General features: G+C 62.0%; 50 protein-coding genes, 1 tRNA gene and 2 pseudogenes (2 of these 53 cut by a window edge). 26 read left to right on the forward strand and 27 right to left on the reverse strand.

Annotated elements, in window-relative coordinates:
* The 8 genes from lepB to rpoZ form a co-directional block, all read right to left on the reverse strand.
* A protein-coding gene (gene lepB, locus JOH52_RS00545) for a signal peptidase I (RefSeq protein ID WP_003527287.1) crosses the window boundary here: on the reverse strand, positions 1-300 show its 5' end (the start). 444 nt of this gene lie to the left of the window's left edge; 300 of the gene's 744 nt are visible here — the first part of the coding sequence; it begins with the start codon at positions 298-300; the stop codon falls past the left edge of the window.
* Positions 301-459: 159 nt separating this feature from the next.
* Entirely contained in the window at positions 460-879 is a 420-nt protein-coding gene (gene acpS / locus JOH52_RS00550) for a holo-ACP synthase (RefSeq protein WP_010969020.1), read from the reverse strand.
* Complete coding sequence (locus JOH52_RS00555; RefSeq protein ID WP_014529131.1) at positions 876-1,433, reverse strand: DUF2062 domain-containing protein; 558 nt, start codon at positions 1,431-1,433, stop codon at positions 876-878. The genes acpS and JOH52_RS00555 overlap by 4 nt, the downstream gene beginning before the upstream one ends.
* Positions 1,434-1,741: 308 nt before the next feature.
* Complete coding sequence (locus tag JOH52_RS00560) at positions 1,742-1,894, reverse strand: DUF3563 family protein (RefSeq protein WP_003527290.1); 153 nt, start codon at positions 1,892-1,894, stop codon at positions 1,742-1,744.
* A 131-nt stretch (positions 1,895-2,025) separates the two neighbouring features.
* Positions 2,026-2,310, reverse strand: a complete 285-nt coding sequence (locus JOH52_RS00565; protein WP_010969019.1) for a type II toxin-antitoxin system VapC family toxin — start codon at positions 2,308-2,310, stop codon at positions 2,026-2,028.
* On the reverse strand, positions 2,307-2,540 hold the full coding sequence (locus tag JOH52_RS00570; RefSeq protein ID WP_010969018.1) for an AbrB/MazE/SpoVT family DNA-binding domain-containing protein: 234 nt from the start codon (positions 2,538-2,540) through the stop codon (positions 2,307-2,309). The genes JOH52_RS00565 and JOH52_RS00570 overlap by 4 nt, the downstream gene beginning before the upstream one ends.
* Before the next feature lie 50 nt (positions 2,541-2,590).
* The gene (locus JOH52_RS00575; protein WP_003527294.1) at positions 2,591-4,816 is read right to left on the reverse strand and encodes a RelA/SpoT family protein; all 2,226 of its coding nucleotides are present in this window, start codon (positions 4,814-4,816) and stop codon (positions 2,591-2,593) included.
* A 102-nt stretch (positions 4,817-4,918) separates the two neighbouring features.
* Complete coding sequence (rpoZ, locus tag JOH52_RS00580; protein WP_003527295.1) at positions 4,919-5,326, reverse strand: DNA-directed RNA polymerase subunit omega; 408 nt, start codon at positions 5,324-5,326, stop codon at positions 4,919-4,921.
* Between the two features lie 472 nt (positions 5,327-5,798).
* On the opposite strand from rpoZ, the gene JOH52_RS00585 reads away from it, so the two are divergent.
* Both JOH52_RS00585 and JOH52_RS00590 read left to right on the forward strand, forming a co-directional pair.
* Positions 5,799-6,377, forward strand: coding sequence for a LabA-like NYN domain-containing protein (locus JOH52_RS00585; protein WP_003527296.1), 579 nt, complete (start codon positions 5,799-5,801; stop codon positions 6,375-6,377).
* 491 nt (positions 6,378-6,868) lie between these two features.
* On the forward strand, positions 6,869-11,074 hold the full coding sequence (locus JOH52_RS00590) for an autotransporter outer membrane beta-barrel domain-containing protein (RefSeq protein WP_127657760.1): 4,206 nt from the start codon (positions 6,869-6,871) through the stop codon (positions 11,072-11,074).
* Between the two features lie 587 nt (positions 11,075-11,661).
* Here the strand turns inward: JOH52_RS00590 and smpB are convergent.
* Both smpB and dapA read right to left on the reverse strand, forming a co-directional pair.
* On the reverse strand, positions 11,662-12,141 hold the full coding sequence (gene smpB / locus JOH52_RS00595; protein ID WP_010969015.1) for an SsrA-binding protein SmpB: 480 nt from the start codon (positions 12,139-12,141) through the stop codon (positions 11,662-11,664).
* Positions 12,141-13,025, reverse strand: coding sequence for a 4-hydroxy-tetrahydrodipicolinate synthase (gene dapA / locus JOH52_RS00600; RefSeq protein WP_003527298.1), 885 nt, complete (start codon positions 13,023-13,025; stop codon positions 12,141-12,143). Before dapA ends, smpB begins: the two co-directional genes overlap by 1 nt.
* A gap of 299 nt (positions 13,026-13,324) precedes the next feature.
* Here dapA and JOH52_RS00605 point away from each other — a divergent pair, with 299 nt between their 5' ends.
* From JOH52_RS00605 to JOH52_RS00620, 4 genes are all read left to right on the forward strand, one after another.
* The gene (locus tag JOH52_RS00605) at positions 13,325-15,367 is read left to right on the forward strand and encodes a lytic transglycosylase domain-containing protein (protein WP_014526651.1); all 2,043 of its coding nucleotides are present in this window, start codon (positions 13,325-13,327) and stop codon (positions 15,365-15,367) included.
* A gap of 167 nt (positions 15,368-15,534) precedes the next feature.
* Positions 15,535-16,023 carry a BA14K family protein gene (locus JOH52_RS00610; protein ID WP_013844230.1) on the forward strand — a complete coding sequence of 163 codons (489 nt, stop codon included), beginning with the start codon at positions 15,535-15,537 and terminating at the stop codon, positions 16,021-16,023.
* 213 nt (positions 16,024-16,236) lie between these two features.
* Positions 16,237-17,286, forward strand: a complete 1,050-nt coding sequence (locus JOH52_RS00615) for a porin (protein WP_013844229.1) — start codon at positions 16,237-16,239, stop codon at positions 17,284-17,286.
* Positions 17,287-17,326: 40 nt separating this feature from the next.
* Positions 17,327-18,394: a tyrosine-type recombinase/integrase gene (locus JOH52_RS00620; protein WP_017265823.1), complete on the forward strand. Its 1,068-nt coding sequence runs from the start codon at positions 17,327-17,329 to the stop codon at positions 18,392-18,394.
* A gap of 109 nt (positions 18,395-18,503) precedes the next feature.
* Here JOH52_RS00620 and JOH52_RS00625 read toward each other — a convergent pair whose 3' ends face one another.
* Positions 18,504-19,541: a porin gene (locus tag JOH52_RS00625; RefSeq protein WP_153530128.1), complete on the reverse strand. Its 1,038-nt coding sequence runs from the start codon at positions 19,539-19,541 to the stop codon at positions 18,504-18,506.
* Positions 19,542-19,868: 327 nt separating this feature from the next.
* Between JOH52_RS00625 and JOH52_RS00630 the strand changes: the two genes are divergently transcribed.
* The 4 genes and pseudogenes from JOH52_RS00630 to JOH52_RS00645 all read left to right on the forward strand — a co-directional run.
* On the forward strand, positions 19,869-20,174 hold the full coding sequence (locus tag JOH52_RS00630) for a hypothetical protein (protein WP_003527305.1): 306 nt from the start codon (positions 19,869-19,871) through the stop codon (positions 20,172-20,174).
* A 47-nt stretch (positions 20,175-20,221) separates the two neighbouring features.
* Positions 20,222-20,518, forward strand: a complete 297-nt coding sequence (locus JOH52_RS00635; RefSeq protein ID WP_010969011.1) for a type II toxin-antitoxin system RelE/ParE family toxin — start codon at positions 20,222-20,224, stop codon at positions 20,516-20,518.
* 13 nt (positions 20,519-20,531) lie between these two features.
* On the forward strand, positions 20,532-20,840 hold the full coding sequence (locus JOH52_RS00640) for a HigA family addiction module antitoxin (RefSeq protein ID WP_010969010.1): 309 nt from the start codon (positions 20,532-20,534) through the stop codon (positions 20,838-20,840).
* A gap of 18 nt (positions 20,841-20,858) precedes the next feature.
* Positions 20,859-21,081: pseudogene (locus tag JOH52_RS00645) on the forward strand (hypothetical protein); the annotation flags it as partial.
* Positions 21,082-21,133: 52 nt separating this feature from the next.
* Here JOH52_RS00645 and JOH52_RS00650 read toward each other — a convergent pair.
* Positions 21,134-21,223: transfer RNA gene (locus JOH52_RS00650), tRNA-Ser, on the reverse strand.
* A 286-nt stretch (positions 21,224-21,509) separates the two neighbouring features.
* Here JOH52_RS00650 and JOH52_RS00655 point away from each other — a divergent pair.
* The gene (locus JOH52_RS00655; protein ID WP_010969009.1) at positions 21,510-22,631 is read left to right on the forward strand and encodes a pyridoxal phosphate-dependent aminotransferase; all 1,122 of its coding nucleotides are present in this window, start codon (positions 21,510-21,512) and stop codon (positions 22,629-22,631) included.
* Positions 22,632-22,652: 21 nt separating this feature from the next.
* Here JOH52_RS00655 and JOH52_RS00660 read toward each other — a convergent pair whose 3' ends face one another.
* Positions 22,653-22,919 carry a sel1 repeat family protein gene (locus JOH52_RS00660; RefSeq protein ID WP_003527312.1) on the reverse strand — a complete coding sequence of 89 codons (267 nt, stop codon included), beginning with the start codon at positions 22,917-22,919 and terminating at the stop codon, positions 22,653-22,655.
* Between the two features lie 584 nt (positions 22,920-23,503).
* On the opposite strand from JOH52_RS00660, the gene JOH52_RS00665 reads away from it, so the two are divergent.
* Positions 23,504-23,845 carry a DUF2147 domain-containing protein gene (locus tag JOH52_RS00665; RefSeq protein WP_010969008.1) on the forward strand — a complete coding sequence of 114 codons (342 nt, stop codon included), beginning with the start codon at positions 23,504-23,506 and terminating at the stop codon, positions 23,843-23,845.
* 223 nt (positions 23,846-24,068) lie between these two features.
* Here JOH52_RS00665 and JOH52_RS00670 read toward each other — a convergent pair whose 3' ends face one another.
* The gene (locus tag JOH52_RS00670) at positions 24,069-24,770 is read right to left on the reverse strand and encodes a glutathione S-transferase family protein (protein ID WP_014529127.1); all 702 of its coding nucleotides are present in this window, start codon (positions 24,768-24,770) and stop codon (positions 24,069-24,071) included.
* Between the two features lie 235 nt (positions 24,771-25,005).
* On the opposite strand from JOH52_RS00670, the gene JOH52_RS00675 reads away from it, so the two are divergent.
* The 4 genes from JOH52_RS00675 to JOH52_RS00690 all read left to right on the forward strand — a co-directional run bounded on the left by JOH52_RS00675 (position 25,006) and on the right by JOH52_RS00690 (position 27,343).
* Entirely contained in the window at positions 25,006-25,179 is a 174-nt protein-coding gene (locus JOH52_RS00675; protein ID WP_003527318.1) for a hypothetical protein, read from the forward strand.
* 13 nt (positions 25,180-25,192) lie between these two features.
* Entirely contained in the window at positions 25,193-25,366 is a 174-nt protein-coding gene (locus JOH52_RS00680; RefSeq protein WP_010969006.1) for a hypothetical protein, read from the forward strand.
* A 74-nt stretch (positions 25,367-25,440) separates the two neighbouring features.
* Positions 25,441-25,761, forward strand: coding sequence for a YnfA family protein (locus JOH52_RS00685; protein WP_003527320.1), 321 nt, complete (start codon positions 25,441-25,443; stop codon positions 25,759-25,761).
* Positions 25,762-25,840: 79 nt separating this feature from the next.
* Positions 25,841-27,343 (forward strand): AMP nucleosidase, encoded by a 1,503-nt coding sequence (locus tag JOH52_RS00690; RefSeq protein ID WP_003527321.1) that lies wholly within the window; start codon positions 25,841-25,843, stop codon positions 27,341-27,343.
* 28 nt (positions 27,344-27,371) lie between these two features.
* Here the strand turns inward: JOH52_RS00690 and JOH52_RS00695 are convergent, their stop codons facing one another.
* A complete protein-coding gene (locus tag JOH52_RS00695; protein WP_003527322.1) occupies positions 27,372-28,328 on the reverse strand; it encodes a lysylphosphatidylglycerol synthase domain-containing protein in 957 nt (318 codons plus the stop codon).
* 95 nt (positions 28,329-28,423) lie between these two features.
* Between JOH52_RS00695 and JOH52_RS00700 the strand changes: the two genes are divergently transcribed.
* Both JOH52_RS00700 and JOH52_RS00705 read left to right on the forward strand, forming a co-directional pair.
* On the forward strand, positions 28,424-29,443 hold the full coding sequence (locus tag JOH52_RS00700) for a glycosyltransferase family 2 protein (protein ID WP_010969005.1): 1,020 nt from the start codon (positions 28,424-28,426) through the stop codon (positions 29,441-29,443).
* Entirely contained in the window at positions 29,436-30,923 is a 1,488-nt protein-coding gene (locus JOH52_RS00705) for an ArnT family glycosyltransferase (RefSeq protein ID WP_010969004.1), read from the forward strand. Before JOH52_RS00700 ends, JOH52_RS00705 begins: the two co-directional genes overlap by 8 nt.
* A gap of 15 nt (positions 30,924-30,938) precedes the next feature.
* Here the strand turns inward: JOH52_RS00705 and JOH52_RS00710 are convergent, their stop codons facing one another.
* Positions 30,939-31,865, reverse strand: a complete 927-nt coding sequence (locus JOH52_RS00710; RefSeq protein ID WP_010969003.1) for a diacylglycerol/lipid kinase family protein — start codon at positions 31,863-31,865, stop codon at positions 30,939-30,941.
* Between the two features lie 138 nt (positions 31,866-32,003).
* Positions 32,004-32,405, reverse strand: coding sequence for a winged helix-turn-helix transcriptional regulator (locus JOH52_RS00715; protein ID WP_014529126.1), 402 nt, complete (start codon positions 32,403-32,405; stop codon positions 32,004-32,006).
* A gap of 100 nt (positions 32,406-32,505) precedes the next feature.
* On the opposite strand from JOH52_RS00715, the pseudogene JOH52_RS00720 reads away from it, so the two are divergent.
* Positions 32,506-33,518, forward strand: a pseudogene (locus JOH52_RS00720) (zinc-binding alcohol dehydrogenase family protein).
* Positions 33,519-33,607: 89 nt separating this feature from the next.
* Here JOH52_RS00720 and JOH52_RS00725 read toward each other — a convergent pair.
* The 3 genes from JOH52_RS00725 to JOH52_RS00735 form a co-directional block, all read right to left on the reverse strand.
* Positions 33,608-34,495: an ABC transporter permease gene (locus JOH52_RS00725; RefSeq protein ID WP_003527334.1), complete on the reverse strand. Its 888-nt coding sequence runs from the start codon at positions 34,493-34,495 to the stop codon at positions 33,608-33,610.
* 220 nt (positions 34,496-34,715) lie between these two features.
* Positions 34,716-35,714 carry an ABC transporter substrate-binding protein gene (locus tag JOH52_RS00730; protein WP_010969000.1) on the reverse strand — a complete coding sequence of 333 codons (999 nt, stop codon included), beginning with the start codon at positions 35,712-35,714 and terminating at the stop codon, positions 34,716-34,718.
* Positions 35,715-36,278: 564 nt separating this feature from the next.
* Positions 36,279-37,943 (reverse strand): electron transfer flavoprotein-ubiquinone oxidoreductase, encoded by a 1,665-nt coding sequence (locus tag JOH52_RS00735; protein WP_010968999.1) that lies wholly within the window; start codon positions 37,941-37,943, stop codon positions 36,279-36,281.
* A gap of 269 nt (positions 37,944-38,212) precedes the next feature.
* Here JOH52_RS00735 and JOH52_RS00740 point away from each other — a divergent pair, with 269 nt between their 5' ends.
* The 5 genes from JOH52_RS00740 to JOH52_RS00760 all read left to right on the forward strand — a co-directional run bounded on the left by JOH52_RS00740 (position 38,213) and on the right by JOH52_RS00760 (position 42,497).
* A complete protein-coding gene (locus tag JOH52_RS00740) occupies positions 38,213-39,502 on the forward strand; it encodes an Hsp70 family protein (RefSeq protein WP_010968998.1) in 1,290 nt (429 codons plus the stop codon).
* Positions 39,503-39,574: 72 nt separating this feature from the next.
* Positions 39,575-40,435, forward strand: coding sequence for a uracil-DNA glycosylase (locus tag JOH52_RS00745; protein ID WP_010968997.1), 861 nt, complete (start codon positions 39,575-39,577; stop codon positions 40,433-40,435).
* 138 nt (positions 40,436-40,573) lie between these two features.
* Positions 40,574-40,750 (forward strand): hypothetical protein, encoded by a 177-nt coding sequence (locus JOH52_RS00750; protein WP_003527344.1) that lies wholly within the window; start codon positions 40,574-40,576, stop codon positions 40,748-40,750.
* 37 nt (positions 40,751-40,787) lie between these two features.
* A complete protein-coding gene (locus JOH52_RS00755) occupies positions 40,788-40,943 on the forward strand; it encodes a hypothetical protein (protein WP_003527345.1) in 156 nt (51 codons plus the stop codon).
* Positions 40,944-41,207: 264 nt separating this feature from the next.
* Positions 41,208-42,497, forward strand: coding sequence for an MFS transporter (locus JOH52_RS00760; RefSeq protein WP_003527346.1), 1,290 nt, complete (start codon positions 41,208-41,210; stop codon positions 42,495-42,497).
* Between the two features lie 9 nt (positions 42,498-42,506).
* Here JOH52_RS00760 and JOH52_RS00765 read toward each other — a convergent pair whose 3' ends face one another.
* On the reverse strand, positions 42,507-43,445 hold the full coding sequence (locus tag JOH52_RS00765; protein WP_010968996.1) for a DMT family transporter: 939 nt from the start codon (positions 43,443-43,445) through the stop codon (positions 42,507-42,509).
* 425 nt (positions 43,446-43,870) lie between these two features.
* On the opposite strand from JOH52_RS00765, the gene pepN reads away from it, so the two are divergent.
* Positions 43,871-46,525 (forward strand): aminopeptidase N, encoded by a 2,655-nt coding sequence (pepN, locus tag JOH52_RS00770; protein WP_013844144.1) that lies wholly within the window; start codon positions 43,871-43,873, stop codon positions 46,523-46,525.
* A 353-nt stretch (positions 46,526-46,878) separates the two neighbouring features.
* On the forward strand, positions 46,879-49,206 hold the full coding sequence (locus tag JOH52_RS00775) for a PAS domain-containing sensor histidine kinase (protein ID WP_013844143.1): 2,328 nt from the start codon (positions 46,879-46,881) through the stop codon (positions 49,204-49,206).
* A 10-nt stretch (positions 49,207-49,216) separates the two neighbouring features.
* Here the strand turns inward: JOH52_RS00775 and JOH52_RS00780 are convergent, their stop codons facing one another.
* From JOH52_RS00780 to JOH52_RS00805, 6 genes are all read right to left on the reverse strand, one after another.
* Positions 49,217-52,177, reverse strand: coding sequence for a bifunctional [glutamine synthetase] adenylyltransferase/[glutamine synthetase]-adenylyl-L-tyrosine phosphorylase (locus JOH52_RS00780; protein ID WP_026029880.1), 2,961 nt, complete (start codon positions 52,175-52,177; stop codon positions 49,217-49,219).
* Between the two features lie 34 nt (positions 52,178-52,211).
* Positions 52,212-53,609: a sensor histidine kinase gene (locus tag JOH52_RS00785; protein ID WP_010968992.1), complete on the reverse strand. Its 1,398-nt coding sequence runs from the start codon at positions 53,607-53,609 to the stop codon at positions 52,212-52,214.
* Positions 53,606-54,307 (reverse strand): response regulator transcription factor, encoded by a 702-nt coding sequence (locus tag JOH52_RS00790; RefSeq protein ID WP_003527354.1) that lies wholly within the window; start codon positions 54,305-54,307, stop codon positions 53,606-53,608. Before JOH52_RS00790 ends, JOH52_RS00785 begins: the two co-directional genes overlap by 4 nt.
* Positions 54,308-54,453: 146 nt before the next feature.
* Positions 54,454-56,007 carry a Do family serine endopeptidase gene (locus JOH52_RS00795; protein WP_013844141.1) on the reverse strand — a complete coding sequence of 518 codons (1,554 nt, stop codon included), beginning with the start codon at positions 56,005-56,007 and terminating at the stop codon, positions 54,454-54,456.
* Between the two features lie 260 nt (positions 56,008-56,267).
* Positions 56,268-56,723, reverse strand: coding sequence for a cytochrome c-type biogenesis protein (locus tag JOH52_RS00800; protein ID WP_010968990.1), 456 nt, complete (start codon positions 56,721-56,723; stop codon positions 56,268-56,270).
* Positions 56,724-56,783: 60 nt separating this feature from the next.
* Positions 56,784-57,671 carry the end of a heme lyase CcmF/NrfE family subunit gene (locus JOH52_RS00805; protein ID WP_010968989.1) on the reverse strand. Its footprint extends 1,143 nt past the window's final position, so the window shows 888 of its 2,031 coding nt (coding positions 1,144-2,031); its start codon lies off the right edge, out of view; it ends in the stop codon at positions 56,784-56,786.

The following is a 57,671-nucleotide window of genomic DNA, read 5'->3' on the forward strand; positions in this document are numbered from 1 at the left end:
GATGTCGGGATTGGGCGGGAACCGGAAGACGACGATGTCGCCCCGGTCCGGTTCGCTCGCAAAGATCCTGCCGCTGAAAAGGTCCGGCGAGAAGGGCAGCGAGTATTTCGAATAGCCGTAGGCGAACTTGTTGACGAAGATGTAGTCGCCGACAAGAAGCGTCGGCATCATCGAGCCGGACGGGATCGTGAAGGGCTGAAAGAAGACGGTGCGGATGACCACGGCGAGGAGCAGCGCCTGGATAATGACCTTGACGTTCTCCCAGAGACCGCTCTGCTTCGCTTCTGTCTTTTCTGCCACGCTCAGTCTTCCTTGTCATCCTGCCCGGGGCACCCGAGCCTAACGCTTCAACGTTCGTCTGCGCCCGAACTCATGCGCACGCCGCCCCGCAACTCGATGCTATATGTCGCGGGAATACCGTGCTTCAAGCGACCGCGGGCCGGGCTTTCGGCAAGTGCTCTAAACCGTTCCCTCGGCGGGGGCAACCGGGAGTGCTTCGATAATCACGAAAGCTTGAGCAAGCGGGAAGTCGTCGGTGATGGTCAGATGGATTGCGGCGCGGTGGCCGACCGGCAGCATTTCCTGAAGGCGCGCGGCTGCGCCGCCGGTCAGTTGCATCGTCGGCTTCCCGCCGGGCAGGTTCACGACGCCCATATCTTTCCAGAACACGCCTTGAGCCAGGCCTGTGCCTAGTGCCTTGGAACACGCCTCCTTTGCGGCGAAACGCTTGGCATAGGAGGCCGCACGGTTTTTGCGGCCTTCGGATTTGGCGATTTCGATATCGGTGAAGCACCGGTTGACGAAACGCTCGCCGAAGCGCTGGAGCGAGTTTTCGATGCGCCTGATATCGATGAGATCGCTGCCGATACCGATGATCATGTCGGATGTCCGAATTTGTGCGAGCGGGCCTGCCGGCGCCGCTCCTGAAAGAGGCGGGCCGTCTGAAAGGCAAGCGGGTAGAATATCAAGGCACCCGCCGCTGAAAGAGGAAGCGAGCCTATGAGCATCGGCTTGAAGACCGGACCCCAAAGGCTTGCAAGATCGAGATGTTCGACCATCCGCATGATCTCTTGACCGCCGATCACCTGAGCGGCTTGCGGCTGCGTAATCATCGTGCCGACCTCATAGGAAGCCGTCAGGATGACCGGTATCGTAATGGGATTGGCGAGCAGCGTCGTAATCGCGGCCGCGATCAGATTTCCGGAAAACGCCGACGCGAGAAGGACGGCGAGAACGATGTGCAGGCCGAAGAACGGCGTCAATGACGACGCAGCACCCGCCGCCACCCCGACGGCGATCGAGTGCGGAGACGAGTTCAGGCGGAGAATTCGAAGGGCAATGTAGCGAGGAGCGCGCGTCAGCCCCTTGCGCGGCCAGAAGAAGGCGCGAAGCCTCTCGGAGAGTGTGACCGGTTTTCTGCGCCTGAATAACATTATGCCGTCATGTTCGCATTCAAAGCCGCCCGCCGGCGCAAGACGGACCGTCCGCCTTTCGATGGGCGCAAGATAGGCGCCACGCACGCCATGTGCAAGCTGCTGCGTGGTTCCTTCAATCCTTGACGGACTGAGTCATGCGGCAGATCAAAACGTCACGGCGACCTTTGCGCATCTGACAAGAGGCGCGGCGCCGTAAGGCGCCAGACCGACAGATAAGGCAAGAGAGCTATTCGTAGAACGCATAGCTCAGGCTACCACTGGGCGCGGCAGCCGTGGCGCGCCTCTCCGGCGCGCCGCATTCGCGATCAGAAGCCCTTCCGGAAAAGGCCGCGGTCGATCTGACGCTGACGGTATTCCAGGTCGATCCGGTCGACGGAGCCGTTCAGATAGGCGGTCTCGCGCTCTTCAACGCTCGGAATGTGCAGGGCACGGGTGATTTTCTTCAACTGCTTGAACATGGCAAACCCCTTTCGTTCACCTCCCGAGGCGAAAGATAGTTCACCAGCCGAACCGCCACCAGTCCCGCGAAGCGGCGGCAGCCATGCGAAAGACGCATGACTGTCGAGCTCGATGCGACGATCTGCTTATTTCAAAGGCAATGTGCCTGAATTCGCGCACGGAATGGAACAAAGACCTTGCCGGCCAGGAACAGTGCGGCACGGGGCAGGGCCAACAGCTCCAGGCCGGCTTCGGCTATGAACGAATCGAGCGTTTCAATGCGTTCGTATCGCACGCCGAGCTCCGCATAGATCACGTCATTGATCAGAAGCGGGCCCTGTAGGCTTGCCGCTTTCAACTGGTCTATCGACCAACCCGCCCAGCTTGCGTCATCGGTAACGAGATCAAGCAGAACGTTTGTGTCGACCAGCGTCACGCATCACCACGCGTCAGCGCCATAATGTCATCCGTGCTGAGGCCCTCGCCGGCATGGCCGCGCAGATTCTGGAAACGGCTGCGGACAGGTTTGCTGTCGGCCCGCCTGATTTCGACGATGCCGCTGCCGGTGCGGCGGAAGTCAACCTTGCTGCCCGGCTTGATACCAAGCAGTTCGCGCACCGCTTTCGGTATCGCGACCTGCCCCTTGATCGTAACGGTGGTTGCCATTCCGGCCTCCTGTATTCTGCGGGAGTGTCCCCCCTGTTCGAACAGGCGCCCTATTCGAACAAACGCTTGACCATGGATATGCTCGGCAATTCCTTGAGCTGCGCCATCAGATGGTTGAGCTGGCGCAGGTCCCAGACCTCGAGATCGAACTGCAATTCGCTGAAGTCCGCGGCGACGCGCCCCATGGAAAGCGAGCGGATATTGACGTCGGTGGTCGCGATGGCCTGCGCGACCTCCGCCAGCGTGCCGGGCTCGTTCAAGGCGCTGACCGCGATCCTCGCCATGAAACGGCTGTTGTTCGCCTCGTCGAGATCCCAACGAACGTCGATCCAGCGCTCGGGCTCTTCGTCGAACTTCTGCAGGATCGGCGACTGGATCGGATAGATGGTGATGCCTTTGTCCTTGTCCATGATGCCGACGATGCGATCGCCGGGAACGGCGCCGGCAGGACTGAAATGGACCTCGGCGTTGCCGGAGAGGCCGCGGATCGGCAGGGCTTCCGGCCCCTCCGCCTGCTCCGCTGCGGCCATTTCCTTCGACCGCTCCGGCAGCTTGAAGATCATGCCCGCGGCGCTGCGCATGTTGAACCAGCCGTCGTCGGCGCTGGGCTTCACGGTTACGCGCTCGTCCTGATGATCGGGAAACACGGCGCGCAGAACGTCGAGTGAGGAGAGTTCGCCGCGCCCGACCGCGGCAATGGCGTCCTCCACGTCCTTCTGCCCGAGCCGATGCAGCACCGGCTTCAAGGCCTCGCGCGAGAAGGTCTTGCCCGCCCGTTCGAAGGTGCGCTCGAGGATGCGATAGCCGAGGCCGGCATATTGCTTGCGGATGGCGGCGCGGGTCGCGCGGCGGATGGCCGCCCGCGCCTTGCCCGTGACGACGATCTCTTCCCAGGCCGGCGGCGGCACCTGAATGCCCGAGCGGATGATCTCGACCTCGTCGCCGTTGTTGAGCCGCGTCACCAGCGGCATGATGCGACCATTGATCTTGGCCCCGACGCAGGTGTCGCCGATATTCGTATGCACGGCATAGGCAAAGTCGATCGGAGTGGCGCCGCGCGGCAGCGCTATCAGTTGTCCCTTCGGCGTGAAGCAGAAGACCTGATCCTGGAAGAGTTCGAGTTTGGTGTGCTCGAGAAACTCCTCCGGATTGTCGCCCTCGGCAAGCGATTCGATCGTGCGGCGCAGCCAGGAATAGGCATTCGATGTCGGAGTGCGCGTCAGGTCACCGGAAACGGTGTCGCGATCCTTGTAGAGTGCGTGGGCCGCGATACCGTATTCGGCGATCTCATGCATGCGCTTCGTGCGGATCTGCAGTTCGATGCGCTGGCGCGACGGGCCGATGATCGTCGTGTGAATCGATTGATAGTCGTTCTGTTTCGGGGTCGAGACGTAGTCCTTGAAGCGTCCCGGCACGACACGCCAGCGGGTGTGCACGATACCGAGCGCACGATAGCAGGACGGGATGTCGTTGACGATGATGCGGAAGCCCCAGACATCCGAGAGCTGCTCGAAGGAGAGCGATTTCGACTGCATCTTGCGGAAAACCGAATAGGGCTTCTTCTGGCGCCCTCTGACCTGTGCGTCCGTAAGCCCCTCGGCCTGAAGCAGTTCGCTCAGTTCCTCCTCGATCTTCTTGATCAGCCCCTCATTGCGCTCGGAGAGCTCCTGGAGGCGTCTGGTAACGGTCTCGTAAGCCTCCGGGTTGATGTGGCGGAAGGACAGGTTCTCGAGCTCCTCGCGCATGTCCTGCATGCCCATGCGCCCTGCCAGAGGCGCATAGATGTCCATCGTCTCCTCGGAGATGCGCGCGCGCTTTTCGGCCGACATGTGGTCGAGGGTGCGCATATTGTGGAGGCGATCGGCAAGTTTGACCAGGAGCACGCGGACGTCGTCCGAAATGGCGAGCAGCAGCTTGCGAAGATTTTCCGCCTGCTTGGCCTTTTTGGTGACAAGGTCGAGCTTCTTGATCTTGGTGAGGCCTTCGACCAAGGCGCCGATATCCTCGCCGAAGAGGTCGTCTATCTCCTGCCGCGTCGCGGTCGTATCCTCGATCGTGTCGTGCAGCAGCGCGACGGCGATCGTGGATTCGTCCAGATGCATTTCGGTCAGGATCGCCGCCACTTCCAGAGGATGGGAGATGTAAGGATCGCCGCTTGCCCGCTTCTGCTGCCCGTGCTTCTGCATGGCGTAGACATAGGCCTTGTTCAGCAGCGCCTCGTTGACGTCGGGCTTGTATTTCTGCACGCGCTCAACGAGCTCGTATTGGCGCATCATCCGCTAGCGGCTCCGTGAAATCAGGCAAATAAAAAAGTGCGCCAATCATATGAGTGGCGCACTGCTTCGATAACACGTCGGAACGTTGTTCCGGAACGAATCTCAGTAGTCGTCGCTCTTTTCCGGAGGAACGAGGCCTTCGATGCCGGCCAGCAGTTCTTCTTCGGACATGCGGTCGAAGGTCAACGCTTCCGGCTGGTCTTCCTCTTCGGCGGCCTCAGCGAAGGCGGGGGCTGCTTCGGTCTGGACGAGCGACGCCGGATCGGGTTCCGGCTCGTCCACTTCCACATGTTTCTGCAGCGAGTGGATCAGGTCTTCCTTCAGGTCGCCGGGCGACAGGGTTTCATCGGCGATCTCGCGCAGTGCAACGACCGGGTTCTTGTCGTTGTCGCGGTCGACCGTAATCGGGGCACCCTGGGAAACCAGGCGTGCGCGGTGGCTGGCAAGAAGGACGAGTTCGAAACGGTTTTCGACCTTGTCGATGCAGTCTTCGACGGTGACGCGGGCCATGGCCTGTCCTTTACGACTCAAGAGATGCGGCGGCATCGCCGCGGCAGGTTTAACAACGCGAAACCGGAACGTCCGCTGACATGCGGCTCCATCAGCTCCGATTTCTGGAATTAGGCGTCCGATACAATCAAAACAGCATAAGTTCAAGTTTTTCCTGCATCCGGCTCACGTCATCGCGCGGAGCATGATAAAATGCCACGTCTGTGGAACGCTGCCATCGGGTCACAGACACTGCCTGTATTTCGTGATAATTTCGAACACGTATCCAGCAACAATTATAGATTGAAAATGTGGACGAACTGCAGCAACTGCTAAAACTAGCTATAGGCGCCGCGCCCTGGTTGGAATAATGCGTTGGCATGACCACATTATTTGCAGATAAGTGAGCTTTAATTTAATCCGCCAATTTTAAGCGTGACGCTCCGCGGGGTTGGTCCGGTCACTGTGCAGGGTACGGAAAAAGGAAGTAACGATGTTCGATCCTCGCGAGAAAATCGCTCTTTTTATCGATGGCGCCAACCTCTACGCCGCGTCGAAGAGCCTCGGCTTCGACATCGATTACCGCAAGCTGCTCAAGGCCTTCCAGAAGCGCGGCTACCTGCTCAGGGCCTACTACTACACCGCACTCATCGAGGACCAGGAATATTCGTCGATCCGCCCGCTGATCGACTGGCTGGACTATAATGGCTATAAGGTCGTGACCAAGCCTGCCAAGGAATTCACCGATTCCCTCGGACGCCGCAAGATCAAGGGGAACATGGACATCGAGCTGGCGATCGACGCCATGGAGCAGTCCGAATCGGTCGACCACCTGGTGATTTTCTCCGGCGACGGCGATTTCACCACACTCGTCGAAGCGCTGCAGCGCAAGGGGCGAAAGGTTTCCGTGGTCTCGACCATGTCGACGCAGCCGCCGATGATTGCTGACGACCTGCGCCGCCAGGCCGACCACTTCATCGATCTCGCGACCCTTAGGGGAGAGATCGGCCGCGAACCGTCCGAACGCGTTCAGCGCCCTGTCGAGCCGGTCGCCGACGACGTCGAGCTTTAATTTTTCCTAATCCCTGTGCTCGTCACAGGGATCCAGCCAGACCAAGTCCTGGGGCTGAAAGAAATCTTCCCAGCGCCGCAGACGCGGCGCTGCTCTCATCTCTGTGACAAGCACAGAGATGACGGAAGCGGAGAGATTGCAGTCCTGCGAGACGTTTCCTGGGCCGTGCCGATGAGGCTCGGTTCAGCTGCGGGATTCCCTTATTTGCTCATAAGCGACAACCTGCGTTGTCTTATCTCTGCTGCCGATTCTACGATTCGGTGAACAGACCTCTCCGAATTGCCTGAATATGCGATTCAGACACTGATGGCCCGCGCTGCCGAAGCTTCGGGCTGCGGAGTGGGAGCTGAGCGATGAGTGATTCCTGCACCAGCCGAGGCGCAAGAGCCGCCCTTCGCAAACGGAAGACTCTTTCGTTGAGAACTCGCTTGCGCCAAGAGGCAAGTAGCACCGCGCTGTATGCGAGTTGGGGCACCGGCTCTAAAACTTTCGTGATCCCCGCAGGCCCGGTCCTTGCATCGGTCGGCTTTACGCTCGCGATCGGAGCAGGCGCCGTGAGCCCGGCCCATGCGATAAACGAATGCGGCCCGGCCATTGGCGGAGTTGTGACCTGCAACACGTCCACTTACCCGAAGGGGCCCGGAACCCATATCGAATATCGTATTGATACCGGACTGAGGGCGACGATCGACAGCGTGGCGGTCAGATGGGCGGACGATGCGGGCAGCGATCGGCCTGCGATCGACATCCGTTCGGACAAGGTCACGAGCGAAGGCGATCTCATCGTGACGATCGAGGGCTCGACGGTGACGACCGGCGAGCCGGACAGAATTGGAACACGCTCCGACAGAGAGGTAGGCGAGTACGCCGATGGATTGAGAGTGACGCAGCGCGGTGCGGGGCTCGTTTCAGCGACGATGCTGAGCGGCAGCATCATCACATATGGATACAACGCAGCGGGAATTTACGCCTGGCAGCCCGGGGCCAACGAAAACAACAAGAGTGATGTGATCGCCGATTTCTCGGGAGAAGATTCCACGATCGAGACCTTCGGATCCTACTCTCAAGGTATCTATGGCCGCACAGAAACCGGCATAGGCAATGTCGCGGTGACGGCGAAGGACGGAACGATCGTCACCCATGGCCTGTCGTCGATAGGCGTTCGCGGACTGAAGCATAGCGCGTCCCTGGGAGACGGCGACGTGACCGTTGCCGGCGACAACATCACGGTAACGACCGGCGGAAATCTAAGTATCGGTATGGAGGCGAGAGTCGAGGACAGCAAGTCCGGCAGGGGCAACGCTTCGGTTTTCGTCCGCAACGAGGCGGCGATCGAGACCTCGGGCACAAGGGCACATGGCGCTCAAGCCTTCAATCTGGACCCGGGTGACAGCACGGTCGTTCTGGAAAAGAGCAAAATCACGACGCGCGGCGAGGGTGCTATAGGGATTCGGGCCGAGGCAGGAGACGGCAATGCCGTTACCGAAGTCACCAAAGGAAGCATTGCCACGGCTGGAGCATCGGCGATCGGGCTCGCGGCCATCAGCCAGGGAAACATGGGCGAGGCGCGCGTCTCGCTGGACGGCGGAGACGTCTCGACCGGCGGGGATAACGCGGAAGGCCTGATCGCGACCGCGAAGGGCGCCGGCGGAACGGCCACCGCCCGCTTGGTGGACGGGAACGTGAAGACGGCCGGTCGCGATGCAGAGGGCCTGATCGCTCACGCCGGCGATGAAAGTATCCCGACGAGCATCAATGCCGATGCCAGCGTGATCATGCAAGCCGGCAGCATAACGACCACCGGCGACGGCGCGGGTGGAATGATCGCAGAGACCGACATCGGCCCGACGCCCTCGACAGGAAAAGCAACTGCCGTGCAGCGGGCAGGCACGATCATGACCAGCGGCGGCGAGATTGGCGGCAATGAGGGCAGCTACGCAATCGCGGCGCTCTCCTTCGGGTCCGGCCTGGCTTCCATCGAGCAGGCGGGCGGCAGCGCTACGACTGCGGGGGCGCAGAGCCACGCCTTGTATGCTCTCTCGATCTTCGGCAACACCATGGTCACCCAGGCAGCCGGCAGCAGCGCGGTCGCGACCGGCGCGAAGGCGAGCGGTCTGCGGGCCCTGGCGGGCCCGGGCGGCGGCAATGAAGTAACGCTGGACGGCAAGGTTACCGCTGGCTCTGCTCCCGCCGTTCACACCATCTGCTCCGCAGGCAGCAAGATCACCATCGGCTCCGCTGCGGAGATCGACGGTTCTGCTTCGGGCACCGCCATTCGCGACGGCGACTCCGATCTGGATGCGGCGGACGAAACGGGAGGGAATTCCACCGCCACGCTTGCCGGCAAGGTCACCGGCGATGTCGTCATGGGGCTCGGCAATGATATCATCAATCTCACCGGCGGCGTGCTCGACGGCGATGTCTATGGCGACGACAGGTTAGCCACCGCCGCTGACGGCGACGACAGCTTCACCTGGAGCGGCGGCACCTGGCTTTCCAGTTTCTTCGGCGGCAACGGCTCCGACACCGCCACCGTCTCCGCGCAGAGTTACGACGGGACGCATCACTATCTCGATGGCGGCGACGACGTCTCGACTGCCGATGGCTGGACCGACCGACTGAACTTGAGCGGCGTCACCGCGAGCGCCAACGGCGCCAACATCGTCAATTGGGAAATCGTCACCCTGGACGCTGCCGATGTCACCATTCTCGACGGCGCACTTGAAGCCGGCTCGGAGCCCGAAACGGGCCTGTTCCTGACGAACGGCTCCGTTCTTAACGGATCGGATGCCTTCGCGCTGGCCGGCAACATGGCGATCGACGGTACTTCGCAATTCATCGCCTTCGGCGAGGATATCGCCAACGGCGTCTATTCGATCTCCGGCAATTTAGTCAATGCCGGCACGGTCGACATGCAGGATGGAGGAACCGGCGACGTTCTGTCCGTCGGCGGCAACTACACCGGCGCGGAGAATAGCACGGTCTATATCGATACCTATCTCGGTGACGACGCGTCTCCAACCGACCACATCACCGTCGGCGGCGATACGGCTGGCAGCACAGCGATCAGCATAGGCAATGCCGGCGGACCCAGCGCTCAAACGGTGGCCGGCATTCGTGTGGTCGGTGTGGCAGGCGCGTCCTCCGGCACCTTCGTCCTCGCCAACGCGAACTCCGAAATCAAGGAAACCGGAGAGGCCGCGATTACCCGGGGCGCCTATGCCTATGCGCTGCGGCAGGTCGATAACGACGACTGGTTCCTTCAGTCGACGTTAGCCGAAGACGATACCGGCCCGGACACCGGAGGCGAGCAGGCTGTCGATCCAGAGACCGAAGGCGGTGAGACCGTCGACCCGGGAACCGGAGGCGGCGAAACCGTCGACCCGGGGACAGGAGGCGGCGAAACCGTCGACCCGGGGACCGGAGGCGGCGAAACCGTCGACCCCGGGACCGGAGGCGGCGAAACCGTCGACCCGGGGACCGGAGGCGGTGAGACTGTCGACCCGGGGACCGGAGGCGGCGAAACCGTCGACCCCGGGACCGGAGGCGGCGAAACCGTCGACCCGGAGACTGGAGGCGGCGAAACCGTCGACCCGGGGACCGGAGGCGGCGAAACCGTCGACCCCGGAACCGGAGGCGGCGAAACCGTCGACCCCGGGACCGGAGGCGGCGAAACGGTAATCCCGAGCTACAATCAGGGCGTGCCCGTCTACGAAACCTATGCCCGGAACCTCCTCGGCTTCATACAACTCCCGACATTGCGCCGGCGTGCCTCCGGCGAGAGAGTTCCTGCCTTGCGCTCCTGTGGGAGCGTACCACTGAATGTCGAGGGCAATCAGACCGCCGCCTGCGCCGAGGATAATACCGTCTGGGCTCGAATCGACGGCACCCGTGCCCATGTGGAGCCCGAGGAGAGTGGCGCCCGCGTTTCGGAATACGACTCTCGTTCCTGGTTGCTGCAGGCCGGCATCGACGCACTTCTGCATAGCAGCGGCAAGGGCGAGCTGATCGGCGGCCTGACTGCCCACTATGGCGGCATCAACACCGATGTATCTTCCTTCTATGGTGACGGCTCCATCGACACCCGCGGCTACGGCCTCGGCGCTACCCTGACCTGGTATGGCCAGAACGGCTTCTATCTGGACGGTCAGGGCCAGCTAACCCGGTTCGACAGCGATCTCGACTCGGACATTCTTGGCCGGCTTGCCGACGGGAATGACGGGCTGGGTTATGCGGTCAGCATCGAGGCGGGCCATCGTATCGGCCTCGGCGACACGTGGGCCCTGACGCCGCAGGCGCAACTCGTTAATACCTCGGTGAACTTCGATGACTTCGTGGACCCATACGGGGCGCGGGTTTCACTCGATGACGGAAATAGCCTGCGCGGCCGCATCGGTCTCGCACTCGATCGCGAGCAGCAATGGCAAGGCGCCGAAGGCGACGGTCGCAGCTCGCGCCTCTACGGCACCATCGATCTATACCGTGAGTTCCTGGGCGATACCCGCGCGGATGTGTCCGGCGTCTCGTTTGGCATCGAGGCCGATGACTGGATTGGCGAAATCGGCATTGGCGGCAGCTACAACTGGGGAGACGACAAGTATTCGCTCTATGGCGAAGCCCGCGCATCCACCGGTCTATCCGATTTCGGCGGCAGCTACGCGGTACGTGCATCCGTCGGACTGAAGATGAAGTTCTGAGACCCGTTGAGATTCGGGCTACCGGGGGGCTTGTTTGATTACCTCATCCCTGTGCTCGTCCAGGGATCCAGCCAGACCAAGTCCTTGGGCTGAAAGAGCGCTTCCCGCGCCGCAGACGCGGCGCTGCTCTCATGACTAGGACAGAGATGAGGCAAGAGGAGAGATTGCAGTCCTCCGATACCGGCGCGGTTTTCCGCCCGCATCCCGCTCTAATCCTTTGGAATCGATCACGTTCGTGATGTTAGGCCGACCCGAACCATCGTGAACCAAGGCCTGTTGAATTTGGGCTACCCGCCGCGGTTTGTTTGATTTCCTCATCCCTGTGCTCGTCACAGGGATCCAGCCAGACCAAGTCCTTGGGCTGAATGAACTCCTCCCGCGCCGCAGACGCGGCGCTGCTGGATCTCTGTGACAAGCACAGAAATGAGGAAGGGATGCAGGTCCTCCGATACGGGCGCGGTTTTCCGCCCGCATCCCGCTCCAACCTTTTGGAATCGAGCACTTTCATGGTTTAGGCCGACCGACCTGATCCATCGTGATCTCGTCTGCCGGATGAAGAGCAATATACCCCAACGATCGACGAGGACTCAGCCGCGCTCCTTGAGGAGCCTGTTCTTTTGCCGGTTCCAATCGCGTTCCTTGGAGGTCTCTCGTTTGTCGTGCAGCTTCTTGCCCTTGCCGAGCGCCAGTTCCAGCTTCACCCTGCCTCGCTCATTGAAGTATATCCGGAGCGGTATCAGCGACATCCCCTCGCGGTTGACCGCACCCTGCAGACGGTTCACTTCCCTTTTCGACAGGAGCAATTTGCGGCGGCGGCGCGTCTCGTGATTGAAGCGGTTGGCCTGCAGATATTCGGGCAGGTAGGAATTGATGAGCCAGATCTCGCCGCCTTCGTCGGTCGCGTATGATTCCGCGATATTGGCCTTCCCCTCGCGCAACGACTTGACCTCCGTGCCGGTCAGGACCAGACCGGCCTCGTAGGTGTCGACGATCTCGTAGTTGAAGCGGGCCTTGCGATTTTCCGCGACAACCTTCTTGACCGTGCGTTCGCTGCCTTTCGGTGCCATCAGTTCATCAGCCCTGCATGCCTGAGCGCCGCGTCGATAGCCGAGGCCGTGGCCGGCTCGAGCGCCGACAACAACGGCGAACGAACGGTAAAGCTCATTCGCCCGAGGCGGTTCAACGCATATTTGGCGCCGCAGACGCCCGGCTCAAGGAAGATGGCCTTGTGAAGCGGCATCAATTTGTCCTGAAGCTCCAAGGCCTTGGCATAATTGCCGGCAAGGGTGGCCTCCTGGAACTCGGCGCACAGGCGCGGCGCGACATTGGCGGTGACGGAAATGCAGCCGACGCCGCCATGGGCATTGAAGCCGAGCGCGGTCGCATCCTCACCCGAAAGCTGCACGAAGGCCTTGCCGCAGGCCATGCGCTGCTCGGAAACCCTCTCGATCCTGCCGGTCGCATCCTTCACGCCGACGATCGTCGGATGGGCCTTCGCCAGCGCCGCCATGGTCTCGACGCTCATGTCGACGACGGAACGGCCGGGAATGTTATAGATCACGATCGGCAGCTTCACGCTTTCGGCGATCGCCGCGAAGTGGGCGAAAAGACCCTTCTGCGTCGGTTTGTTGTAATAGGGCGTGACGACGAGGATCGCGTCCGCACCGGCCTTCTCCGCATGCTGCGCAAGCTCGATCGCTTCGATCGTATTATTGGACCCGGCACCGGCGATGACCGGTACGCGCCGCGCCGACGCCTCGACGCACAGTTCCACGACCTTCTTATGCTCGTCGTGGGAAAGCGTCGGAGATTCACCCGTGGTGCCCACCGGCACAAGGCCGTGGCTGCCCTCTTTTATCTGCCACTCCACATGCGCGACGAAACTATCCGCATCAACCGAGCCGGCGGCGGTGAACGGCGTTACGAGTGCGGGAATGGAACCCTTGAACATGCACAACTCCTGACGACCGAGGGCGCAGAATACGCTCACGCTTTGGCCGCAATCGACGGTTAAAAAACTGCCGCACCATAATCATGTGACGTGTCTGCGGCAAGCGCTGAGAGGATGCATTTCGCTTTCGTTTCCGCGCAATCGACGCCCTCGAGCGAGACCGCAATGGGCGCCGGGTTTCGGGGAACGCGCACGCGCCGGCCGGCAAGCAAGCTGACAAATGTGCTAGGTTTTCGCCGGCCGATCGGCTGTAATGGAGCGGCAATGAAGTCGAGGGATGGGGGACCACGGGGCTCTTGATGCGGGGAACAGTCTTTCTGCCGGTCGCCGCCATGATCGGTGCGGGGATGCTGGCGTTTTCGGCCGACGCAGCCGAGGGTCGGATTCCTGTACCGACGAGCAAGCCGGATGCCCGCAAGATCGGCAGCCTCGAAACCGGCGAACTCTCAACTATCCTCGGCGCCGATCTGAAAAGCGGTCTCGATGCCCTCTCCGATCGGCAACCGGAAAAGGCGATCGCCGTTCGCGACCGCATGCCGGCAGGAACGCTCGACCGCCATATCCTAGCCTGGGCGATCGCGGTGTCCGGACAGAAGGGCATTCCCTCCTATGACATTGCCGCGGCGCAGCGGGAACTCCAGGGCTGGCCGGGCCTGAAATCGCTGCGCTCCCATTCGGAACGGGCGCTTTACCGCGAGAACGCTCCGGCCGCCGATGTGATCGCCGCCTTCGGCACCACCCGTCCAGAGACGGCTGAAGGGGCGATCATCCTTGCACGCGCACTTGCAGCGCAGGGGCAGAGCTCGGCGGCCGCCACGCACCTGCGCGCATTCTGGCTGAGCGAAGCCCTGGACAAGGACACTGAAACGAAGATCCTTTCCGAGTTTTCCGATCTGTTGACGACGGAAGACCACAGGCAGCGGATGGAAATGCTTCTCTACCGCACCCGCATAGACCAGGCCGAGCGGTTCAGCGATCTCGGCAAGGCGCAATCACTGTTCCGCGCCTGGGCCGCAGTGACCCGCGGCAGCAGCAACGCGGCCTCGCTCATCGAAGCGGTCGATGCTTCCTGGCGCAGCAAGCCTTCCTACCTCTTCATTCGCATCGAGCATTTACGCAAGCAGCAGAAATACGCCGAGGCAGCCCGGCTTCTCGACCAGATGCCGAAGGACGACGGCGCCCTCGTCAATCCCGGAGAATGGTGGGTCGAGCAACGTATCGTCAGCCGCGGTCTGCTTGACGCCGGCGACTTCCGCGGCGCCTACCGCATCGCCGCCAACCATGCGGCAAAGCGCGCTACGGACCTCGTGGACGCGGAATTCCACGCGGGCTGGTATGCGCTTCGCGGCCTCGAGGAACCCGAGACGGCGGCGCTTCACTTTCGCAGGATTCTCGAGGCATCGAGCCGGCCGATCTCCGCCTCGCGCGCCTGGTATTGGCTGGGCCGCGCGGCCGAAGCGGGCGGCCCAGGCGACGCGCGCGAATATTTCACCAACGCGGCGCGCTATCCGGCGACCTTCTATGGACAACTCGCCGCCGCACGCCTCGGCCAGGCGAAGCTCGACATGAGCTACCCCTCACCCACCCAGGAAGACCGCATCCGGCTGGAAGGTCGCGAAGCCGTCAAGGCGATCGGCCGGCTCGAAGCCGCCGGCCATGGCTGGCGCGCCGAAAGTCTTTATCGTGCGCTTGCCGAGGAACTGACCAGCCCCGGGGAGCTTGCGATCCTGGCGGAGCGGGCCGAGAAGTCGGGCAATCACCAACTCTCGCTGCAGATCGGCAAGATCGCCTTCGGCCGCGGCATTGAGGTGGCTGCCCTCGCCTTTCCGATCGGAGTCATTCCGCCGAGCGCGGATATCGACGGCGCCGGCAAGGCGCTCGCCTATGCCATCGCCCGCCAGGAAAGTGCTTTCAATCCGGCCGCCATTTCGGTGGCGAATGCCCGGGGGCTCCTGCAACTCCTTCCCGGCACAGCCAAGGGCGTCGCCAGCCGCTATGGCCTCGCCTACTCGAAGGACCGTCTGACGAGCGACGCCGGCTATAATGCGACGCTTGGAGCCCATTACCTCGGCGAGCAGATCGACAGCTTCGGCGGTTCCTACATTCTCACCTTCATCGCCTATAATGCCGGCCCGCGTCGCGTTCCTGACTGGCTCGCCCGCTATGGCGATCCACGCGGAAAGCCCATCGACGAGGTCGTGGACTGGATCGAGCGCATCCCCTTCGAGGAGACGCGCAACTATGTCCAGCGGGTGATGGAGAACTATCAGGTTTATAAGTCGCGGCTGGGACAAGATACGGATATCGTTGCGGATTTGAGGTTGGGACGCGCTTTGCCTTGAGCCCGGGCTGCGGGTGCGAACCGGACGGTCGCGCCTGACTCCAACGTTTCCCCGCGACAGCTCTGCCGAGAGAGGATCACATCATCGTGATCGTTTGGCCGCGTCCGGCACAAAATACGATTTCGGCCATTTTCCCCTGGAAGGGATTTACTTTCTCCTGAGAGGAAATGGTGAGGCCAATGAAGACCTTAGCAATTGTTGCCCTGTCGCTGGCCACGGTCATCAGCAGCGTTCCGCCCGCAGAGGCATTTCCGATCGTTCCGGCTCCGAAGCCGCAGGCCGCCGACGTGCAGTTGGCGCAGTTTCCCGACAGGGCGCGTTGCCCGGGTGTTGGCTGCCCGCGTATGGGGCGGGAACGCTGGCGTGGCAATAGGCATAACTATCGTGGAAATCGCTATTACGGGAACCGGTACCACCACCGCCGCTATTATCGCGATGACGACGACGATCTCGGCGCATTCTTTGGCGGCCTGGCAGCCGGCGCGATCGTCGGCGGCGTGCTGAGCCAGCCGAGATATGCGGCTCCGCGGTATTCCGGCGGCGGCAACGCACATGTCGAATGGTGCTACTCGCGCTATCGCTCGTACCGGGCCTGGGACAATACGTTCCAGCCCTATAACGGCCCGAGGCGCCAGTGCTATTCGCCCTATAGCTGATGAGTTTCGCACCTAAGACGTGAGTCTGAAGGGAGGAGCCGGCGCGCCTCCCTCGCCCGCATGCTCGGGCCGTCATTCTTGCGCGGCACCGACAGTTCATCACCGAATCCCCTGCCATTTACCGCCTGATTCATCCGCGGCATGTAAGCCCGTGGCCTTGTATCTCCTATCCAGTCATAGGAATTATTTCTCACGTCTGACTGGAGGTCAGAAATGAATATCAAGAGCCTTCTTCTTGGCTCGGCTGCTGCTATGGCGGCAGTCTCCGGCGCGCATGCTGCCGACGCTATCGTCGCTGCAGAGCCGGAGCCTATGGAATACGTCCGCGTTTGCGATGCTTTCGGCACGGGCTACTTCTACATCCCGGGCACGGAAACCTGCCTCAAGATCGGCGGCTATATCCGCGTTCAGGGCGACTTCGGCCGTGACAATGTCAATCATCTGACCAGCTTCGATGATGACGGCACGTCCGATTGGGACATGTTCTCCCGCGCTTACATCTCGTTCGACGCGAAGAGCGATACCGAGTACGGCACGCTCACGGGCTTCTTCGCTTCCGAGTTCAATTCCGATACGGATTCGGCCTCGGACGGCGGCGGCGACAGCCACATCGACGTCGACGAAGCCTACATCGAGCTCGGCGGCTTCCGGGCCGGCTTCTTCTACAGCTGGTGGGACAAGGGCCTGAACGGCGAAACCGACTCCATCGGCGAGAACACCGAGTTCAACTCGGTCCGCTATACCTATGACGGCGGCACTTTCCAGGTCGGCGTTGCTGTCGACGAACTCGAGGGTACTTCGACCAAGCCGAACGGCGTCGGGGTCGAAGGCATCGTATCGGCTTCGCTCGGCGGCGTGACTTTCGACCTGCTCGGCAGCTACGACACGGAATGGGAAGAAGGCGCGATCCGTGCCCTGCTCTCCGCGGATGCCGGTCCGGGCACCTTCCAGGTCGCCGGTATCTGGGCATCCGGCTCGAACGCATACTGGCATGACTCGGAGTGGGCCGTTGCTGCCTCCTACCGCTTCAATGTGAGCGACAAGCTTGCGATCACGCCCGGCGCTCAATACTGGGGCGGCCTGAACGAAAGCGACAAGCTCGGCGGCCGCTTCGACAACGATGCGGACCAGTGGCGTGTCGGCCTTACCGCCGACTACGACATCACCGAAGGTCTCGCGACCCGCTTCGCGATCAACTACACAGACCCGAGCAATGCTCCGGATTCCGTCAGCGGTTTCCTTCGCCTGCAGCGGGACTTCTAATCTGACCTAGTCAGGTAAAAGAAAGCCCGCAGCTCACAAGTTGGGTTGCGGGCTGTTGCTGTACTGCAACGCAAAGTGCGCCGCCAAGGCGTTGAGATTGTTTGACTATAAGCACTGGTTTCATTGCCAGTGGTTTCTTGGCTCGTTCACGGAGAATGGGAAGGAAACGGCAAACGTGACGTCGGACGCTGAAAAACAGGTAGGTGATCTCGGTTTCCCGGATATGGGTTCGGGGTATGAGGTCAACTATACCTTCGGCCGGCAAGGGCCGATCGGCGTGGTCAAGGAGACCACGCTTGCCGAATTGCTTCAGCGCTATGCCGACATCCTGTGGGACGAAGGCAGGCACAAATACAATGTGAAGGCCTTCATCGGAGAGCTCGACGAGATCTTGCTCGGTGCCCGTTTCTCCGCCTTCTCGCAGGAATTGCTCGACGGCCTCATAGGTGCGCTACGCAAGCGCGGTAACAGCAACGCGACCATCAACAGGAAGATGGCGGCGCTGGGGAAGTTGCTGCGGAAAGCGTACAAGATGGGGGACATCCACAATCTGCCGGAATTCAAACGCCAAAAGGAGAAAGCGGGGCGCCTGCGCTTCCTGGAGGCCGACGAAGAAGAGGTGCTGTTCCGCGAAATCGCCAGCCGATCGGAACTCTATCTGTACCTCTCGATATTTCTGGTGGATACCGGTGCTCGCCTGGGCGAGGCCATCGCCCTCAAATGGAACGATATTCACGAGGGCCGGGCGACATTCTGGGTGACGAAATCGGGCCGCAGCCGCACAGTCCCGCTTACGGTGAGAGCAAAAGACGCATTGAAGCGCGTCGCGGACAGGTCCCCGGGTCCATTTTCGAGAATCGACCAGCAAAAATACCGTGCTGTCTGGAACGCAGCGAAAGTGGATGCGGGCCTCGGCAACGAAGACGATCTCGTTCCCCACATTCTCCGCCATACCTGCGCCTCGCGCCTGGTCAGAGGCGGGATCGATCTCAGGCGGGTTCAGATGTGGCTAGGCCACCAGACCCTCGAGATGACGATGCGCTACGCGCATCTGGCCTCCCATGACCTCGATATGTGCGTGCCCGTACTCGAGCGTCATCTCAAGTAATCGCGCATGAGCGCCGGCAGCAGCGCGCCGTCCCCGTAGCCATACTCCAGAAAAGAGAAAGCCCGGCTTAAAGCCGGGCTTCCCTTCCACTGACCGAGGTCAGGTCAGATTAGAAGTCACGCCGCAGGCGGAGGAAGCCGCTGACGTACTCGTCACCATCATCCGGATCGGTGTAGTTGATCGTGAAGCGGGTAGCGAGACCTTCCGTGATGTCGTAGTCGGTCGTGATACCAACGCGCCACTGATCGTCGTTACCGAAGCTGGTGTTCGAGTCTTGCAGGCTACCCCAGTACTGAGCAGCCGGGGTGATCGCGAACTTGTCGGAAGCGTTGAAGCGGTAAGACGCAGCAACGGTCCACTCGGAGTCAGCCCAGTAAGCGTTCGGGTTGGACGCCCAGATGCCGGCGACCTGAAGGGTGCCCGGGCCGAGGTCTGCCGAGAGCAAGCCGCGGACAGCGCCTTCTTCCCACTCGGTGTCGTAGCTGCCGAGCAAGTCGAAAGCAACGCCGCCGAGCGTCGCGGAGACGATACCGGTAACGCCAACGCCGTTGGCCTTGGTGCTCGTGCCTTCGAGTTCGTCAACCGAGATACCGGCCTGGAAGGTGCCGCCGTCGTAGATGTAGGCGAGCGAGTTGAACTCGGTGACGTTGCCGAGCGAGTCGGTTTCGCCGTTCAGGCCCTTATCCCACCAGCTGTAGAAGAAGCCGGCCTTGAAGCCGCCGAGCTGGATGTAGGCTTCATCGACGTCGATCAGGCTGTCGCCTTCGTCGGTGTCGTTGTCGGCGTTGAACTCAGCAGCGAAGAAGCCGGTGAGCGTGCCGTATTCGGTGTCGCTCTTCGCGTCGATCGAGATGTAGGCGCGGGAGAACATGTCCCAGTCCGACGTGGACTGACCACCGAAGTCTTCCTGGTTCCAGCGATCGTCAGCTTCGTCACGACCGAATTCACCCTGGATACGGATGAAGCCGCCGATCTTGAGGCAGGTTTCCGTGCCCGGAATGTAGAAGTAGCCCGTGCCGAAAGCGTCGCAGACGCGAACGTATTCCATGGGCTCCGGCTCGGCAGCGACGATCGCGTCGGCAGCCTGGGCGCCGGAGACTGCTGCGAGAGCAGCAGCGGAGCCGAGAAGAAGGCTCTTGATGTTCATTTCTGACCTCCAGTCAAAAGTTTCAAACGGGTCTGGGTTTTTTTTGCTGAAGGACAGCGTTCCCTGCCCCATCCCCAACGTTCAAGAAGTCGGACGATCAACCGCCCTTGCTTCCGGAGTTGAAAATACAAAACCGGGTGGGGCGCGCAACGACCAACTTACCAGATCGACTCCTTTGCCCTGCCCTTCCCTGATCCCTGTTGCTGAAACGACACAAAATCGCCCCAGACGGCCCGAGGGAATTAACAAAGCGTTAAGAAAATCCTTTAGCGACGGGGGTTTAGCGCGAGGTCACTCCCGGCCATCTGTTCCGGAAAGGGGCAAAAAATGGCCAGAAAGGGGGATAAAACCGGGCAAGAGCGCTCCGCGAGACCGGTCCTTGCGGAAGCCATGGGCACGCCGATCGTCGGTTCGCGCGGATGGTCGAGGTGCTTCCTGGCCGATTCCCGGCAGAATCAGTGCGCAGGGATTCGCGAGTCGGCAGGCACCTCGACACAGTGCGCGCTCGCCGAGGCAATGGGTTCAGCCAAGCATGTCATCAAGCAGCAAACTCAGGAACGTGACGGCGGTGGCGGGAATGGGAATCCGTTCGATGAACTGTTCGGACCCGGCGGCAGAGCCATTTGCCATTGAAATTTGAGTTATAGAGTGGTACATATGCCCATCGTTGGAGTGAACCTGTGATCGTAGGCTTTCGGGACGACTGGCTTCGGACCTTCTTTGTGGATGATGTCCGTTCCCGTAACATCCCGTACGATCTTGAAGCTCGGTTGTTCCGCAAGCTCCAGATGATTGACGATGCCGCAACCGACCAAGACTTGCGCGTGCCGCCCAGCAATCACTTCGAGAAGCTGCGCGGCAATCTGGCGGGGCTGCATTCGATCCGCGTCAACCAGCAATGGCGGCTGATCTTCCGCTGGGATGGGACGCGCGGAGAGGCCGACGGGATTTATCTGGACGATCACAGCTACCGATGAGAGCGAGGCGAACATGCTGACCACCAAGCGCAAGCCGGCGACTGTCGGCGAGATACTGACTGAAGAGTTCATGCGGCCGATGGGATTGACGCAGGGCGCGCTCGCCGAGGCGATGGGCGTCCAGCGCAAGCACGTCAACGAATTATGCGGCAACCGCAGGAACGTGACGGCGGCGACGGCGCTGATCCTCGCCCGCGTGTTCGGCAACAGCCCGGACTTCTGGCTCAATGTGCAGAGGCGCAACGATCTTTGGCTGGTGATGAATACGCCAAAGGAACGTGAGCGGATCGAGCGCGCGCGTCCGTTGGAGAATGCAGCCTGAGCACCGTCATGTGGACGAAATTGCGGGCGTCTCTGCATCTAGCAAGGAGATCAACATCTGCACCGTGCTGGCCGGGCAGAAGCTTGGAATCAAAGCAGTCGACGGAGCCTGCCCCGGACTTGATCCGGGGTATTGGCTCGTCAGCTTCATGCACGATGATCTGGGGTATATCGACCTGGAGCAGAGGACTTTGCAAACCATCGACAACCCGTTCGGCACGAGGTTGTCACCCATGTCTTAAGGACGAAGTGTTACCCATGTGTCCGGGTCGGACAGAATGGGCCGAAATAAAATGGCGGAGAAGAAGGGATTCGAACCCTCGATACCGTTTCCGGTATACTCCCTTAGCAGGGGAGCGCCTTCGACCACTCGGCCACCTCTCCGTTAGCGCCTGACTAGTGTCACGGCGTTTCCAATGCAAGATTTTTTTGTCGAATTTCAGGAAATCATCCGATTTTCATCCGCTTCGGGCCGCGGCGCCCCCCGAGTCATATGAGAACTAGGACCGCATCGGGCAATCGGGAAAGGTCTTGTCCGTCGCGCATGAAACGTCACAACGCCAAGTGCACTGACTTCTTCCGGGGGAATTCTTTCTCTGCGTCGATTCCGATTCCCATCCTTATGCGATAAGTTCCGCGGGCATTTCCGAACGGAGTACGGTTTTTCAAGATGTCCGCATTCTCACGCTTCACGCCACTCATCCAATCCCTGCCGGCCAGCGTTCCCTTTGTCGGCCCGGAAGCCCTCGAGCGTCAGCACGGCCGCAAGATTGCGGCACGCATCGGCGCCAATGAGAGCGGCTTCGGCCCGGCACCATCCGTGTTGCTCGCCATCCGCCAGGCGGCCGGCGACACCTGGAAATATGCCGATCCCGAAAACCACGACCTGAAGCAGGCGCTCGCCCGCCATCTCGGCACCTCTCCCGCCAATATCGCCATCGGAGAGGGTATCGACGGCCTCCTCGGGCAGATCGTGCGGCTCGTCGTGGAAGCCGGCGCGCCGGTGGTGACTTCTCTCGGAGGCTATCCGACCTTCAACTATCATGTCGCGGGCCATGGCGGGCGGCTGGTCACGGTACCCTATGCCGACGACCGGGAAGATCTCGAAGGACTGCTCGCCGCCGTGGGCCGTGAGAATGCACCGCTCGTCTATCTGGCCAATCCCGACAATCCGATGGGAAGCTGGTGGCCCGCCGAGCGCGTCGTCGCCTTCGCGCAGGCCCTGCCGGAAACGACGCTCCTCGTACTCGACGAAGCCTATTGCGAAACGGCGCCGCGGGATGCGCTCCCGCCGATCGAAAGCCTTATCGACAAACCCAACGTCATTCGCGCGCGCACCTTTTCGAAGGCCTACGGCCTCGCAGGCGCGCGCATCGGCTATACGCTGTCGACGCCGGGGACCGCCCAGGCCTTCGACAAGATCCGCAATCATTTCGGTATGAGCCGCATCGGCGTGGCAGCAGCAATCGCCGCTTTGGCCGATCAGGACTATTTGAAGGAAGTCACGCTCAAAATCGCGAACTCACGGCAAAGGATCGGCCGCATAGCTGCCGATAGCGGACTCGCCCCCCTGCCCTCAGCCACGAATTTCGTGGCTGTCGATTGTGGAAAGGATGCAAGCTATGCACGGGCGATCGTCGATCGGCTGATGAGCGATCACGGGATCTTCATCCGCATGCCCGGCGTCGCGCCGCTCAACCGCTGCATCCGTATCAGCACCGCGCCCGATGCGGAAATGGATCTTCTTGCGGCCGCGCTTCCGGAGGTGATCAGGAGTTTGGCCGCCACCTGAACCGGCGGCAACCGCCACGCATCAGTGCATCGTCATCCATTCGCGTGCTGCGCGCAGCGCAGCGGCGAGATCCGACTTGCTCATCGTCGCCGCAAGGTCGGCCCGCAGGTCGGCCGCGCGGTCCGAGCCCCTGATCGCGGCGATGTTCAGCCACTTGTGCGCGGCTACCAGATCGACGGGCCTGCCGCGGCCCGTCGCATAGGCGAGGCCCATCTCGCACAGAACGTCGGCACGGTTGCCGCCGCCGATGGCGTCATCCGAAACGATCTCAATGTTAAAGAGTGCCATTTTTCTTGTCCCTGTCTTTTCTTCGTTAGAGCGAGCGGCCCGCCCGTCTGGGGCGAGCCCTGCTTCAGCTAGTATCCTGGTCCCTGTTTCATCGAGCCTCTTGGCGGGCTTTCCGGGAAATCGCCCCGTCTTCTGCGGTGTCGCTTTCCGGTTGGTCGGCGGCTTGTTTCGCCGCTCGTCTTATGGATGTGAATATGCCCGACCGCCTTCAATGGCCGCTTAAAATCCATGCTTAATTTGACGCAAACAAAGTCCAAACGCTTGGTAAACTTGGGTTTTCGTTAAGCATTGCAGGCCCTGCAAAGGCACGCATTCGCCTCGAATTTTACGAAAATTTCACGTCCGGATTTCAACTAAACGCTAACCATGAGAACAGCTGCTCTTTTCAAGGACGGTGCCGCCGCGCGCAACATGCCCTGCAAGGCAACGCGCGGATATTTACCTTTACGTACGCGTAATATACTGTCTGCGCCGGAGTGATCTTCGTTCGCCCGTTAACCCGTGCGGCGCTGCAGGAGATCGCGCTCCACAGGGAACCAGCACGCGGCAGGACCGAAGGGCCTGCCGACTTCGGAGGAGATCGCATGATTCGCACATTGCTCGTCGCAGCAGCGCTTGGCTTTGCCGCAGCCGCCCCGGTCCACGCCGCCGAACCGATCCTCGGCAAGTGGAAGACGGCGAGCGGCTCCACCGCGGAAATCGCCCCCTGCGGCGCGGCCTTCTGCGTCACGCTGAAGACGGGCAAGCACGCGGGCAAGCGTGTCGGTTCGCTGTCGGGAACCGGCGGCAGCTATAGCGGCGTGGTCACCGATCCCGAAAGCGACAAAACCTATAGCGGCACAGGGTCGGTGGACGGCAATCTGCTCAAGATGCGGGGCTGCGTGCTGAAGGTGCTTTGCAAGTCGCAAACCTGGACGCGTCTTTAAGCCTCGACAGCTAAAACATGGGCGGCGTTGCACCAGCCGCGACCTCTAGGGAGCCGTTGCACGGAGAGAGACCGGCTGGCTCTCGCTTCCAGTTATGCGGTCTGCCGACGGCATCGCTTGGGATAGGTGAAGGTCAAGCCGCTTGTCGTCTCCCCCACAAGGGGGGAGAATATATGCGGCAGGCCCTCGTTTCCTGCTTCTCCGTTCTGTCCGTGGCATCGTCTCAGCGGGCGCGTTGGCCGAACAGAACCTTCTGCGCCTCTTCGTCCTCGGCGAGGCTCTTCTGGCGGGCCCGCTCCTCCTTGCCCACCTCGATGGCCTTCTTCACCGCCGGTCGCGCAAGCACGGCGTCGAACCAGCGCTTCAGATTCGGGAATTCGTTGAGGTCCTGGCCCTGATTCTCGTGCGGAATCACCCAGCCGATCGCGGCCATGTCTGCGATCGAGTAATCGCCAGCGAGGAACGGTCGGTCGGCGAGCCTCTTGTTCATCACGCCGTAGAGGCGGTTCACTTCATTGGTATAGCGGTCGATGCCGTAGGCGATCCTTTCCGGGGCATATTGGCGGAAGTGGTGTGCCTGCCCCGCCATCGGCCCCAGTCCGCCCACCTGCCAGAAGAGCCATTGCTCGACGTCGACACGGGCGCGCTCGTCGGACGGATAGAACTTGCCGTATTTGCGGCCGAGATACTGCAGGATCGCTCCTGATTCGAATACGGAGATGGACTCGCCACCCGGACCGTCCGGATCGACGATCGCCGGCATCCGGTTGTTCGGCGAGATCTTCAGGAAGTCCGGCTGGAACTGATCGCCCCGGCCGATATTTATGTACTTGACGACGTAGGGAACGCCGAGCTCCTCCAGCATTATGGTGATCTTCCAGCCGTTCGGCGTGGGCCAATAATAAAGCTCGATCGGAGCGGTCATCGCGTCTCTCCTGATTTGTCGGAAGGACAGACTTAGGAACACGACGGCTCAACGGCAAGGCCGCAGTCCGACGCGCATTTGTTTAAGTGCATGATCGTTCTCCCTAAACCGCTGCACATCTTCGGCGCTGCTTAGATGAACGCCAGATGAACGGACGTCTCAGCCAGAGTTCAGTTTGGTTGTGCGAAAAGACAATCAATCGATTTGAACGTGTCTCGCTTCAACGGACGGAACCATGGACATTCTCGCTCGCCGCCTCACCATTATCAGCCTGCTCATGGTCGTCTTCGCGATGACGCTTGCCGCCGCAGTCGGCGCCGACACGGAACGCCGCCGCCAGAACACCTATATCGGCTCGCTCACGGATTGCACCGCTCACACGGCGCAATACTGCCAAGCCAAACTCTGAAGGAAGCTGTGGAATGGCCGCTCTCGTCTCCTCTGCCATTCTTTCGCTCAGGCTCCTGATACTCGCGGGCCTGCTCATCGCACCCATCGGAGCGGTCGCTTACAGCAAAGTCGCCGGCTACGGCATCGGCAAGAACGGTGCCGGCTTCGTTCTTTTCGTCACCCTTCAGCGCCAGGCGATGAGCTGATTTCGAGACCCGCTTTCTATCCTTGCATGTCGGTTGAAAGTCCGTTTCTCTCTTGATCGGGAGGACCTGAAACCGTGCCCGCATACGCTATCTATTTTCTCGCTGCTCTTGCCGAAATCACCGGATGCTTTGCCTTCTGGTCCTGGCTGAGACTTGGCAAATCCGCCTTATGGCTCATTCCCGGCATGGCTTCGCTCGCGCTTTTCGCCTGGCTGCTGACGATGGTGGACGCGGCAGCGGCGGGCCGCACCTATGCCGCCTATGGCGGCGTCTACATCGTCGCGTCGCTCTCTTGGCTCTGGCTTGCCGAAGGCGTCCGGCCGGATCACTGGGACATGACGGGCGCCGCCGTGGCGCTCGCCGGCAGTGCGATCATTCTCGCGGGGCCTCGCTGAAGTACAACGTGCGGCGCTGTAGAACAAAAAACAACACTCTTGTCGTTTGCTTGTCGAAAGGTGCAGCATATAATGCGACATGAACAAGCGAATCTCTTCAAACTCCGTCCTCTCCGTCGCCACCCCTGAACCCTTTGAGCCGCAGCTCTTCGACGATCCGACCGAGGCCGTCGATTGTCTGGAGGCGCTCTACGAGCGCAACACCCGCTTCCTCTGCGAAGGTTTCGAAGGGCTCGGAAAAAGCGGCAGGCCGCTCACCCGTTTCCGCGCCTGCTATCCGCAGGTCAGCATCGAGACGAGCAGCTTCGGACATGTCGATTCCAGGCTCTCCTTCGGCTATGTCAGCGCGCCCGGCGTCTACACGACGACCATCACCCGGCCCAAACTGTTCCGGCACTATTTGAAAGAACAGCTCGGCCACCTCATGCGCAACCACGGCGTCGGCGTCACGGTGTCGGAATCCTCGACACCTATCCCCCTCCATTTCGCCTTTGGCGAAGGGGCGCATGTCGAAGCGTCTGCGGCCGAAAGCATCGACATTCCGTTGCGCGACCTTTTCGACGCGCCGGATCTTACGACCACCGACGACGAGATCGCCAACGGCTCCTACGAGCCGGGACCGGGAGAACCGTCGCCGCTCGCGCCCTTCACGGCGCAGCGCATCGACTATTCGCTGGCGCGCCTCAGCCACTATACTGCGACCAGCGCCAGGCACTTCCAGAACTTCGTGCTTTTCACGAACTATCAGTTCTATGTCGACGAGTTCTGCGCCTGGGCGCGCCAGCAGATGGCGGAGGGCGGCAACGGTTACACCGCCTTCATCGAGCCCGGCAACATCACCACACCGGCGGGTGCCGACCGGCCGGATGCCGACTATTCGCTCGCCCGTCTGCCGCAGATGCCCGCCTATCATCTGAAGAAGAAGGGGCACGGCGGCATCACCCTCGTCAATATCGGCGTCGGGCCATCCAATGCCAAGACGATCACCGACCATATCGCCGTGTTGAGGCCGCATGTCTGGCTGATGCTCGGCCATTGCGCGGGGCTGCGCAACAGCCAGCGGCTCGGCGATTACGTGCTGGCGCATGCCTATATGCGCGAGGATCACGTGCTCGATGACGACCTGCCGGTCTGGATTCCCCTGCCCGCACTGGCCGAGGTGCAGGTTGCCTTGCAGGATGCCGTCGCCGAAGTGACGGGCTACAAGGGCTACGACCTCAAACAGATCATGCGCACGGGCACGGTCGCGACGATCGACAACCGCAACTGGGAACTGCGCGACCAGCGCGGGCCGGTCAAACGACTCTCGCAGGCCCGGGCCATCGCGCTCGACATGGAATCGGCGACCATCGCCGCCAACGGGTTCCGCTTCCGCGTCCCCTACGGGACGTTGCTCTGCGTGTCCGACAAGCCCCTGCACGGCGAACTGAAGCTGCCCGGCATGGCAAGCGCCTTTTACCGGACCCAGGTGAGCCAGCATCTGAAGATCGGTATCCTCGCCCTGCAGAAACTGGCGGCAATGCCTCCCGAGAAGCTGCATTCACGCAAGCTCAGAAGCTTCTACGAGACCTCGTTCCAGTAGAGCCAGCATCTTATCGCGCAGAAGCGTTTCACGCTTTCGGCCGCAGGAGGAGCGACAGCATCGTCCCGGCCACCGCCGACACGATGACCATGAGGTGGGCATTGACACTGGCGCGGCCGAGCGTCTCGAGCGTCGCCTGATCCGCCGACGCTCCGAAGGAAACCGCGCCGGCGACGATCGCCGCTGCGTAGGTTCCCACACCCGCCGGCGCGTGCACCGGCAGCACGGAAGACAATTCGCCACCGAGCGCCCCGCCGAAGGAGGCGGCGAGTGGCGCGACCCCCATGATCGCGAGCACCCAGGCGAGAACGACGACCTTTACCGCCCAGTTCAGCATCGTCATCGCCCAGGCCCGCAGGAAAGCGGGAATGCCGATCGGCAGACCTGCCTCCGCCTCGTCCAGGAGCGGACCGGCCTTCGCCGGCGCGACACGGCGCATCACGGTGAGAGCTTTCTCCTTCATGAGAAAGAAGGCAAGAGGCGACAGAAAAGCGATCAGCCAGAGAACCCAGCCGATCGCCCCTTGGCCCCGCCCGGCCACCAGGCCCACCGCAGCGACGGTGAGCAGGGCGTGCAGATCCAGAAGTCGCATGACGAAGAGCGCCGCGGTGCCACGCACCAGCGGCACGCCGAATTCGCTGCGCATGAGCAAGGGAAAGCTCGTTTCGCCGGCTCTGAACGGCAGCATGATGTTGAGCAGATTGTGAACCTGGGTCACCCGGAAGAGAGACAGAAAACGGCCCCTGGTTTCACCCGGGAAGTAGTCGTGGATCCGATAGCAGCGGATGAAATAGGTGGCGACGAGAAGCGCTAGCGCCGAGAGGACCGGCCCGACGCCGATCTCGGCCCATTGCCGCAGCAGTACCGGCCAGCCCCAGACCCACTCTACGAAGATGGCATAAGCCGCGATTGCCGCCGCGGAAATCAGTGCCAGACGGTTGCGGGCGAGCCACGACCGCCGGCTGCGCTCCCAGTTCGTATTCATCGAGACTGTTTTCCTGTATCAGCAATGCGATTCGACATTGGTTATAACCTCATAAGTATGCAAGAAAACCTGCAAGCCCACCGGAGACTGCCCCCTTGAATCGCATCGAAGAACCCGTGAAGCCGATGACCGAAGTCCTGGAGGGCGTCGAGCTCTCCATAGTCGTGCCGGTGTTCAACGAGGAGGAGAGCGTCGGGCCGCTCGTCACGCGCATCCGGGCGGCCATGGCCGGGTTCCTGAAGTCATGGGAGCTCATCCTCGTCGACGACGGCAGCACGGACCGGACCCTGCCGAATGCGCGCAAGGAGCTTTCAAACCCCGACCTGCAACTGAAGATCATCGAGCTCCAGAAGAATTTCGGTCAGACAGCCGCAATGCAGGCGGGAATCGACGCGGCCTCCGGCCGGCTGATCGCGACGCTCGACGGCGACCTCCAGAACGATCCGGCGGACATTCCCAACATGGTCGCGGCGATAGAAGAGCGCGGGCTCGACCTCCTTGTCGGCTGGAGGCAAAACCGACGCGATGCGCTGATTCTGAGGAAGATCCCTTCCTGGTGCGCCAACGTTCTGATCGGCAAGATCACCGGCGTGAGACTGCACGATTATGGCTGCAGCCTGAAGATCTACCGCGGTTCCATCATCAAGCAGGTGAAGCTGATGGGGGAAATGCACCGCTTCATTCCCGCCTGGGTGGCGGGTGTCGTGCCGAGCAGCCGGATCGGGGAGATGCCGGTGACCCATCATGCGCGGCATTACGGCACCTCGAAATACGGTATCTCGCGCACGTTCCGGGTTATCCTCGATCTGCTCGCGGTCTTGTTCTTCATGCGCTACAAGGCGCGGCCCGGGCACTTTTTCGGCTCCATTGGCCTGGCCGCCGGCGGCCTCAGTGTGCTGATCCTTCTCTATCTTGCGATAGACAAGTTCATCCTCGGCAACGACATCGGCACCCGTCCGATGCTGATCGTCGGCGTGATGCTGTTCCTCTCGTCGATCCAGCTGATCACCACCGGCATTCTCTCGGAGATGATGGCGCGCGCCTATTTCCGCGACGATGAAGTGACGAGTTACATCGTGCGCCAGACTTTCGAGCGGGAGCAGCCGCATGCTTGAAGCGGTCAATCGGCGGCCTGGAGCGGCCGTCCTGGCGGTTGCCGGCTATTTCCTGCTGTGCATCATCCTGCGGGTCTCCGTCTCGAGCTCACTGGAGATCGACGAGGCGGAACAGGCATTTCTGTCTCAGTTCCTCGCCCTCGGATACGGACCGCAGCCGCCCTTCTACAATTGGCTGCAATATGGACTGGCAGAGCTCATCGGACCTTCGCTGGCGACGATGACCATCCTCAAGAACGGGCTCCTTTTTCTCTGTTGCCTGTTCTACGGTCTTGCGGCACGGCTCGTGCTGGCCGACCGGCGTCTGCCCCCGATCGCGATGCTCGGCGTTCTCACGCTACCCCCAGTCTTTCTACTCGCACAGCGCGACCTTTCGCACACGATTGCAGCACTCTTCGCCGTCTCGTTGTTTCTGTACGGCTTTCTGAGGACGCTCAAGCGGCCCAGCCTCTTTTCCTATCTCCTCACCGGGGTCGCGGTGGGTATCGGCCTGATGGCGAAGTACAATTTCGTCCTGGTGCCGGTCGCGGCGATTGTCGCCGTTTTGCCGGAACGGGAGCTGCGGGCGCGGATACTCGACTGGCGCATTCTGCCGGCGATTGCGATAGCAACTCTCATCGTTCTGCCCCACGCCTACTGGATGCTGCAGAATTTCGGTTTCGCCTCGGGTGGGACCTTGAACGAGATGAGGGAGCGCGAGGCGGAGGGACTTCTGCTTCAGGCCTTTTACGGCGTCTATTCGCTCGGCTCAGCCATCATCGGCGGCAGCCTGGGGCCGCTGCTCGTATTCGGCCTCGTCTTCCGCGGCAAGCTCCGCGCGATCTGGCAGGCGGAAAGCCAGTGGAGCAGGATCATAGGGCGGATGCTCGCCCTTTGCCTGATTGCGGTCCTGCTGGTCGTACTCGGCGTGGCCGCCACCCATGTACGGGAAAAATGGCTGGTCCTCTTCCTCGTTCTCATTCCGCTTTATCTCTGCCTGAAGATCGAGGCGGCGAATATCGACCTCACAGACAGCCTCAGGCGCTTCTTCCTGCTGGTCTGCGTCATCGCGCTGGGTGCACTCGTGATGGTATCGGCGCGAGCCGTCGTGCGGCCGTGGTTCGGCGACTATTCGAGGCTGAATATACCCTACGCCGCATTTGCCGAAGCGGTGGCGCAGGCGGAAGGCGGCCAGCCGGCGCTTATCCTCGCCAATGACAAGCAGATTGCGGGAAATCTCCGAACGCAGTTCAGCCGGGCACAGGTCACGATGCCGAGGCCCTCGAATGCCCTTCCGGTCGATATGTCGAGAAGACCCCTTCTCCTGGTCTGGCACGATGACGCACAGCCGGAAGCGCCCGTTCCCGACCTGCTGCGGAACGCTCTATCCGAACTTGGTGTCCCGGGGGCGGCAGCGGCACCGCGCCACCTCGCCCTTCCCTATCTCTACGGGACCGGCTCGGATCGCTATGGCTTCAGCTATATCTGGGTCGCGGAATAGCGCGCGGGAAAACCGTTACACGGTTTTCCCGGCATTGCTCTCCTGCGAGCCGACCAGCAGCTTCAGTTCGCCGGGGTGAACGCGCAACGCGACCCGACCGCTTCTGATCGGAACGAGTTCGCCATCGATGACGCAGTTGATCTTCCGGTCCATCTTTGGAAAGTGCAGGTCGACCGTCAGAGCGCTCATCTCGGTGATCAGCGTGCTGCTCCTGAATTTTCCGCGCAGGATGTCGAAAGAGAGCTTCGCCACGCCGGCGGGGCTCAGCGGCGGCGCCGTGTAGAAGCCGAGGTGGCCGCTCGTCAGGTCTTCGGCATACATAAGCGTGTCGTGGCCGAAATGGTTGTTCGAAACCGAAATCGCCGAAACATGCCTTCGCTCGCGGTGCCCGTCCGCGTCGAATTCGATCTCGAAATCCGGTGGATTGAAGATGACACCGATGGCGGCGCGTGTGCTGGCGCTGATCTTCCCGAGTCGGGATGCGAACCGATAGGATTGACGATAGCGTACCATGCGGGCGTGAAGGCCCATCGAGAACTGGTGCACGAATGCACGGCCGTCGGCGCTGCCTATATCGGCATCGATGATACGGCCATTGGCCAGCACCTCCGGGACCTTCCAGATATCGAGCGGCAGCTTCAGGGAGCGCGCGACGAGATTCATCGTGCCGGCGGGAACGATGCCCAGCGGCATGCCGGTTTTCCAGGCGACGCCTGCCGCCGCCGAAATCGTGCCGTCGCCGCCGCCGGCGACTATCGCATCGAGATCGCCCCGCCCGCAGGCGGTCTCCAGAGTATCCCGCATCTCGTCCGCTCCGACCACGGCGATTTCAATCTCGTGGCCGGCAGCCCGAAAGTCCTCCTCGACTTTCCTGCTGTAGGCGTCCATGTCCGTCGTTCGAAAAGTCCCCCCATCTCGATTGAAGATGGCCTTGACTTTCAATGGCTGCTGCCTCCGTCGTGCGAGTGCGTTCAGCTTCTCAGATAAGAGCGGCCGCGGGGGTTTCCATAGCCGGGCGACGAAAATTCCGGGCAGCCATATCGCCGGCCGCTTCGGCGTGGAGAGGTTCCGACGAAGCGATCAAGCGCGCTTGAGTTCGGGCCGCGAGCGGGATTCGAGCGGCTTCAATGTCATGCTGTCGCCGTCGCAGAGGACATTCTCGTCGCCCCAGGCTTTCAGGGCCATGATCACCGGTTTCAGGCTTTCTCCCCTCGCCGTCAAGGCGTAGTCGACACGCGGCGGAACGACCGGAAAGACCGTACGCGACAGGAGCGCCGCCTCCTCCAGCTCACGCAACTGCCTGGTCAGCATACGCGGCGTCAAGCTCGGCAGCCTCCTGCGCAGTTCGTTGAAGCGCAGTACGCCTTCGCTCATCAAGTGATAGAGGATGACGCCCTTCCATTTGCCATCGATGAAGCTCAAGGCCGACTCCACCGGGCAGCCCGGAAATGTGTTCGTCAGTTTCGCGCGCGGCCGGGACATACGGTATCCTTTTCGACACTATAGGCCAAATTTGTGCATTCTTGTGCCTTTTGAGCATAGGGCCCATGTAGCTCCTGTTCAATTTCAAAAGGAGCATTCCATGCGTGCCGTCGCCTACAAGACACCGCAACCCATCGCCAACGAGACCGCGCTGATCGACGTGGACCTGCCCGTGCCGACGCCGGGGGAGCGCGATCTCCTGGTGGAAGTCAGGGCGGTTTCCGTCAACCCGGTCGACACCAAGGTGCGCGCCGGCGTTCAGCCGGAGCCGGAGCAGCTGAAGGTTCTTGGCTGGGATGCCGCCGGCGTGGTCAAGGCGGTCGGCCCGAAGGTTACCCTCTTCAAACCCGGCGACGAAGTGTTCTACGCAGGCGCCATGACCGGCCCGGGACGAATGCGGAGCTTCACCTCGTGGACGAACGGATCGTCGGGCGGAAACCGCAGTCGCTCGATTTCGCAGCCGCCAGCGCCTTGCCGCTTACGGCGATCACCGCCTGGGAGACGATTTTCGATCGCCTCAGGGTCAATGATCCCGTGCCGGGTGCAGCGAATGCGGTGCTGATCATCGGGGGTGCCGGCGGCGTCGGCTCGATCGCCATCCAGTTGCTGCGCGCTTTGACCAATGTCACCGTCATCGCCACCGCTTCACGCGCCGAAACGCGCGAGTGGGCCTTGAAGCTCGGTGCCCATCATGTGCTCGACCACAGCCGCCCGCTTGCGGCGGAGATAGAGCAGCTCGCCCTCGGCGCGCCGGCCTTCGTGTTTTCAACGACCAACACCGACAAGCATGTCGACGAGATCGTCAAGCTGATCGCGCCGCAGGGACGCTTCGCGCTGATCGACGACCTGGCTGTCCTCGACGTCACGCCGTTCAAACGCAAATCCGTCTCGATCCACTGGGAGATGATGTTTGCGCGTCCGCTGTTCGGAACCCCGGACATGATCGAGCAGCACAATCTCTTGAACAGGGTCGCGGAACTGGTGGATGGCGGCAAGATCCGCACGACCTTGACGGAGACGCTCGGCCCCATCGACGCGGCAACGCTCAGGAAGGCGCATCAGATGATCGAAACCGGCCGTACGCGCGGCAAGCTGGTGCTCGCCGGCTTCTGATCCGGCGCGATGTGGGCCGTCTGCAAGGCCCCTCCCCAACCCCTCCCCACAAGTGGGAGGGGTTGGGAAGGGGAAGTTCTTTGGAGCTTCTATCCGTGAATGATTTCACGGTGACGCTGGAGCCGGCGCCCGTAAGCCTGGCTCACCCGGTCGAAGATGATCGCGATCCCGACGATGGCGAGGCCGTTGAAGATGCCGAGCGTGAAATACTGGTTGGCGATCGCCTTCAAGACCGGCTGACCCAGGCCCTGAACGCCGATCATCGAGGCGATGACGACCATGGCAAGCGCCATCATGATGGTCTGGTTGATCCCGGCCATGATCGTCGGCAGCGCCAGCGGCATCTGCACGTTCTTCAGTTTCTGCCAGTTCGACGAGCCGAAGGCGTCCGCCGCCTCCAGCACATCCTTGTCGACCAGCCGGATGCCGAGATTGGTCAGGCGGATCATCGGGGGGATCGCATAGATGACGACGGCGATAAGCCCCGGAACCTTGCCGATGCCGAGAAGCATCACGACGGGAATGAGATAGACGAAGCTCGGCATCGTCTGCATCACGTCGAGCACCGGATTGACGATGTTCTGGAAACGATCGGAACGTGACATGATGATGCCCATCGGTATGCCGATCGCTATCGACAGGACCGTACAGACGAAGATCATCGAGATCGTCTTCATCGTGTCGTCCCACATGTCGAGATAGCCGATGAGGAGCAGGGTACCGATGGCACCGGCGACGATCTTCCAGTTGCGGCTGGCGAACCAGGCGATCACGGCGATCAGTATGAGAATGATCGGCCAGGGCGTTCGCGTCATGAAACGTTCGGCGTGGATCAGGAAGAACTGGAGCGGGTCGAAGAACGATTCGATCGCGTCGCCATAGGCGCGTGTGAAGCTACGAAACCCTTCGTCGATGATCTTCTTCAACTGTCGAAGCCGATCGTCGTCCATGTGCGGAAATTTGGTCAGCCATTCCATGTGTCGATTCCCCTTCGCACTCTTTTGGGCGGCTTATGGTTGTTATTGCTTTGCCGCCTGCCTTTTAACGCTAACGCGCGGTGTAAACGATGAAGCTGCGCAATCTTATTCTCAAACCGACATGCGGTGAACGAAATCTTGCGCCATCCTTCGAAAACTACGCACTCCAAAACAAAAAACGGCGCGCTTTTACGCGCGCCGTTCATTCGAAGAGAGTCGATCAGAGGGCAGCCTTGATCTTCTCGGCAACTTCGGGGGAAACCCACTTGGTCCAGAGGTCCGGGTTTTCCTCGAGGAAGTGCTTCGCGCCTTCCTCGCCGCTCGCCTGGTTGTCGGTCATCCAGGCCATGAGCTTGTTGACCGTGTCGTTCGTCCATGCGCGGGTGTTGAGGTATTCCATGGCCGGGCCGGCGCGGTCGGCGAATTCCTTGGTCACCAGCGTCTGGACCTTGTCCTTCGGCCAATCGTTCTTCTTCGGATCCGGGCAATCCGCGACCGTGTTGCAGCGCTTCCATTCGGCCATGTCGTTCGGAACGCCGTGCTCGAGCTTGACCATCTCGTACTTGCCGAGCAGCGCCGTCGGGGCCCAGTAGTAGCCGGCCCAGCCCTGCTTGCGCTCATAGGCCTTGGCAATCGAGCCGTCGAGGCCGGCTGCCGAGCCGGTGTCGACCAGCGTGAAGCCCGCCGCCTCGGCGCCATAGGCCTTGTAAAGCTGGGTCGTCACGACCGTGCCGCCCCACCCTTGAGGACCGTTGAAAATAGCGCCCTTGCTCGGATCCTCCGGATCGGGGAAGAGTTCCTTATGCTTCAGGACGTCGTCGATCGTCTTGATGTCGGGATTGGCATCGACGATGTATTTCGGCACCCACCATCCCTGGACGGCGCCATCCGAAAGCGCGACTGCGGCGCCGACGAGCTTTCCTTCCTGGAGACCGCGGTTCACCACGTCCGGCAGCAGGTCGACCCAGCCCTCCGGCGCGATGTCCGGCTCGCCCTTCTCGATCATCGACGTGATGGTCGGCACCGTGTCCCCGACGACCAGCTCTGCACTGCAGCCGTAGCCTTCGGTCAAAATGAACTTGTCCACACTCGCCAGGACTTCGGCGCTCTGCCAGTTCATGTTGGCAATCGTCACATCGCCGCATTCCGCCGCCGATGCCGCGCTGCCGAGTCCCAAAAGACCGGCGGCCAGGCATGTCGTTGCAAGAAGTTTCTTCATTTCGGCTCCCTCTGTTTTGGCGGTGTCTCTATGGCGGACTGCCAGCCTCACCGCAGCTGCTGACAGTGAATGGTACAAGCACCCGCCCCGGTCCGATGCCGGGGCGCGACAACTCGCGGGCCAACCGATACCTGTTCGGACCGGTGCCGCCCACATTGCTACCGTGTCTTTCCGGCAAACACTTTCCCATTTGCGTCAGCGGCTGACATTCCTGCCGTTTGTCAAACTACACAAATAATTGATGGGTTTAACCCCCTTTTTTAAATTCATTTACCGGCAACCCCCACCATCCACGTCGGAAGCTGGACGACTGACAAGGACATGCGAAAAGGCCGGCGATCGCTCGCCGGCCTTTTCGGGAAGTGCAATTGCGTGTTCGGACAGGGGGCGTTCGACCTGCCTCTCCGAACATTCACATGTTCGGATAAACCGGCCCTTCGCCCGTTTTCTCCTGGCGGGAGTCCGTACGGGCCTGCCTCTCCGGACATTCACATGTTCGGATAGACCGGCCCTTCGCCCCCTTTCTCCCGGCGGGAGTCCGTACGGGCCTGCCTCTCCGAACATTCACATGTTCGGATAGACCGGCCCTTCGCCCCCTTGTGGCGGCACCCAGTTGATGTTCTGGTTCGGGTCCTTGATGTCGCAGGTCTTGCAGTGGACGCAGTTCTGGGCGTTGATGACGAAGGTCTGCTGGCCGTCCTTCTCCACCCATTCATAGACGCCGGCCGGACAGTAGCGCGAAGATGGGCCGGCATAGACCTCGTATTCCGAGCGCTTCTGCAGGTCCCAGTCCTTCACCTGCAGATGCACCGGCTGGTCCTCCTCGTGATTGGTGTTCGACAGGAACACCGAGGAGAGCCGGTCGAAGGTCAGCACCCCGTCCGGTTTCGGATAGTCGATCCTCTCGTGCTTGGCGGCCGGCTCGAGCGATTGCGCATCGGTCTTGCCGTGCTTCAGCGTCCCGAAGAAGGAAAAGCCGAAGAGCTGGTTGGTCCACATGTCGAGACCGCCGAGCGCCACCCCAACGGCGGTGCCGAATTTCGACCACAGCGGCTTGACGTTCCGGACCCGCTTCAGGTCCTGGCCGATAGCGCTCTCGCGCCAGCCGCGCTCGATCTCGATCGGCTCGTCATTGGCGCGGCCGTCGGCGATCGCCGCCGCAAGCTTCTCCGCGGCGAGAATGCCGGACAGCACCGCATTGTGGCTGCCCTTGATGCGCGGCACGTTGACGAAGCCGGCCGAGCAGCCGATCAGCGCCCCGCCGGGGAAAGACAGCTTCGGCACCGACTGGTAGCCGCCTTCGGTGATGGCGCGGGCGCCGTAGGAGAGCCTTTTTCCACCCTCGAAAGTGCCGCGGATCGCCGGATGCGTCTTGAAGCGCTGGAATTCCTCGAACGGATAGAGATACGGGTTCTTGTAGTTGAGGTGGACGACGAAACCGACGGCCACCAGATTGTCCTCAAGGTGATAGAGGAAGGAGCCGCCGCCGGTCTTCATGCCGAGCGGCCAGCCGAAGGAATGCTGCACGAGGCCCGGCTTATGATTTTCCGGTTTCACCTCCCAGAGCTCCTTCAGGCCGATGCCGAATTTCGGCACGTCGCAGCCCGCGTCGAGCTTGTATTTGGCAATCAGCTGCTTGGCGAGCGAGCCACGCACGCCCTCGCCGATGAGGGTGTACTTGCCGAGCAGCTCCATGCCGCGGGCGAAGTTCGGCCCCGGCTCGCCGTTCCGCTCGATGCCCATGTCGCCGGTGGCAACGCCGATCACCGCGCCCTCGTCATTGTAGAGCACTTCCGTTGCGGCAAAACCCGGATAGATCTCGACGCCGAGCGCTTCCGCCTGGGTGGCGAGCCAGCGACAGACATTGCCCAGCGATACCACGTAGTTGCCGTGATTGTTCATCAGCGGCGGCATCAGGAAATTGGGAAGGCGGACAGAGCCTGCGGGGCCGAGAAAGAGGAACTGATCGTCGGTGACTTCCGTCTTGAACGGGTGGTCCGGTTCGTCGCGCCAGCCCGGCAAGAGCCGGTCGATGCCGATCGGGTCGACCACGGCGCCGGAGAGGATATGTGCGCCCACTTCGGCGCCCTTCTCCAGCACCACGACCGAGAGTTCCGGACTGACCTGCTTCAGCCGGATCGCCGCGGCAAGCCCCGCCGGTCCCGCCCCGACGATCACGACGTCGAATTCCATGCTCTCGCGTTCGGGGAGTTCTTGTTGCTCGGTCATTACACTCTCCAGTTTTGCCGGTCTTCTGCCGGCTCCGTTCCCGGCCAAATCATCCCGTCATGACAAATGCCGTAAACCTTGTCGAGCCGGGATGCGACAGACTGTCTCTGCATTTGCGCATGAGTTCATGAGTTTCCTATGTTACCTGAACGTAAACGTAAACCGATTTGGCCGGATCTGGACGGCCGGCAGCTTGCTTTTGCAGCGCTCGCATGCGACGAGGCCCGCCCCACCCCGCAAGCCGCATCACCGACAAGACGGAGACGATCATGGCATCCGCCCTAGGCCTCGACTTCGGCACCACCAATTCCGTACTGGCGCAGACCGAAGGCGCATCGACGCGCTCCATCGTCGTGGAAAGCCCGACCGGAAGATCGGACACGACGCGGACGGCCCTGTCTTTCCTGAAGGATGCGGGTCCCTCGCCGCTGAAAGTGGAAGCAGGACAGGCGGCAATCCGCGAGTTCATCGACAATCCGGGCGAATGCCGCTTCCTTCAATCGATCAAAACCTTTGCTGCGAGTGCGCTCTTCCAGGGCACGCTGATCTTCGGCAAACGCTACGAGTTCGAGGATCTGATGCAGCGCTTCCTGACGCGGCTCAGGGACTATGCCGGAAATAACTGGGAGGCCACCTTCAGGCGTGTCGTCATCGGCCGTCCCGTGCATTTCGCGGGCGCCAATCCGGACGAGAAACTGGCCCTCGAACGCTACAATCGCGCGCTTACCCGCATGGGCTTTCCCGAAGTCCATTACGTGTACGAGCCGGTCGCGGCCGCCTTCTATTTCGCGCGCAATCTCGATCGGGACGCGACGGTGCTCGTCGCCGACTTCGGCGGCGGCACTACCGACTACTCGATCATCCGATTCGAGAGCCAGGCCGGTCGGCTGACGGCAACGCCGATCGGACATTCCGGCGTCGGCATCGCGGGAGACCATTTCGACTTCCGGATCATCGACAACATCGTCTCGCCGCTCATCGGAAAGGGGAGTCTGTTCAAGAGCTTCGACAAGCTGCTTGAGGTGCCGTCGAGCTACTACGCGAATTTCGGCCGCTGGAATCAGCTTTCGATCTTCAAGACGTTGAGAGATTTCACTGAATTGAAAAAGCTGGTGCGGGCAAGCCTGGAGCCGGAGAAGCTGGAGTCCTTCGTGGAGCTCATCGAGCATGACGAAGGCTATCCGCTCTACCAGGCGGTCTCGGCCACCAAGATGCGGCTCTCGCAGGCGGAGGAAACCGAATTCGCCTTTGCGCCGCTGGGAGAGCGCGCACGCCGTACCGTTCGCCGGGACGAGTTCGAAGGCTGGATTGCGCCTGACCTCGCCCGCATCGAGGAGGCGCTTGACGAGGTCCTTTCAACGACTGCGACCACGCCGGACGGGATCGACAAGGTGTTTCTGACCGGCGGGACGTCCTTCGTGCCGGCGGTTCGCCGTCTCTTCGAGAACCGCTTCGGCAAAGAGCGTATCGAGAGCGGCGGCGAGCTCCTGTCGATCGCCCATGGCCTGGCGCTCATCGGCGAGCGCGACGACATTGCGGCCTGGACAGCGGCGGCCTGAAGGCGGTCCCTGCCGCTACAGATTTAAGGAACGTGCAGTGGACCACCCCCACCGATCTGTTACATTCGCCCCATGATCTCGGCCAACGACCTCTCCCGCTCCGAACTCGCTGCCCTTCTCGCCTTCCATGCGGAGGCGGGTGTCGAGTGGCTCCTCGAAGAAGAGCCGGTCGATCGGCTCGCTGAATTCGAGGCGATGAAAAGCAGGCGCGCACAAAGCCGCGCCGTGCCGCAAACCGGCGCGACCGCAGCCGAACCGCAGCAGTCTGCTCCCCCTGCCGCCGCCCGCGAGCGTCGCCCCGCGCCTCCGGCACCCCCTCCGGTGGTGGCGATACCGGACGAGCAGGCCATCAAGGAGGCGCAGTTCGTCGCGGATGCCGCGCGATCGCTGGGAGAGCTGCGTACGGCCATGGAGGCCTTTGCCGGCTGCAATCTCAGGAACAGCGCCCGCAACCTCGTCTTCGCCGAAGGCAGTGCTGCCTCGGGAGTCATGATCATCGGTCCGATGCCCTACGCGGATGACGACCGCGACGGCCGCCCCTTTGCGGGACGGCACGGCGAGATGCTCGAACGCATGCTGTCCGGCATCGGCCTCTCGCGCGAGGACGTCCTTCTTGCCAACGCCGTGCCCTGGCGGCCACCCGGCAACCGCGTTCCGAGCGCCCGTGAGGCGGATATCTGCCGGCCGTTCATCGAGCGTCAGATCGCGCTGGCCGAACCCAAGCAGTTGCTTCTACTCGGCAACTTCACCGCCCGCTTCTTCTTCGGCGGCGAAACGATCCATCAACTGCGCGGCGAATGGCGAGAGCTCACCTTTGGCGGCACCAGCATTCCGACGCTCGCCACCTTGCATCCGCAGGACCTTGTCGCGGCGCCGATCAACAAACGCTTCGCCTGGCTGGACCTGCTGGCGTTCAAGTCGCGCCTCGGCTGATACCACTGCTGGATTCATGAACAAGGTGTGAAAAAAGCCATGCGATTTGCGCATGTCTGAGCGGCGTTTTAACGCATTGCAAAATCAATGCTGCACCGCAATATAAGGCAACGGGAGGAATGGATAAGGAACTGAACCATGACTGCCCGCTATCGCCCGATTCACAGCAGCTTCGAGACGCTCCGCTACGCCGGTGCTTCCTCGCGCACGCCGTTCAACAGCTTCGGTTCGGCTGCCAACGAGCAGCTGACCGCAATCGGCCTCGCGCGGACGACCCGCCCGGCTCAGATCTTCGCCGAATTCATCCAGCGCTGAACGCCCCGCGTCGGAACGACTGCAGGAGGGAACGATCATGTCCAAGCCGCTCGACAGCATTCGCGCTCTCGTCGACACGATCTCCGACATTCGCACCGCCGTCCGCGCGTCTCGCGAGTATAGCCGCCTGAGCATCGCCAGCGACGGACGGCGCGTCCATGACGGCGCGGCGAGCCGGTTGCTGCCGAGTTAGATCACGTGGTTCCAGGTCGGATCGACCTGAACCAATGTGATCGGTTCCAATTGGTTGAACGCGGGATGCGGGCGGAAAACCGCACACATTTTTCCTCATCCCGCATCAGCCTTTCCCGCTGCGTCATTTCACCATTCCCTGTCGCAATCGACAGCGCCCCGGAACTTCGTTACAGCCACTCTCGATTCCGTTTTGACGGAGTGACGAAGTTCATCGGCCGAAGCCGAAACGAAGCCGCTCCTTATCCCCTCACCAGGAGCGCCGATGCTGGCGAATTTCGCTTCCGTTTTCAGCCTGATGCTCTCGACCTTCCTGATGATGGTCGCATTCGGGCTGCAGAGCTATGTCATCCCGGTACGCTCCGTGGCGGAAAGCTGGTCGACCCTCACCATCTCGATCTTCGCGACCGGCTACACGCTGGGGTTCACCCTTTCCTGCATCGTCACGCCTAAATTCGTCCTGCGCGTCGGCCATGTCCGCGTCTTCACCGCCCTGATAACGCTCCTGTCCATCGCGATCCTGATGTGCGGGCTCGTCGTCGATTGGCGTGCCTGGATCGGCTTCCGTGCCGTGTCGGGCTTTGCGATTGCCGGAAGCTATCTCGTCATCGAGAGCTGGCTGAACGAGCGCGTGACGAACGAAAATCGCGGCCTGCTCTTCTCGCTCTATCTCATAACCACGATGGTCGGCACGATCGGCGGACAGTACCTGGTGCCGCTCGGTGATCCGAGCAATACCTCTCTGTTCATCCTTTGCGGCGTCCTGTTCTCGCTCGCCCTGCTGCCGACCGCCCTCTCCTCCTCACCGATGCCTGCACCCCCGGCACGGGCAAATTTCGATATCCCCGCACTCTATCGCCGCTCGCCGGTCGCGGTCGTCGGCGGCTTTCTCGCCGGTGCGCTCTCGGGCGCATGGCTCAATCTCGGCGGCGTCTTCACCCAGAAGATCGGCCTTTCGACCGGCGAGGGAGCGACACTGCTCGCGTCGCTTCTGGCCGGCAGCGCGATCTCGCAGGTCCCGATCGGCCGTGCCTCGGACCGGATGGACCGGCGCATCGTCATGGTTGCCTGCGGCATCGCCGGCGTCGTGTCGTGCCTTGCCATGTCCGTCTCGATTGCGAGCAGTCCCCCGGTTCTCTATGCACTCGCCGCCTGCATCGGCACGGTCCTCTTCCCGATCTATGCCCTGAACGTCGCGCATGCCAACGACCTTGCCCGCCCCGACGAATATGTGGAGATTTCATCCGGCCTGATGATCACCTACGGCCTCGGCACGATCTCCGGTCCGCTGATGGTCGGTCCGGTCATGGACCGGTTTGGCCCCGTCGCACTGTTCATCGCGCTTGCCGTGTATTTCGCGCTCTACAGCGGCTATGCCGCATGGCGGATCCTTCAGCGCGAGCAGCATGACGGCCTCGTGGCGAAGACCGATTTTCAGGCGACCACGGTACTGCCGACCCCCGGTCCTGACGTCACCGGTCCGCTCGCGCAGCAGGACGCAGGCGAACTCATCGAGGACGATACCGTTCCTGCCTGGGAGCAACGCGCCGAGTAGCACATCCCTTTATCCCTGCGGCGTCACGTGCTTGCGCGCGCCCTTGCGTTCCAGTCCCAGCCGATGCTCCCGGTAGATGATGAAGATGCCCGCGCCTACGACGATCGCCGTTCCGGCGAGCATGGTCGCGGTCGGCACGTCGCCGAAGAGGAAGTAGCCGATGACGATGCCGAGCACGATCGACGTGTACTCGAAGGGAGCGATCGTCGACATATCCGCGTGGCGATAGCTCTCCGTCAGCAGGATCTGCCCGACGCCGCCGCAAAAGCCGGCGATCGTCAGGAGAACGAAGGCCTGCCAGGAAAGCTCGGACCAACCGAAAGGCAGTGTCGCGAGCGAGAACACCGCGGCCGAAAGGGAGAAGTAGAGGACGATGGTGTGCGTGCGCTCCTTCTGCACGAGCTTGCGCACGAGTACCATCGCCGTTGCCCCGAGCGCTGCCGAAAGCAGTACGGCGACCGCACCCATGGCCTCGGCCGACCCGAAGCCCCCTTCATTGAACAGCGTAAGCCGCGGCCAAGTGATGATAAACACACCGGCGAGCCCGACAAACACCGCAGACCAGCGATAGAGCCGCACGATCTCGCCCAGAAAAATCGCCGCGAAAGCCACGGCCAGCAGCGGCATGGCATAGCCGATCGCAATCGCCTCCGGCAGCGGCAGATGGACGAGACCGTAAAAGCCGCAACTCATGGCGAGAATGCCGACAAAGCCGCGCACCAGGTGTCCGGTGATATCAGTGGTCCTGAAAGCGTCCCGCAATGCGCCGCGGCATGCCAGAAATCCAAGGATCGGCACCATCGCAAAAGCCGAGCGATAGAAGGTGATCTGGCCGGTGGGGATGTCGTCGCCCGCAGCCTTGATACAGGTCGACATGCACACGAAGACGACGACGGAGAGCACCTTGAGCACAATCCCCTTCATCGGGCTCGCATCGTCCGCATCCATGAAACACAACTTTTCAAACTGACATCGGCGAACCGATCGGAAGGCCAACAAAAACGGGAGGACGCGGCGGCAAGGCCGCGAAAGGACCACGCCACCTTACCCGTGCTTGCGCAGCATGTTGGATCAAATTTCGTGATGGACCTGGTTTTTTCGTGATGATTTCGCCTGCATGTGCAAAGCTTGCTGCCGGAGAAAAATGCGCCTGTAGTTTATTTAGCAAGCCCGAAAAAATCGTCGCGGATTTAGTTCTTGTTAGTGCCGCTCCGATAAATCTTCGGTCAATAAGAGGCGGGACGGGCCCTGCGTTTTTGCTGCCGGATTTACCGTCGCCGGCACCACATTCGTGCGTAAATCTCGGATCTTGGCTTTTCACCATCACGAGCGCCCTCTACAAATCAAAAGAGCAAGCGCAAGCAGGACTGACCATGCGGACAAACACTGGCCAGATCGTTCATCTGGAAAACTACCGGCCGACCGATTTCGTACTCGAGAGGGTGGACCTGACTTTCGAACTCGACCCGAGGGAAACGAAGGTCGAGGCGCGCATGATCTTCCATCGCCGCGAAGGCGTCAGCCCCTCTGCACCGCTCGTTCTCGACGGCGACGAGCTCACCATGACCGGCCTGCTGCTCGACCAGGTAGCGGTCCCCGGCACGCTCTATGAAGCGACGGACGACACGCTCACCATTCGCGGCCTGCCGGAAGCGGCGCCCTTCGAGATCACCGTCACGACGGCCTTGTCGCCTGAGACGAACACCAAGCTGATGGGCCTCTACCGCACGAGCGACGTCTATTGTACCCAGTGCGAAGCCGAAGGCTTCCGCCGCATCACCTACTTCCCGGATCGTCCCGACGTGCTGGCGGTCTATACCGTCAACATCATCGCGGACAAGGCTTCTGCACCGCTGCTGCTTTCGAACGGCAACTATCTCGGCGGCGCCGACATGGGTGACGGCCGTCACTTCGCCTCCTGGTTCGATCCGCATCCGAAGCCGAGCTATCTGTTCGCGCTCGTTGCCGGCGATCTGGGCGTCGTCGAGGACGCCTTCACCACCGCTTCCGGCCGCGACGTCGCCCTCAAAATCTATGTCGAGCACGGCAAGGAGCCGCGCGCCGCCTACGCCATGGATGCGCTGAAGCGGTCGATGAAATGGGATGAGGAGGTCTTCGGGCGCGAATACGATCTCGACATCTTCATGATCGTTGCCGTTTCAGATTTCAACATGGGCGCCATGGAGAACAAGGGGCTCAACATCTTCAACGACAAATACGTGCTCGCCGATCCGGAGACAGCGACCGATGCGGACTATGCCAATATCGAAGCGATCATCGCCCACGAATATTTTCACAACTGGACCGGCAACCGCATCACCTGCCGCGACTGGTTTCAGCTCTGCCTGAAGGAAGGCCTGACCGTCTATCGCGACCACGAGTTTTCCGCCGACATGCGTTCTCGCGCCGTGAAGCGGATCGCCGAAGTGCGGCACTTGAAATCCGAGCAGTTCCCCGAGGATGCCGGCCCCCTCGCCCATCCGGTGCGCCCGACGCAATACCGCGAAATCAACAATTTCTACACGACGACGGTTTACGAGAAGGGGTCCGAGGTCACGCGGATGATCGCGACGATCCTCGGCCGCGACCTCTTCAAGAAGGGAATGGACCTCTACTTCGAGCGTCACGACGGCCAGGCGGTGACGATCGAGGATTTCATCGCCTGCTTCGAGGCTGCGAGCGGCCGAGACCTCAAGCAGTTCTCGCTCTGGTACCATCAGGCCGGAACGCCGCTCGTCACCGCTTCCGGCACCTATGACGCCGCCAGGCAGACATACACGCTGTCGCTGGAGCAGACCGTTCCGCCGACGCCCGGGCAGAGCAGCAAGGCACCGATGCATATCCCGCTCCGCTTCGGATTGCTGCTTCCGGACGGAAGCGAGGCAAGGCCCTCGGCCGTCTCCGGCGCCGAGATCACCGGCGACGTACTGCACCTGACCGAGCGCAAACAGACGGTCACCTTTTCCGGCATCCCATCCGAGCCGGTCCCCTCCTTCAACCGCGGCTTCTCCGCGCCCGTCAATCTGCACCTGACGCAAAGCGCCGAGCATCGTGCGCTGATCGCGCGCCACGAGACCGACCTCTTCGCACGCTGGCAGGCGCTGAACGCGATGGCCCTCGACAATCTCGTCAAGGCGGCAGCGGAAGCGCGTACCGGCCAGCCGATTGACTGTGACGATGCGCTCGTCGATGCCCTGCTTGCCGCAGCCGGCGACGACCGACTGGAGCCGGCGTTCCGATCGCAAGTGATGTCCCTGCCGAGCGAAACCGACATAGGCCGCGAAATCGGCAGCAATAACGACCCGGATGCCATTTACGCCGGCCGCCAGGCTATTCTGGCCGCCATCGCCACGGCCGGCAAAGATACCTTTGCGCGACTGGTAAACGAGATGTCGCTGTCCGGCCCGTTCCGGCCCGACGCCGACAGTGCCGGACGGCGGGCGCTGCGCAATTCCGGGCTCTCCTATCTCGTCTATGCCGACGGGAGCCCGGACAAAGCGGCTGATGCGTTTAGCTCCGCCAACAACATGACCGATCTCAGCCAGGCGCTGACGCTTCTTGCACACCGGTTTCCGGATGCCCGGGAGACGGCGGACGCACTGGCCGTGTTCAAGAAGCGCTTTGCCGACAACGCGCTCGTCATCGACAAGTGGTTCGCCATTCAGGCGACGATCCCCGGAGCATCGACGCTCGACCGCGTTCGGGCGCTGATGTCGGATCCGCTCTTCAATGCCAGCAATCCGAACCGCGTTCGCTCACTGGTCGGCACATTCGCCTTCGCGAACGCCACCGGCTTCAACCGCATCGACGGCGAAGGCTATCGTTTCCTTGCCCGACAGATCCTGGACATCGATACGCGCAACCCTCAGCTTGCCGCGCGTATTCTGACGTCGATGCGCTCATGGCGGTCGCTCGAAAAAATCCGGGCCGGCCACGCCCGCAGCGCGCTCGAGGAAATCGCGCGTGCCTCCAACCTTTCCGCCGATGTCAGCGACATCGTTGACCGCATGCTCAAAGACGAGCACTGAACGAGCATCGGTCCCCGGCTTGTTGATCTCCTCATCCCTGTGCTCGTAACAGGGATGAGGAGAGGCAGAACTTCAACGCATCAATCCATCTCGCAGCAGCCGCCATAAACTCCCGGCAATCCGGCTATCATTTCCCAACGATGAAATATGGTTAACAAATCTTTACCATTGCCTCTGGACAAGGCGAATCGCCCTGTGATTCATTGAGTCAGATTCGGGCGAGCGGCGCGCCGAATCACTGGAACGCCCGCTTCCGGGAAACCGCTGAAGATGGGATCGACGTTTCGGACTGAGAAGAATCAAGCGTTCCTTGCGGCATTGTCGAGTGCGGAACGCTTTTCGAGGACGACAAATTGGATAAGATGGCGGACGCGCGACGGGGAAGCGCAGCCGAAGGGCGGTTGCGACTCAAGTTTCCGGGCTTTTCGGGCCTCGAACGGGAGTTCATCGAGCAGGCAAAGATCTTTGCCGAACCGGCGTCGCAGAAGCTCGCAATGGCCGAGCCGATGCTCAAGCGGTCCATCCCGGTCCTCATCATCGCTTTTCTTCTCATCGTGGCGATCTCACGCATGTCGGGCATCATGGACGAGCATGCCCGCATGGAGGCCTCCTCCCGCCGGACGGTCAGCCTCGCGGCCGCAGCAGCAGCCGGTGTTTTCCAGACCGGCGGATCGGAACTCTTCGCCGAGGGCCGCCGCTGGGAAGTCGAACGGCGGCTCACCGAATTTCTGCCTGCGGAAATCCTGGACGCCGGAATTTTCCTGCTGACGGTCCGCAGAGACGGCCGCGTCTTTGCCGGCACGCAGGATGGCGTCCATCTCATCGGACGCACGCTCTCCGCAATCGCTCCCGAGGTCGCGACGCTGCAATATTACGGCGAGGGTGCCAGCGTCGTAAGAGCGTCGATCGACGGCACCGAGCATTTCATCGCGCTCCGACAATTGCCGGATTCCGGCGGCGCCGTTCTGGCGGCAACGTCGATCGCCAGATTCGAAGCGGCATGGCGCGACGAAATTTCGCTCAACGTCACGCTGTTTGCCGGTGTTTCGGCGATCCTGATGGTCGTCCTCTATGCCTATTACATCCAGGCAAAGCGCACCCGCGATGCCGATGCGGTCTTTGCCGAATCGAACCTGCGCGTCGAAACGGCGCTCTCCCGCGGACGCTGCGGCCTCTGGGATTTCGATCTCGACAACCGGCGCCTCTTCTGGTCCCGCTCGATGTACGAGATGCTCGGCATGCAGGGCGACGCGAGCGTACTGTCGTTCGGCGATGCCGCCCGTCTCATGCATGTTGAGGACCGGGGCATATACCGGGTCGCTCGGGCAATCGCGAAAGGCAACGAGCGCCAGATCGATCAGGTGTTCCGGATGCGCCATGCGGATGGCCACTATGTATGGCTTCGAGCGCGTGCCCAGGTGATCCGCACCGTGTCGGGCCGGACGCATCTGATCGGCATTGCGATGGACGTGACCGAGCAGCACAGGCTTGCGCAGCGTTACGCCGAGGCCGATCAGCGCCTGGCGGACGCGATCGAGTGCACCTCGGAGGCCTTCGTGCTCTGGGACAAGCACGATCGCCTGGTGATGTGCAACACCCATTACCAGCAAGCCTGGCAGTTGCCCGACCACGTGCTGGTGCCGGGCACCGAACGCACGATCGTCCATGCTGCGGCGGCAAGGCCCGTCGTCGAACGGCGCATCGCCGATCCGGACCGGAGCAACCACTCGCAGACGAGCGAGGTTCAGCTTGCCGACGAACGCTGGCTGCAGATCAATGAGCGCCGCACGCGCGACGGCGGGCTCGTCTCGGTGGGTACGGACATCACGCTCCTCAAGCGGCATCAAGTTCGCCTGCGCGAATCCGAGCGGCGGCTGATGGCGACCATCGGCGATCTCTCCGCCTCCCGCGTAACGCTTGAGCAGCAGAAGGCCGAACTTTCCATCGCCAATGCGAACTATCAGGCGGAGAAAGAGCGCGCCGAGGCCGCGAACCGGGCAAAGTCCGAATTCCTCGCCAACATGTCGCACGAGCTGCGCACGCCGCTGAACGCCATTCTCGGCTTCTCGGAAATCCTGCAGGACCAGATGTTCGGCCCCCTCGGCTCGGAGAAATACCACGAGTATTCGCGCGACATTTTCGAGAGCGGCAAGCATCTGCTCAACGTCATCAACGACATACTCGACATGTCGAAGATCGAGGCCGGCCATATGCGCATCACGCGCGAGCGGATCGATCTCGCGCCACTCATCGAGGAGACCCTTCGTTTCACGACGATTCCCGCAGAGCGAAAGAACATCCGCGTGGTCCAGCAGATATCCTCCGGCCTGACGATGTTCGCCGACCGCCGGGCGATGAAGCAGGTCCTGCTCAACCTCCTCTCCAATGCAGTCAAGTTCACCAATGAAGGCGGGCGCATCTCCTTGCGGGCCCGCAAGGTGAGGGGCGCCGTCACGCTGACGATCGCCGATTCCGGCATCGGCATTCCCAAGGGCGCATTGCAGAAGATCGGCCAGCCCTTCGAGCAGGTGCAGAGCCAATATGCCAAGAGCAAGGGCGGCTCCGGGCTCGGGCTCGCCATATCCCGCTCGCTGACGCGGCTTCACGGCGGGACAATGAAGATCCATTCGGCAGAGAATGTCGGCACCATCATATCGGTCAGGATTCCCGACCGCGGCTGACCACGCCCGCTTACGCTGCAGCAACAACCCCCTGGAAGATCCGGCGCACGGCCTTCGAGAGACGGCGAATGTCGGCTTCGAGATGCGTCAGATCCGGATAGTCTCCGGCACGGCAGACGAGATCCACAAGACCGGCCGGCGCTTCCTTGGGGTCGAAGTCGCCATCGATGCAAAGGCGCACGAGCTGCGACAGCTCGGTGAAGAGCACGAGCGCTTCGGCGGCCGTATCGAGATCGTTCGCATTCATCATCCCGGCACCGAGCGCCTTCAGCGCCTCGAGCGTATGCGTACCGGCAGGAGGGGACGTTACTCCCCTCGCCGGTGCGACCAGGGCGAGGTACTGGGCGATGAACTCGATATCGACCAACCCGCCGGGAATGAGTTTGAAATCCCATATGTCCTTCGGCGGTTTCTCCTTGTCGATCAGGCCGCGCATCTCCTCGACGTCCTTGCGGATCTTCGCGATGTCGCGCTTTTCAGTGAGAATCTCGGCAAAGATCGCCTCCGCTTCGCCGACGAGGCTCTCATCGCCGCAGATGCGGCGCGCCCGCGTCAGCGCCAGATGCTCCCAGGTCCAGGCTTCCGTTCGCTGGTACTTGGCGAAGGCGGTTATGCGGGTGGCAACCGGCCCCTTGTTGCCGGAGGGTCGCAGCCGCATGTCCACGTCGTAGAGGATGCCCTCGGCGGTCGGCGCCGACAGCGCGGCGATCAGCCGCTGCGTGACCCGCGTAAAATAGCGTACTGGATCGAGCGGCTTGGCGCCGTCGGACTCGAGCACTTCGTCGTCGTAGTCGTAGAGCAGGATGAGGTCGATATCGGAGCCGGCGGTCAATTCGTGGCTGCCAAGCTTGCCCATTCCGACGATTGCGACCCGCCCCCCGGGGAAACGTCCATGCGCCGACCGGACCTCCTCCAGGACCGCATCGAGCGCGGCGGCAATGATCAGATCGGCAAGGTCGGTGAGAGCGCGTCCCGCCTGAAGGCCGGTGATCGCGCCCGTGAGCAGCCGGATGCCGATCAGGAAGCGCTGCTCGGCGGCGATGATGCGCAAGCGGTCCAGCACCTCCTCGTAGTGCCGGCCTCCGCCGACGAAAGTCGCGATGCGCGGCGCCAGATAATCCCTGGTCGGCAGCTCCGCAAGCAGCCCCGGCTCCAGCATGCCGTCGAAGACATGCGGTTTGGCGGCAATGATGTCCGCCAGGCGCGGTGCCGACGACATGATATTGACGATCAGCGACAGGAGGCCGGGATTGTTGCCGAGCAGCGAGAAGAGCTGGATCCCCGCCGGCAGACCGGAGAGGAAGTGGTCGAAACGCAGAAACGCTTCGTCGGCCCGCCTGCTTTCGCCGAAGACGCGCAGGAGCTCCGGCGTCAGTTCCGTCAGCCGCTCGCGCGCCTCGACCGACTGCGTTGCCCGATAGCGCCCGTAGTGCCAGGTGCGGATGATGTTCGCTATGTCGGATGGCCGTTGGAAACCGAGCTTCTTCAACGTTTCGAGCGTATCCGGATCGTCCTGCTGACCGGTGAAGACCAGGTTTCCGGTCTCGGTGGATAGCTTCGCCTCCTGCTCGAAAAGCTGCGCATAGCGCCGCTCGACCGTGCGCAGCACGCGCGACAGCGCATTCGAGAAGGAAGCCGTATCCTCGAAGCCGAGCATATAGGCGATCCGCCTGAGTTCCGGCTCGGTCTCCGGAAGAAGGTGGGTCTGCTCGTCATGCACCATCTGGATGCGGTGCTCGACGTCGCGCAGGAACCAATAGGCCTCGATAAGTTCCTCGGCCGTCGCCCCGTCGATCCAGCCGCTCTCGGCGAGCATCCGCAGCATCGTTTCCGTTTGACGCAGCCGCAGCGCGGGCGTGCGGCCGCCTGCGATCAGCTGCTGCGTCTGGACGAAGAACTCGATCTCCCGAATGCCGCCGCGCCCGAGCTTGATGTTGTGTCCCTTCACGGCGATTTCTCCGTGCCCCTTGTGGGCATGGATCTGCCGCTTGATCGAGTGAATGTCGGCAATTGCCGCATAGTCGAGGTACTTGCGGAAGACGAAGGGCGTCAGTTCCTTGAGGAAGCGTTCGCCCGCCTCCAGATCGCCCGCGATCGGCCGCGCCTTGATGAAGGCGGCCCGTTCCCAGTTCTGTCCCCTGCTCTCGTAATAGAGCATTGCCGCCTCGACCGGGATGGCAAGTGGCGTCGAGCCCGGGTCTGGCCTAAGCCGCAGATCCGTGCGGAAGACATAGCCGTCGCCGGTTCTCTCCTGCAGGATGCGAATCAAGCGCCGCAACAGCCGGGCGAAGGTTTCCGGAGCATCGTCGCGATTGGTGATGATGCTCGACTGCGGATCGTAGAAGACGACAAGATCGATATCGGAAGAATAGTTGAGCTCGCCGGCACCAAGCTTGCCCATTCCAAGCACGACGACGCCGGAGGCGGTGGACGGCGCGGAACTGTCCTTCAACACGAACTTGCCGCTTTCATGCGCGCCGAGCAGCAGATGATCGATCGCCGCCGAAACGGCCGCCTCTGCAAAATCGCTGAGCCACCCCGTCGTCTCACGGCCGCCGAAAAGCCGCGACAGGTCCGCAAGCGCGACAGCGAAGGCGACCTCGCGCTTCGCCCGCCTCAATCGCGTCATGATCTCCGCATCCGGCAGCGCCGCCCCGGCTGCATCGCCCCGCCAGGCCACCCTTGCGGCCTCGATCCTGCGCTTCAAAAACGCCGGCAGCGTCTCGGACAGCAATGCTTCGAGGATCGCCGGGTGGCTACGCGCCGTATCCCGCAAGAATGGCGAGAGCGCGAAGGCTGCAACGAGAAAATCCTTGAGCGGCGCGTCCGAGGCAATGAGCTTCGCAATGTGGTCGCTGCCTTTCGCCGCATCCTTGAGAACCGAAAGGGCGGCCTTGGCGTCCGCCTGGCTCGCCGGGCGAATCGCCACCACATCGATATCGGACAAAGACCGCTCGATCGCTTCCGCCATGCACATCCCCCCTTCGGTTCCCGTCATGGGTTTATCAGGTCGCAACCGCCGGGAAAACCATGCGAACAGCCAGGCCCCGACCGTCCTCCTCCGTCGCCGACAGTTCCAGCGAGCCGCGGTGCATCTCCATGACGGCGTCGACGAGCGAGAGGCCGAGGCCCGTCCCCGGCTTCGACCGGCTTTCGTCGAGGCGAACGAAACGCTTGACGACCTCTCCGCGCATATTCTCCGGAATGCCGGGCCCGTGGTCGGCAACGGTCAACACGACGTGACGATCGCTCCTCATCATTTCAACCCGTATCAGCGGATTTTCGGCACCTTCCGCATATTTGATCGCATTGTCGATCAGGTTGCCCAGCGCCTGGCTGATCAGTTCGCGGTTGCCGGAGATCGCCACCCCCGGCGCCGCCTCCGCTTCGATGCGCATTTCCTTGTCTTCCGCCAGCGGCTCGTAGAGCTCGACGCAATCCGCCACGATCCGCGCCAGGTCGACTTCGCTCATCTCGGCGACGGCGGAGCCGGCTTCGACGCGGGAAATCATCAGAAGGGCGTTGAACGTACGAATCAACTGATCGGACTCGGCGATGATCTGTTCGAGCGCGCCGCTCTGGTTGCTCCCCTCGGTATCGGCGAGCGCCGCCTCTGCCTTGTTGCGCAAGCGCGTCAGCGGTGTCTTGAGGTCGTGCGCTATGTTGTCCGAGACCTGTTTCAGTCCTTCGTTCAGCTTCTCGATGCGCTCGAGCATCGCGTTCAGGGATTCCGAGAGACGGTCGAACTCGTCGCCGGAACCGCTCGTGGGCAAGCGTTGCGAGAGGTCCCCGGCCATGATCTTCGTGCTCGCCTCCGACATGCGGTCGATGCGGCGCAGGGCATTGCGGCCGATGCCGAACCAGATGACCAGCGCCCCGAGCCCCATGATGCCGAGCGCGACCATCAGTGCCTGACGGACAAGCACGCGGAACTTCTCGGGTTCCTGCAGGTCGCGGCCGACCAGTATCCTCAGCCCGTTGTCGAGCACCAGGACCTGGGCAAGGGCGACGTGCCTTTCGGCACGGCTCTCGTCGGTGAAGCGCCGGTAGCGGAACGGCTCCGACTTCCAGCCCTCGTCGTCGAGGAGCCCAGGTTGGAGCGCAGCCACATTGCCGGCGAGGATTTCTCCGTTCGGCCCCGCAATGACATAGAGATTTGCACCCGGCTGACGCGCCCGACGCTCCAGCGAGCGAAGCAGCCCGTTGATCCCGGCGCGGTCGTAGACATCCGCAATCTGGGTTACCTCGGCGGCGATCGAGTCGCGCGTCTGCTGCTGCAGGAGACGCTCCGACATGCCGGTCACGTAGAAGACGAGGAAGGCGGCGCAAAGGGAGAACAGGACCAGATAGAGCGCAGAGAGCCGGACTGCAGTCGTCCTGAACAGCACGCTGATCCTGCTCATGCGTCCGTGGTCCGGTCGTCCTTGATCATGTATCCGGCGCCACGGATCGTCCTCAGCAACGGCGGATCGAAATCCTTCTCGATCTTCGAACGCAAGCGCGAGACATGCACGTCGATCACATTGGTCTGGGGATCGAAATGATAGTCCCACACGTTTTCGAGCAACATGGTTCTCGTCACCACCTGTCCGGCATTCTTCATGAGATATTCGAGCAGCCGGAATTCGCGCGGCTGCAAGGGGATCTCCTTGCCCTGCCGCCGGACGGAATGGGACAAACGATCGAGTTCGAGATCGCCGACGCGATAGACCATGTCCTGCTCGGGTGCGCCCTTACGCCGGCCGAGTACCTCGACGCGGGCGAGAAGCTCGCTGAAGGCGTAGGGCTTCGGCAGGTAATCGTCACCGCCGGCGCGCAGGCCGGTGACGCGGTCGTCCACCTGGCCGAGTGCCGAGAGAATGAGCACCGGCGTGTGGATGTCCTTGCGCCTCAGTTCCGTAATCAGCGACAGGCCGTCGCGGCGGGGAAGCATGCGGTCGACGACAAGCACGTCATAGGCGTTCTCGCTCGCCATGAATAAACCGCTCTCGCCGTCACTCGCGTGGTCGCAGACAATGCCTGCCTCGCGGAAGGCCTTGGCAAGATAGGCGGCTGCCTCGAGATCGTCTTCAACAATCAGAATTTTCATGCGGGTGACCATAGTCCCGGACCTCTGTTCGTCTCAACCGGATTCGGTTCGCTGTGCGTACCGGGCACGCGACCCGGCCAGAAACAGGAAAGCGCCGCGACATGGCTTTATGTCGCGGCGCCCCCTCATGGAACGGCACTCAGTCCGTCCGTGGCATCTCAGCCCTGAGTGATGGGCAGTGCGACGAAGCGGCTGCCTTCCTGTGCTTCGATCTGGAACAGAGCCTTGCTGCGCCCGTCCTTCTTGGCGTTGTTGATCACCTTGAGAACGTCGTCTGCCGATTTCACTTCCTGATTGTTGACGGAGACGATCTTCTCGCCTTCCTTCAGGCCGCGATCGCCGGCGTCCGAATCCGGATCGACGGAGGCGATCGTGACGCCCTTGCCGTCCTCCGACGGGGTCACCGTCAGGCCGAGGTCGGCCAGCGCCTCCTCGCCTGCCTGCCCTTCGTCGGGCTGCGCTTCACCGGTCGCCGGTGCGGGTTCCTTGGCATCGCTCGGCAGCGTGCCGATCTCGAGGTTGACCGTTTCGGATTTGCCGCTGCGCCACAGGGTAACCTCTGCAGTGGAGCCGGGGCGCAGGGCCGCAACGCGACGTGCGAGGTCCCGCGGATCCTTGACCGGCTCGCCGTTGAGTGCCGTCACGACGTCGCCGTTCTTGATCCCGGCCTTTTCACCCGGCGAGCCCGCCTGAGGCTCGACGACGAGGGCGCCGTTCGCTTCGGAAAGGCCGAGCGACTCGGCGATATCCTTCGTCACCGGCTGGATCTGGACACCAAGCCAGCCGCGCGACACCGTGCCGTCCTTGATGAGGGAGTCCACGACATCCTTCGCGACCGAGGCGGGGATTGCAAAGGCGATACCGACATTGCCGCCGGAGGGCGAAAAGATGGCCGTGTTGATACCGACCACCTCGCCGGAAAGATTGAAGGTCGGACCACCGGAATTGCCGCGGTTCACCGCTGCGTCGACCTGCAGATAATCGTCATAGGGACCGGAGCCGATATCGCGGCCCCGAGCGGAGATGATGCCGGCAGTGACCGTGCCGCCGAGGCCGAAGGGATTGCCGACAGCGACCACCCAGTCGCCGACGCGCACCTTCTCGTCGTCCGCGAAGCTGACATAGGTGAACTTGCGCTTGTCATCGACCTTGAGCACGGCAAGGTCGGTCCGGCTGTCCTTGCCGACGAGCTTGGCGTCGAGCTCGGTTCCGTCGTTCATGATAACGGTGAAGGCCGAGCCGTCGGAGACGACGTGGTTGTTGGTGACGAGGTAACCGTCTTCGGTGATGAAGAAGCCGGAGCCTTGCGCCCGCGGACGGAGACGACCTTCGCCACGCGGACCGCGGCGGTCGCGCCAACGATCGGCACGGTCATTTTCACGCGGAGCGAATTCGCGGAAGAAACGCCGCAGCGGATGGTCTTCCGGCAGGTCCTCGAACCCGCGGCCGCCGAAATCGAAGGTGAAGTTGCTTTCATCGTCGCTGACGCGTTCACGTGCCTGCACGCGGACGGAGACGACCGCCGGCGAAACGGCGTCGACCACATTGGCGAAACTCGGCACAGCCGGGGCCTGCACCCTCACGGCTTCGGCGAAGGACTGCGCGACTTCGGCCGGCAGGCCGGTCGTCAGCAGCACGGCTGCGAGACCGGCTACCGTCGTGGTCTTCAGCACAGTCTTCAAGGAGGGACGTGGAGCTTTGATCGTAGACATTCGTTTTGCCTTCTCTCTTTCATGAAGCCCGCCTGCAAGGCAGGCTGCTTCGAAACCTTTTCCCCGAGTCGGATCCAACGGCCTCACCGTCGGAAACCCGCTCGTCTGGCTGTGACTGGAGGAAACAGCCTGTGCCGTCAGATGTAACGGACGGGACCTTACTGAGTTCTGTCCGGCAGATGAATTTTTGGTAATGTTGCGGTGGAGCTGCAAGGCGCGGACGGATGCGCCCAAATCGCGCCGGCGCCTCCTGCTTGAGATCAGGGCCGCAGGAGCCTGTCCAGCCTTTCCTTTTCCTCGTCGGAAAGCGGTGCGCCCGGAACTCTTGCGCCGCGGCGTCTTGCGGCCACGACGAGGGTGATGATGCCGGCCACGAGCAGAATGGCAGGCATGCCCCACAGCACGAGCGTCTTGGCCTCGAGGCGAGGGTTCAGGAGCACGAATTCGCCGTAGCGTGAGACGACGTAGGAAATCACGGCTTCGTCGGAATCGCCGTTCTTCAGGCGCTCGCGTACGAGCAGCCGCAGATCCTTGGCGAGTTCAGCGTTCGAATCGTCGATCGACTGGTTCTGGCAGACCATGCAGCGGAGCTGGGCGGAGATCGCCCGGGCACGCGCTTCGAGCGCCGGATCCGCAAGCACCTCGTCAGGATTGACGGCGAAGCCCGGGGCAACGGACGCCAGCAAAAGGAAGAGGGCGATCAGCAGCCGGATCATTTGGCAGCTCCCAGAGCGGGATAAGGAAAAGTGTGCACGGTTTTCCGCCCGCATCCCGCTCTAACCTTTAGAATCGATCACGTTGATGATTTTTGGTCGATCCGACCTGAAATCATCGTGATCCAGGGCGAGGGCCTTTCTGGCACGCGCCGGCGCGCCGACGCGAAGGCGCCGGTCGCTGAGCGAAACGACGCCGCCGGCCATCATCACGAGCGCGCCGCCCCAGATGCATAGGATCAGCGGTTTCCACCAGATGCGGACGACGATGCCGCCGTCCGCCATGTCGTCGCCCAAGGATACATAGAGCTGGCTCAGGCCGAAGGTCCGGATTCCGGCCTCGGTCGTCGGCATGCGCCGCGCCGAATAGAGCCGTTTCGACGACCAGATCTCGGTAACCTCGACGCCGCCTCGACTGACGGTGAAATGGCCGGCATCCTCGGTATAGTTCGGCCCGCGCCCTTCACGCATGCCGTCGAAACGCAGGCTGTAACGCCCGACATCGACCACCGCCCCCGGTTTCATCTCGACGACCGTTTCCGTTTCGAAAGCCGTGACCGTGACGATCCCGATCAGGGTGATTCCGAGCCCGATATGGGCGAGCGCCGTGCCGAAAGCCGAACGCGGCAGGCCCGAAAGCCGTCTCCAGGCGACGCCCGCCGCCACCTTGCCGAGCCCGGAGCGCAGAACCAGATCGGTGAGCGCTCCCAGAATCAGGTAGACGCCGAGGCCGAGGCCGAAAGGAGCCAGGACCGGGCCACCGTTTACCGCGTAATAACAGATCGCCGCGGCGAGCAGGCCGAGCGCGGCAGCCGCAAACAGACGCTGCGCCGCACCGGCAAGGTCGCCGCGCTTCCAGGCAAGCAGCGGGCCGAAGGGAACGACGGCGATGAGCGGCAGCATCAGCAGGCCGAACGTCATGTTGAAGAACGGCGCGCCGACCGAAATTTT

Origin of the sequence: Sinorhizobium meliloti (genome assembly GCF_017876815.1) — a bacterium.
GTDB lineage: Bacteria > Pseudomonadota > Alphaproteobacteria > Rhizobiales > Rhizobiaceae > Sinorhizobium > Sinorhizobium meliloti.

Coding starts and splice junctions, on each gene's coding strand:
- JOH52_RS00665 (WP_010969008.1), top strand. CDS start 23,504: ATGATTCGCACATTGCTCGTCGCAGCAGCGCTTGGCTTTGCCGCAGCC.
- JOH52_RS00690 (WP_003527321.1), top strand. CDS start 25,841: ATGAACAAGCGAATCTCTTCAAACTCCGTCCTCTCCGTCGCCACCCCT.
- rpoZ (WP_003527295.1), bottom strand. CDS start 5,326: ATGGCCCGCGTCACCGTCGAAGACTGCATCGACAAGGTCGAAAACCGT.
- JOH52_RS00575 (WP_003527294.1), bottom strand. CDS start 4,816: ATGATGCGCCAATACGAGCTCGTTGAGCGCGTGCAGAAATACAAGCCC.
- JOH52_RS00625 (WP_153530128.1), bottom strand. CDS start 19,541: ATGAACATCAAGAGCCTTCTTCTCGGCTCCGCTGCTGCTCTCGCAGCA.
- JOH52_RS00760 (WP_003527346.1), top strand. CDS start 41,208: ATGCTGGCGAATTTCGCTTCCGTTTTCAGCCTGATGCTCTCGACCTTC.
- JOH52_RS00750 (WP_003527344.1), top strand. CDS start 40,574: ATGACTGCCCGCTATCGCCCGATTCACAGCAGCTTCGAGACGCTCCGC.
- JOH52_RS00790 (WP_003527354.1), bottom strand. CDS start 54,307: ATGGTCACCCGCATGAAAATTCTGATTGTTGAAGACGATCTCGAGGCA.
- JOH52_RS00605 (WP_014526651.1), top strand. CDS start 13,325: ATGCGGGGAACAGTCTTTCTGCCGGTCGCCGCCATGATCGGTGCGGGG.
- JOH52_RS00735 (WP_010968999.1), bottom strand. CDS start 37,943: ATGACCGAGCAACAAGAACTCCCCGAACGCGAGAGCATGGAATTCGAC.
- JOH52_RS00800 (WP_010968990.1), bottom strand. CDS start 56,723: ATGATCCGGCTGCTGATCGCCCTCTTCCTTTTGCTGGCGTCCGTTGCC.
- JOH52_RS00745 (WP_010968997.1), top strand. CDS start 39,575: ATGATCTCGGCCAACGACCTCTCCCGCTCCGAACTCGCTGCCCTTCTC.
- JOH52_RS00730 (WP_010969000.1), bottom strand. CDS start 35,714: ATGAAGAAACTTCTTGCAACGACATGCCTGGCCGCCGGTCTTTTGGGA.
- JOH52_RS00570 (WP_010969018.1), bottom strand. CDS start 2,540: ATGGCAACCACCGTTACGATCAAGGGGCAGGTCGCGATACCGAAAGCG.
- JOH52_RS00675 (WP_003527318.1), top strand. CDS start 25,006: ATGGACATTCTCGCTCGCCGCCTCACCATTATCAGCCTGCTCATGGTC.
- JOH52_RS00670 (WP_014529127.1), bottom strand. CDS start 24,770: ATGACCGCTCCGATCGAGCTTTATTATTGGCCCACGCCGAACGGCTGG.
- JOH52_RS00585 (WP_003527296.1), top strand. CDS start 5,799: ATGTTCGATCCTCGCGAGAAAATCGCTCTTTTTATCGATGGCGCCAAC.
- dapA (WP_003527298.1), bottom strand. CDS start 13,025: ATGTTCAAGGGTTCCATTCCCGCACTCGTAACGCCGTTCACCGCCGCC.
- JOH52_RS00615 (WP_013844229.1), top strand. CDS start 16,237: ATGAATATCAAGAGCCTTCTTCTTGGCTCGGCTGCTGCTATGGCGGCA.
- pepN (WP_013844144.1), top strand. CDS start 43,871: ATGCGGACAAACACTGGCCAGATCGTTCATCTGGAAAACTACCGGCCG.
- JOH52_RS00780 (WP_026029880.1), bottom strand. CDS start 52,177: ATGGCGGAAGCGATCGAGCGGTCTTTGTCCGATATCGATGTGGTGGCG.
- JOH52_RS00660 (WP_003527312.1), bottom strand. CDS start 22,919: ATGGCACTCTTTAACATTGAGATCGTTTCGGATGACGCCATCGGCGGC.
- JOH52_RS00765 (WP_010968996.1), bottom strand. CDS start 43,445: ATGGATGCGGACGATGCGAGCCCGATGAAGGGGATTGTGCTCAAGGTG.
- JOH52_RS00795 (WP_013844141.1), bottom strand. CDS start 56,007: ATGTCTACGATCAAAGCTCCACGTCCCTCCTTGAAGACTGTGCTGAAG.
- JOH52_RS00740 (WP_010968998.1), top strand. CDS start 38,213: ATGGCATCCGCCCTAGGCCTCGACTTCGGCACCACCAATTCCGTACTG.
- JOH52_RS00755 (WP_003527345.1), top strand. CDS start 40,788: ATGTCCAAGCCGCTCGACAGCATTCGCGCTCTCGTCGACACGATCTCC.
- JOH52_RS00715 (WP_014529126.1), bottom strand. CDS start 32,405: ATGTCCCGGCCGCGCGCGAAACTGACGAACACATTTCCGGGCTGCCCG.
- JOH52_RS00555 (WP_014529131.1), bottom strand. CDS start 1,433: ATGTTATTCAGGCGCAGAAAACCGGTCACACTCTCCGAGAGGCTTCGC.
- JOH52_RS00560 (WP_003527290.1), bottom strand. CDS start 1,894: ATGTTCAAGCAGTTGAAGAAAATCACCCGTGCCCTGCACATTCCGAGC.
- JOH52_RS00785 (WP_010968992.1), bottom strand. CDS start 53,609: ATGAGCAGGATCAGCGTGCTGTTCAGGACGACTGCAGTCCGGCTCTCT.
- JOH52_RS00705 (WP_010969004.1), top strand. CDS start 29,436: ATGCTTGAAGCGGTCAATCGGCGGCCTGGAGCGGCCGTCCTGGCGGTT.
- JOH52_RS00630 (WP_003527305.1), top strand. CDS start 19,869: ATGGCCAGAAAGGGGGATAAAACCGGGCAAGAGCGCTCCGCGAGACCG.
- smpB (WP_010969015.1), bottom strand. CDS start 12,141: ATGGCACCGAAAGGCAGCGAACGCACGGTCAAGAAGGTTGTCGCGGAA.
- acpS (WP_010969020.1), bottom strand. CDS start 879: ATGATCATCGGTATCGGCAGCGATCTCATCGATATCAGGCGCATCGAA.
- JOH52_RS00695 (WP_003527322.1), bottom strand. CDS start 28,328: ATGAATACGAACTGGGAGCGCAGCCGGCGGTCGTGGCTCGCCCGCAAC.
- JOH52_RS00610 (WP_013844230.1), top strand. CDS start 15,535: ATGGTGAGGCCAATGAAGACCTTAGCAATTGTTGCCCTGTCGCTGGCC.
- JOH52_RS00725 (WP_003527334.1), bottom strand. CDS start 34,495: ATGGAATGGCTGACCAAATTTCCGCACATGGACGACGATCGGCTTCGA.
- JOH52_RS00640 (WP_010969010.1), top strand. CDS start 20,532: ATGCTGACCACCAAGCGCAAGCCGGCGACTGTCGGCGAGATACTGACT.
- JOH52_RS00655 (WP_010969009.1), top strand. CDS start 21,510: ATGTCCGCATTCTCACGCTTCACGCCACTCATCCAATCCCTGCCGGCC.
- JOH52_RS00680 (WP_010969006.1), top strand. CDS start 25,193: ATGGCCGCTCTCGTCTCCTCTGCCATTCTTTCGCTCAGGCTCCTGATA.